This window comes from Actinoplanes sp. NPDC049598 (assembly GCF_040675435.1).
Classification (GTDB): domain Bacteria; phylum Actinomycetota; class Actinomycetes; order Mycobacteriales; family Micromonosporaceae; genus Actinoplanes.
On record NZ_JBFAOX010000005.1, the window covers coordinates 1 to 54,323 of the forward strand.

The window sequence follows — 54,323 nt, forward strand, 5'->3', positions numbered from 1 at the left end:
GCGTGAACGAGACGAAGACGCCGACGATGTAGAGCTGGATGAGCCGGGTCACCTCGGCCTGGAACGCCACCACCAGCACCATGGCGGCGATGGCGAGGAACACGATGCCGTTGGAGAAGGCCAGCCGGTCGCCCCGGGTGTGGAACTGGCGGGGCAGGTAGCGGTCCTGGGCCAGGATCGAGCCGAGCACCGGGAAGCCGTTGAAGGCGGTGTTGGCCGCCAGGAACAGGATCAGGGCGGTGACCGCGCCGACGATGTAGAGCAGGAAGCCGGAGCCGAAGACCGTCTCGGCCAGCTGGGTGGTGACCGTCTTCTGCACGTAACCGTCGGGGGCCGAGACGATCTGCGCGGCCGGGTCCTCGACGAACTGCAGGTTGGTGGCCCGGGCCAGCAGCACGATGCCGACCAGCATGACGATCGCGAGACCGCCGAGCAGCATCAGCGTGGTCGCGGCGTTCTTGCTCTTCGGCGGCTTGAAGGCGGGCACACCGTTGGAGATGGCCTCGACCCCGGTCAGGGCCGCGCAGCCGGAGGAGAACGTCCGAAGGAGCAGATAGGCGAAGGCGAAGCTGCTGAGATGGTCCTCCTCGGCGTGGATGGTCAGGCCGGCGCTGGGCGCCTGCAGGTCCTGGCCGAGGATGAAGACCCGGAAGACCCCGGTGAGGATCATGCCGATGATCACGACGATGAAGGCGTACGTCGGGATGGCGAACGCGGTGCCGGACTCGCGCAGCCCCCGCAGGTTGAGCGCGGTGAGGATGGCGATGGCGCCGATCGCGAAGGCGACCTTGTGCTCGGCCACGTACGGCACGACGGAGCCGAGGTTGCTGACCCCGGAGGCGGTCGACACGGCCACGGTGAGGATGTAGTCGACCAGCAGGGCGCTGCCCACACCAAGACCCGCCCGCGGGCCCAGGTTGACCGTGGCCACCTCGTAGTCGCCGCCGCCGGAGGGGTAGGCGTGCACGTTCTGCCGGTAGCTGGCGACCACGGTCACCATCACGACCGCGACGGCCAGAGTGATCCAGGGCGAGATGTAGAAGGCGCCCGCCCCGGCGATCGAGAGCGTCAGCAGGATCTCGTCGGGGGCGTAGGCCACGCTGGAGAGCGCGTCGCTGGCGAACACGGGCAGCGCGATCCGCTTCGGCAGCAGCGTGTGCTGCAGCTTGTCGGATCGGAACGGCCGGCCCAGGAGCAGCCGTTTCGCTAAGGAGGTCGTACTCGCCACGAGTGCCAAGAGTACGTACCCCGCCCCGCCGCCCGCCTGCGGGAGGCGCATGCGACCCTCATCGCATGCACGTGGTCATCATGGGATGCGGGCGGCTCGGCTCGACGCTGGCCCAGAACCTCGAAGCCCGCGGTCACTCGGTGGCGGTGATCGATCAGAACTCGGACGCGTTCCGCCGCCTCGGGGCCGACTTCGGCGGGGTCACGGTGACCGGCATCGGCTTCGACCGCGACGTGATGCGCGAGGCCGGCATCGAGCGGGCCGACGCCTTCGCGGCCGTCTCCAGCGGCGACAACTCCAACATCATCTCGGCCCGGCTGGCCCGCGAGACCTTCGGTGTGACGCGGGTCGTCGCCCGCATCTACGACGCGCGACGGGCCCAGGTGTACGAGCGCCTGGGCATCCCGACCGTGGCCACGATCCGCTGGGCGGCCGACCGGATGATGCGCCACCTGGTCCCCGAGGGCACGGTCGAGGTGTTCCGCGACCCGACCAGCGTGGTCTCGATCGTCGAGACGCCGCTGCACCGCGACTGGGTCGGCCGCACGCTGCGCGCGCTCGAGGAGCGCACCGGCGCCCGGGTGGCGTACCTGATGCGCTTCGGCATGGGCACCCTGGGCACGCCGTCGACCGTGCTGCAGGACGGCGACCAGGTCTTCATGCTGGTCACCGACGAGACCGTGGCCACGGTGCTGGACATCGCCTCCGGCGCCGGCAAGGCCGACAAGGAAGGACGCTGACCATGCGGATCGCCATCGCGGGGGCCGGCAACGTCGGCCGGTCGATCGCGCAGGAGCTGATCGGCAACGGCCACCGGGTCATGCTGATCGAGCGCCAGCCCCGGCAGCTGCGCCCCGAGCGGGTGCCCGAGGCCGACTGGGTGCTGGCCGACGCGTGCGAGCTGAGCAGCCTCGAGGAGGCCGACGTGGCCTCGTGCGACGTCGTGGTCGCGGCCACCGGGGACGACAAGGCCAACCTGGTCGTGTCGCTGCTGGCCAAGACCGAGTTCGCGGTGCCGCGGGTGGTGGCCCGGGTCAACCGGGCCGAAAACGAGTGGCTCTTCAACGAGCAGTGGGGCGTCGACGTCGCGGTGAGCAAACCGCGCCTGATGGCCGCGCTGGTCGAGGAGGCGGTGACCGTCGGCGACCTGGTCCGGCTGATGACCTTCCGCCAGGGCGAGGCCAACCTGGTCGAGATCACGCTGCCGCGCGACGCGCCGTACGAGGGTCAGCCGGTGCGCGACGTGCCGCTGCCGCGCGACTCGGCCCTGGTGGCCATCCTGCGCGGCAAGCGGGTGATGGTGCCGACCGGCGACGACCCGCTGGAGGCGGGCGACGAGCTGATCTTCGTCTGCACCACCGAGGTGGAGGACCAGATCCGCGCGGTCGTGCTCGGGACCGAGGGTCGCGGGCTCAGCTAGCCTTCTCCGCGCTCGTCACGCGGTGGATGGCCCAGGCCGAGAAGGCGAATGTCGCTGCATAAATCGGCCAGCTGATAAGAATCCGGACAATTCCCAGGGCGTTCGCTTCGCCCTGGGCCCACAAGTAGTACTGAATGCCGGCCCGGATGCAGAGCGACACGACCCAGACCAGCGTGAGCCACTGGAACGTCCGGAAAAGCTGGGAATTGCCGAACCAGTTCTGCTGACCCTTGTTGGCCATGATGCCCCACGCGTAGCCGATCAGCGGCTTGCGCACGACCACCGACAGCAGCAGCACCGCCGCCTGCCCGAAGGTGAGCAGGATGCCGGGCAGGTAGAAGTTCTCCGCCTTGCCGGTGCGGTAGGCCAGGAACGCGCCGATCGCGATGCCGAACAGCCCGTTGACCGCGTGCCGCACCGGCTCCTTGCGGATCAGGCGGTACGCCCCGATGCCCAGCGCCGACAGCACGGCCCCGGCGATCGCCCAGTAGAGCGCCGTGCGCTTCTCGAGACCGACGACGGCGTCACCCAGGACGACGTTGAGGATCACGAAGGCGAAGACCGGCAGGCTCGACTCGATGAGACCGCGCACGCCGCCGAGCTGCTCGGCGATCTGCTCGCTCATCGACGGCAGGGGCTCGTCCTCCGGCTCCTGCTTCACCGGGTGGAGGTCGAGCTCCTCGACGACCTCCTCGGCGAGCCGTTCCTCCACGCTTTCGCTCGCGGCGTGACGCGGCTCGCTGCCGGGTGTCACCGGGGCGCCTCCAGCTCGTAGTACGGGTTGTAGATCACCTTGCGGTCGTCGCGGATCGCGACGCGCCCGCGGGCGGTGAGCTGGCGGCCCGGCTCGATGCCCGCGATCGACCGCCGGCCGAGGAAGACCAGGGTGACCACGTCGCTGCCGTCCCAGAGCTCGGCCTCGAGCGTGGGCAGGTTGGTGCGAGGAGTGTACGCCACCGTGCGCAACCGGCCGTTCACCGAGACGACCTGGCCCCGGGTGCACTGGCCGGCCGGCATGGCGCCGCACTTGGCCACCTCGCGCTGCAGGTCCCGCGCGTCGAGTTCCGAGTCGGTGGCCGTCAGCCGGTCGAAGAACCGGCGCAGGCCGGTACGTTCGTCGGTAGTGCTCATAGCTCCCACGGTACGCCCCTGGTGATCCCTGTCACGAGCCCCTATTGCGGCTGATGGCCGTTCGCCTGAGCCGCCTGCGCCTGTTCTTCCTGGGCTTGGGCGGCCTGGTCGGTCATCTCCTTGGGCAGCTGCAACGGCAGGGCCTCGCGCACCGGCCGGGCCTCCTGGTCGCGGACGACCACCAGACCGGTCAGCACCTCGCCCAGCTTGCCCTCGCGGGACGGGTCGGCCGCGGCCGCGCCCTGGTAAAGCGCCCGGACCATCCAGCGGGGCCCGTCCACGCCGACGAACCGGACGTCGGCCGGGCCCTCGGGGGTGTTGACCCGGGCCGCCAGCTCGACGCCGTAGGGCCCGGCGATCTCGCGGGGGGAGACGCCGTCGGAGGCCATCGCCTGGGCGATCTCCTCGCGGACCTCGTCCCAGATGCCCTCGGAACGCGGCGCCGCGAACACGCCGAGCTGCAGGGCGCTCTCGCCGTCGACCAGCACGATCTGCTCGACCGCGCCGTCCGGGTTGGCCTGCACCCGCACCTCGACGCCGTCGACGGCCGGGATCAGCAGGCTGCCCAGGTCGAGGCGCTGCACCCCCTCGGGCGCGTGCTTGGCATCCCACGGCCCGCGCTCGGGGGCCGGGGCTTCGTCATCGGCGGCGAGGCTCTGGGCGAGCGCCTCCGAGGGCGGCGCGTCGGTGGCACGCACGTGCTTGGGGCCGCCGCGCTTACGGGAGAACATCACTGACACCTTCCGTCTGCAAACCTGAGTGCCCACCGGTCGAGCCGTGCCCGCCGGCACCGCGGGCGGTGTCGTCGAGCTCGTCGACCACGTGGAACGCGGCCCGCTCGACCCGCTGGACGACCAGCTGGGCGATCCGGTCGCCGCGAGAGATCTTGACCGGTACGGACCGGTCGTGGTTGACCAGAATCACCAGAATTTCGCCGCGGTAACCGGCGTCGACCGTACCGGGCGCGTTGAGGACCGTGACACCGAGGCGCGCGGCGAGCCCGGAGCGGGGGTGGACCAGGCCCACGTAGCCGTCCGGGATGGCCACCGCGATGCCGGTGCGGATCGCCTGCCGGGCGCCCGGGGCGAGCTCGGCGTCCTCGGCGGCGACCAGGTCGGCCCCGGCGTCACCGGGATGCGCGTAGGCCGGCAGCGGCAGATCGGGGTCGATCCGGCGGATCCGGATGACTACATCGGTCAAGGCAGAGTTCCTAACTCATGCGGCGGCAAGCGGCACCCACCCTGCCATCCTGCCGTGCCCGGTCGCGGAGGCGCGCCGTACCCTTCCAGGGTGACACCGGAGTCTCCCGCCCGCACCACCGCACCCACCAGTTACCGAGAGCGGCTAACGCTCCGGTGGTGGATGTGGCCGGTCGGGCTGCTGGTCGTGGTCATCCTCGGTGTCGAGATCACGATCGGGTTCGCCGAGCTGCCGATCTGGCTCCCGTTCGCGGTGCTGACCCCGCTCACCGTCGCCCTTCTGATCTGGATCGGGCGGATCAAGGTCGAGGTCACCGGTGGCGAGCTGCGGGTCGACGACGCCCGGCTGCCGGTCGAGTTCATCGCCGACGTGGTCGCGCTCGACAACGAGGGCAAGCGTGAAGCGCTGGGCGTGGGCGCCCACCCCCTGGCCTTCGTGATCCAGCGCCCGTGGATCGGCCCGGCCGTGCAGATCCTGCTGAACGACCCGGACGATCCCACGCCGTACTGGGTGATCAGCACGCGGCGGCCGGTGGAGCTGGCCACGGTGCTGCTCGCCGCCCGCGACGCCTAAGCCGCGTCGATCACCTTCCGGGTCTGCTTCTGCAGGTCCTTCTGCACGTGCTCGCCGAGGTTCTTGGTCGCCCGGCGGTTGAGGTAGCCCGCGACGGCCGCTCCGGTGAGGAACGGGCCGTACATGGTCAGGTGCCGGCCGAACCGCTTGAGCAGGCCCTGCTGCAGGTCCCGGCGGGCGGCCGTGCCGAGCACGGTGGCGACCCCGACGCCGGGCACGAGCGGGTTGACCCCGCGCTGATCGGTCCACGACTGCACGAGCGAGACGGCCTTCTGCCCGAACGTGCCGGGAATCGGCCGCCCGTACACCTCGTGCAGCTCGCCGATCAGTTTCATCTCGATCGCCACCACGGCGACCGTCTCGGCCGCCAGCAGCACCGGCGCCGAGAGCAGGGTCGGGGTGACGACCCACTCGACCGCCGCGACGCCGCCCCCGGCCGCCCCCACGCTGGCCGTCGTGCGCTGGGCGTTGCGGATCAGGCGGTCGGCCAGGTCGTCGTCGCTCAGGCCCGGGAAGTGCCGCCGCAGCGTCGCCTGATCGCGCACGGGAACGTGCGGGGCGACGTCGGCGACCACGTCCGCCATCCAGCGGACCGCGGCCTTGGGCCGGAAGACCTGGCCCAGCCCGCGCCGCCGCACGTCGCCGACGAGCCGGCCGAGGAGTTGCCTCCGCCCCTCGGGCTCGAGATCGTCGGCGGTCAGTGCGGCGACAGTCTTGCTCAGTTCGACATCGGCGGCCGTCTGCGCCGGCGCCTCCGCGGGATCGTTGGCTATGTCCTTCGCTACGTCCGGAACGGACTGCTCGGAGCTCATCGTCGTCCTCCCGTCGTCGGCCGAGGCGGCTGATGTCATCGTCATGCCCGGTGTCGACCCCCCGTCAAACCGGGCAACGACCTCGATCCCGACCGCTTCCGTGCGGCCGGGTGTGACGCGCTGCGCGCGAGTGCCCGGTCAGGCACACTCGCGGCAGATCAGTTCCCCGTTGCGCTCCGTCGCCAGCTGGCTGCGGTGGTGCACGAGGAAGCAGCGGGCACAGCGGAACTCGTCGGTCTGCATCGGCAGCACCTTGACGGTGAGCTCCTCGTCGGCAAGGTCGGCACCGGGAAGCTCGAAGCTCTCCGCCACCTCGACCTCGTCGACGTCCACTGCGCCCGACTGCGAGTCGGCGCGGCGGGACTTCAGCTCCTCGAGGCTGTCCTCGCCGAGGTCGACCTCATCGCGACGCGGGGCGTCGTAGTCGGTGGCCATCGGTTTTCACTCTCCTGTATCGATGTGTCACTTGGCGTTAGTAACGTCAAGGACGTTGTTTCGGTTCCCGGTTCCGCCGGACGATTTCTGACACTGCCCCCAACACTTGAATCTGCCCCGGCGAGCGCGGAACCTTACCTCTGCTGCGGCAAAGTTGTACGCGCACGGGCACGCCATTGTTCCCGATGTGACCGAGGCGACATCAAGGTAGGGGTACAAGCGTCTCGATCATCGTCGGCGCGCCGGAAGTATTCCCTGTTTCCGCATGCCTGGCGCGCAGACGCTAACCTTCCGACAGGTCCCGCTCCTACCCCGGCGGGCGCGACACCCCCGGATCTCTGGAGCCAGCCCCATGAGTTTTGCGCGCGTACGAGCGCTCGTCGTCGTCGGCGTCCTCGCCGTGGCCGCGGTCGTCTTCGTCATCGTGGCGCTCGTCCAGGACTCCCAAGGGGGAGCCACGAGCGGGGCCGGCTGTCCCGACGGAGCGCCGATGGTCGACGTGCGGCTGCCCGACGACCCGGCCGAGGTCATCGTCAAGGTGTTCAACGGCACCAGCACCACCGGGCTGGCCGACAGCGTGACCACCGAGTTCAAGAACAGGCGCTTCACCACCCAGAAGCCGGCCGAGAACAAGTCGAAGTTCAAGGGCGTGGCCGAGATCCGGTTCGGGCCGGAGACGGTGGGCAAGGCGCAGCTGCTGCGGGCCTACTTTCTGGCCCAGTCGAAGATGTCGTACAACCCCAAGCGCAAGGGCAACGTCATCGACATCGTGATCGGCAACGAGTTCCGCCAGCTCGCCACCACCACCGAGGTCAACCAGTCCCTGGTCGAGGTGGGCGAGCCGACGGTGCCGCCGGGCGGCTGCCTCAAGAAGTCCGACGACTCCTGATTTCTCAAATTCCGCCGGCCGCGTCCAGCTCCACCAGCGCATCGTGCAGATGCTGGAAGATCGCTGGTGGGGCGGCCACGACCATGTCGAGACCGGGCGGCGCACCCTCGAGACCGGCCACGATCGCGCCGGCCTCCTGGGCGATCAGGCCGCCCGCGGCGTGGTCCCACGGGTTGAGCCCCTTCTCGTAGTACGCGTCGAGAGTGCCCTCGGCGACCGCGCACAGATCGAGGGCCGCCGCGCCGAACCGGCGGATGTCACGCACACGGGTGATCAACTCGGCCAGCACGCGCCCCTGATGCGCCCGGCGCCGGGCGTCGTAACCGAAGCCCGTGCCGACCAGCGACTGGCTCAGCTCGGCCGGTCCCGTAACTTTCAGGTGTCGATCTCCGCGGTGGGCGCCGCCGCCCTTGGTCGCGGTCCACTCGTCCCCGGTGGCCGCGTTGATCACCACGCCCGCCACCACCTCGCCGCCGATCTCGGCCGCGAGCGAGACCGCGTACTGCGGCAGCCCGTACAGGTAGTTCACCGTGCCGTCGATCGGGTCGAGAATCCACCGCACGGCGCTGTCGCCGGCCGCGTCGCCGTACTCCTCGCCGAGCACCCCGTCGCCCGGCCGGAGCTCCCGTAAAGCGTCGATGACCTGGCGTTCCACCGCCTTGTCGGCCGCCGTCACCACGTCCGTGGCGGTGCTCTTGGTCTCCACGTCCGAGATCGCCTCGACCCGCAGCCGCCGCGCCGTGGCCGCCGCGTCCCGCGCCAGACCCACCGCGATCTCCAGCAGTTCGCCGGGTGTCGATGTCGACCGAAACTCGCTCACGTTTTCGCCCTTTCCGCCGATACCATTCTCAGGCCGGGTGCTTCCGGCGAGGTCGGCGGCCCCCGGCGGCGTGCTGCAACGGGAGGATCTCGCAGGACGGCGCTACAATTCACCCCTGCCACCGCTTCACGGACACCAAGACCATCGAGGTTCCGCGTCCCGGGGGTCCCCACACCAACACCGGCCAGCCTCTTCGCCGTGCGCTGTGCTGGGCTCATGGCCTGCTCAACCTCATCGCCTCCGGAAGGTCTTTCGTGACAGAAGCCCACCAGAACGGTGCCGACGTTCGCTCTCTCACCGAGGCCCTGATCGCTCATGCCCAGGGCGCGAGCGGGCAAATCACGTCGGCCGAGGTCGCGCGCACGCTCGAGTCCGCCGCGGTGAATCCGGCTCAGGCCAAGAAGATCCTGCGCGGGCTCGTCGACGCGGGCGTCACCGTGGTCGTCGACGGCTCGGCCAGCACCCGTCGCAAGGTCACCGCGGCCCGCGCCGCCACTCCGGCCTCCAAGGCCACCACCGCCAAGGCCGCCCCCGCCCGCAAGGCGCCGGCCCCGGCCCCCAAGCAGGCCGCCGCGGCCGCCCCGGCCTCGGCCGACGGTGGCGCCGCGCCCGCCAAGAAGGCCGTCGCCAAGAAGGCGGCCGCCAAGGCTGTTCCCGCCAAGAAGGCCACCCCCGGCAAGCCCGGCGAGGAGGGTCCGGCCGAGGGCGACATCGATCCCGAGGAGCTCGCCGCCGAGATCGAGGACGTCGTCGTCGAGGAGCCGGCCGCCATGGTCGCCGCCGCCGCCTCCGACGCCGCCAGCTCGGCCACCGACGGCGACTTCGAGTGGGACGACGAGGAGTCCGAGGCGCTCAAGCAGGCGCGTCGCGACGCCGAGCTCACCGCCTCGGCCGACTCCGTCCGCGCCTACCTCAAGCAGATCGGCAAGGTCCCCCTGCTCAACGCCGAGCAGGAGGTCGAGCTGGCCAAGCGGATCGAGGCCGGCCTCTACGCGGCCGAGCGCCTGCGCGCCTGCGACGAGGGCGAGGAGAAGCTCGAGCGCAACATGGAGCGCGACCTCCGCTGGATCGGCCGCGACGGCGAGCGGGCCAAGAACCACCTGCTCGAGGCCAACCTCCGGCTCGTGGTCTCGCTGGCCAAGCGCTACACCGGCCGCGGCATGGCTTTCCTGGATCTCATCCAGGAGGGCAACCTGGGCCTGATCCGGGCGGTCGAGAAGTTCGACTACACCAAGGGCTACAAGTTCTCGACGTACGCCACGTGGTGGATCCGCCAGGCCATCACCCGCGCCATGGCCGACCAGGCCCGCACCATCCGCATCCCGGTGCACATGGTCGAGGTCATCAACAAGCTCGGCCGCATCCAGCGTGAGCTGCTCCAGGACCTGGGCCGCGAGCCCACCCCGGAGGAGCTGGCCAAGGAAATGGACATCACGCCCGAGAAGGTGCTGGAGATCCAGCAGTACGCGCGTGAGCCCATCTCGCTCGACCAGACCATCGGCGACGAGGGCGACAGCCAGCTCGGCGACTTCATCGAGGACTCCGAGGCGGTCGTCGCGGTCGACGCGGTCTCGTTCTCCCTGCTGCAGGACCAGCTCCAGCAGGTGCTGCAGACGCTCTCCGAGCGCGAGGCGGGTGTCGTGCGGCTGCGCTTCGGCCTGACCGACGGCCAGCCGCGCACGCTCGACGAGATCGGCCAGGTCTACGGGGTCACCCGTGAGCGTATTCGTCAGATCGAGTCGAAGACGATGTCGAAGTTGCGACACCCGTCCCGCTCGCAGGTTCTCCGTGACTACCTGGACTAGAGGCTAAAAGTCAACAATGCGTGCCTGTTTGGTCACCACCTGTACATCAACGGGTGGTGATCAGACCGTTGTGTCGAAGTGATCGTTGACGTGGCACCCTTGGATCACGGCACACTTAGCCCAGCACGTGTGACCTCGGTCCCCCCGGGGCACAGTGGGAAGGCCGCAACGGTGCAGGGTGTTGCACGATGTGAGCAGTAGCCGAGGAACGTGTTCATCGGTTCGATCAGAGGAGGAAGGCGATGACCCCGACTCTCACGCCGCCGGCGGATAGTTTGGCCGGCACCGCAGCCGATGAACGGTGCGACCGCTGCAATGCAGCCGGAAAGCTCCGTTTGACATTGGCGGGTGGCAGTGAGCTGGTGTTCTGCGGACACCACGCCAACCGGTACGCCGAGGACCTGGTGAAGATCGCAGTGCAGTACGCGGCCGATCCGGAGTTCACGTGGCGCGGCGCCCACATGATGTCTAACTCCAACTAAAGATCCGATCCCCCCGAACGGACTTTGACAAGGGGCGCCCACGGTGTGGGGCGCCCCTTCGCATGCCCGCTTCCCGCCCTGAGGGTGCCCTGGAGCGGTTCGGGTCACGTCGGGGTAGGCGTGGGCGCCTCCTCGTCCCAGAGGCGCTCCACGGACGTGCTGAGGGCCTTGGCGACCTTCAGGGCGAGGTAGACCGAGGGTGCGTAGTCGCCCGTCTCCATCGCGATGATGGTCTGGCGGCTCACCTGCACGGCCGCCGAGAGACCCTGCTGGGTCAGGCCGGCCTGTCTGCGCGCGGCCCGGATGCGCAGGCCCGCCGTGCCGCCCGCCGCCTCCGGGGCCCGGACCGGGCCGGGCGGAGGCGCCATCAGTCTTCGTCCACGGTCGAGGCCGCTTCCAGACGGCGCTTGCGACGGGTCTGAAGGACCTGGGCGATCAGGCCGCCGATGGCGCCGATGACGCCGCCGAACACGGCGCCCTTCCACGTGGCGCCGTCGGGGTCGTAGACGTAGAGCGTGCCCATCAGGAACACCGCGAACGGCGAGCCGCCGGCGATCGTCAGGAAGACCCGCTTCGCGGTCCAGGAGCGCGGCGTGGTGTCGACCCGGCGCCGGCGCACGTAAACCGTGCTGAGCACCATCGGGACGTAGAGCAGGACCAGGACGATCGCGAGCGGCAGAACGGCCGGCGGGCCCAGCGGCCACACCATGATCGCCGCCGCCCACGGGATGAGCAGCCACTGCAGCGAGGCGGCGGTGGCGATGCCCTCATACCACCGGTAGCGCTCACGCTCGTCGCCGTAGAGATCGCCGTCGAGATCAAGATTCCAGTGCACGACCCTGTCGAGAAGCATGCGTCCATTCTCGTGTTAAGTCCTCTTGACGTCAAGAGGACTTAACACGAGGGCCTCAGAGGGTCTGGATCGTGGCGATCCGCTCCTCGAGCTGCTCGATCGTGGCCTGCGCGCTGGGCGGCCCGCCGCACAGCCGCCGCAGCTCGGCGTGGATCTTGCCGTGTGGCAGGTTGGTGCGGTGGTGGTGCGCCGCCACCAGCGTGTTCAGCTGCCGCCGGAGGCTGTTGCGCCGCTCCCCCGCGGTCATCGCCGGGGGCGCCTCCCGCTGGGCCGGCACCGGCTCGGCGGGCTTCTGCTTCTCGACCCGCTGCCGGGCCGCGAGCTGCTCCGACTGCCGCTTGTTGAGCAGCATCGACACCTCGTCCGGGGTCAGCAGACCGGGCAGCCCCAGGTAGTCGGCCTCCTCGGCCGTGCCGGTCTGTGCGCCCATGCCGAACGACGCGCCGTCGTAGATGACCTGGTCCAGCTCGGCCGTGGCGCCCAGCGCCTCGAACTGCTTCTCCAGCTCGCCCTCGGCGTTCTCCTCGCGCTGGGCCCGCTCGAGCAGGTCGTCGTCGAGGCCGTCCTTCTCCTTACGGGCGCCGAGGATGTGGTCACGCTGGGCCTCCATCTCGCTGGCCAGCCCGAGCAGGTGGGGCACGCTGGGCAGGAAGACGGTGGCCGTCTCGCCGGGGCGCCGGGCCCGCACGAAGCGGCCGATGGCCTGGGCGAAGTAGAGCGGCGTGGAGGCGCTCGTGGCGTACACCCCGACCGCGAGGCGCGGGATGTCGACGCCCTCGGAAACCATCCGGACCGCGACCAGCCAGCGCTGCTCGGAGGCGGCGAACGAGGCGATCCGGCCCGAGGCGCCCTCGTCGTCGGAGAGCACGACCGTGGCCTGCTCGCCGCTGATCTCGCCGATCAGCTTGGCGTAGGCCCGGGCCGTCTGCTGGTCGCTGGCGATGATCAGACCGCCGGCGTCGGCCATGCCGTGCTCGCGCAGCTTGGTCAGGCGGGCGTCGGCCGCCCGCAGCACCTGCGGCATCCAGTCACCGCGGTGGTCGAGGGCCGTGCGCCAGGCCTGGGCGATCAGGTCCTTGGTCATCGGCTCGCCGAGACGGGCCGCGAGCTCGTCGCCCGCGTTGGTGCGCCAGCGGGTCTCGCCCGAGTACGCCATGAACAGCACCGGCCGCACGACCCGGTCCTTCAGGGCGTCCGAGTAGCCGTAGACCGAGTCGGCCCGGGACCGCTGGAGGCCGTCCTCGCCCCGCTCGTACTGCACGAACGGGATCGGGTTCTCGTCCGAGCGGAACGGGGTGCCGGTGAGCATCAGGCGGCGCTCGGCGGGCTCGAAGGCCGACTTGACGCCGTCGCCCCAGCTGCGCGAGTCGCCGGCGTGGTGGATCTCGTCCAGGATGACCAGGGTGCGCCGGGTCATGGTGCGTCGCCGGTGGACCGCGGGGGCCATGCCGACCTGGGCGTAGGTCAGCACCGCGCCGTGGAAGTCGGCCGAGGAGTGGATCTCGGAGTTGCGGAACTGGTGGTCGAGCTGGATACCGACCCGGGCCGCGGCGGTCGCCCACTGCACCTTCAGGTGCTCGGTCGGGCAGACCACGGTGACCGCCTCGACGGTGCCGTCGGCCAGCAGCTCGGCCGCGATCCGCAGGGCGAAGGTGGTCTTGCCGGCGCCCGGCGTGGCCACCGCCATGAAGTCGTCGCTGCGGCGGCGCAGGTAGGTCACCAGGGCCTTGCGCTGCCAGTCACGCAGGTCGGGGAAGGTCTCCAGTTTCGGCAGTGGCGGGCTCAAAGCTCGAACGGTCCCCTCTTACAAACAACGAACCCCCGGTCACGAGAGCCGGAGGCGGCAACCAGCATAGCGGCGGACAGCCCTACGGCGCCGCCACCGGAGCCGACCAGCGACGGTACAGCGCGACGAGCCGTACCCCCGTGACGAGCAGGGCCGAGGCGGCCAGCATCCAGACGGAGGCCAGCTCGATCGCCCATAAGATCGTGACAATGATCGCGCCCGCCAGCGCGACAACGGCATAGATTTCCCGCCGCAGGACGACCGGGATCTCACCGAGGAGCAGATCGCGGGCGAGCCCGCCGCCGATGGCGGTGAGCATGCCGATCAGGCAGGCCCCCACCGGCGGCACGCCGGCGTGGAGCGCCTTGAGCGTGCCGGTGACGGTGAACAGGCCGAGGCCGGCCGCGTCCAGGATGAGGACGGGCCGGCGCAGCTGGGACAGCTGGGGGTGGAACCAGAAGACGGCCAGCGAGGCCACCACCGCGGTCACCGCGTACCGCCAGTCGGCGAACGCGAGCGGCGGCACCGCGCCGATGACCAGATCGCGCACGATGCCGCCACCGAGCGCGGCCACGAAGCCGACGAAAGCGACACCGAACAGGTCGAGCCGCTTCAGCACCCCGGCCGAGGCGCCCGAAGCCGCGAAGACGGCGACGCCGACGAGGTCGGCCGAGAGCAGGCCCCCGTTCAGCGAGTCATCGCCTCGTAGATCTCCTTGCACTGCGGGCACACGGGCGAGCCCGGCTTGGGAGACTTGGTCACCGGAAACTTCTCGCCACACAGGGCCACCACGAAGGTGCCCATGACGGCGCTCTCGGCGATCTTCTCTTTACGTACGTAGTGGAACATCTCCGGCCCGGTGTCGGCGTCCTTGGTCTCCGGACGCTCCAGGATCTGAGTGCTCACGACAATCTGCCCTTCGGTTGTGTCGCCACCGGTCCCCCCGGCCTCGGTGACGAAAACAAAGCTGGCGAAACAAAGCTCCAACCCGCAAGTGTGACAGCTACCTCGGGACGGGTCCAATGATCAAAGCCGTACGGTAGGAACGTGACTGACTTTGCGATTCGATACGGCGAGCATGTGACCCGTGCCCGCCGGGACGGCCGGCCGGTGGTCGCGCTGGAGAGCACGATCATCTCGCACGGGCTGCCGCACCCGGACAACCTCCGGGTGGCCCGCGAGATCGAGCAGACCGTCCGTGACCAGGGCGCGGTGCCGGCCACCATCGGCATGATCGGCGGCGAGCTGATCGTCGGGCTGGACGACGCCCAGGTCGAGCACCTGGCCCTGGCCCAGGGCGTGGCCAAGCTCTCGGTGCGCGACCTGGCTGTGGCCGCCGCGACCCGGGCCGACGGCGCCACCACAGTCGCCGCGACCAGCGCGGTCGCCGCCGCCGCGGGCATCGGCGTCTTCGCCACCGGCGGGCTGGGCGGCGTGCACCGCGAGGCGAACGTCACGTTCGACGAGTCGGCCGACCTGACCACCTTGTCGGCCACCCCGATCGTCGTGGTCTGCGCGGGCGTGAAGTCGATCCTCGACGTGGGGGCGACGCTGGAGCGCCTGGAGACCCTCGGCGTCGCCGTGGCCGGTTACCGGACCAAGCGGTTCCCGGGTTTCTTCATCACCGACGGCGGTTTCGACATCGACTGGCAGCTCGACTCCCCCGAGCAGGTCGCCGACGTCATCCGGGCCCGCGCCGACCAGGGCGTCGGCGCGGGCGCGCTGATCCTGGCCAACCCGCTGCCGGCCGACCAGCAGCTCGACCCGGCCCTGCACGACCGCACCCTGGCCGAGGGCCTGGAGCTGCTGGCCCGCGACCACATCACCGGCAAGGCGGTCACCCCGTTCCTGCTGAGCCACTTCCACGAGAGCACCGAGGGCCAGAGCCTGGCCGTCAACGTGCGGATCATCCTGCGCAACGCCGAGCTGGCGGCCAGGATCGCCGTGGCGACGGCCGGCACGCCCGCGACGCTGGGCTTCACGGCCCAGTGATCACCGTCGTCGGCGACCTGGTCACCGACGTCCTGGTCGCGCACGGCGGGCCTATCCAGCTCGGCTCGGACACCGACGCCGCGATCACGGTCAACGGTGGTGGTCAGGCCGCCAACACGGCGGCCTGGCTGGCCCGGGCCGGGTGCGAGGTCACGCTGGTGGCCGCGGTCGGTGACGACCCCGCCGGGCGGGAGCGGGTCGCCGAGCTGACGACGGCCGGGGTCCGGTGCGCGGTGCGGGCCCATCCGGGCGCGGTCACCGGCAGCGTGGTGGTGCTGGCCGGCCCGCAGGAGCGCACCATGATCACGGATCGGGGCGCCGCGCTGCGGCTGGACCCGGCCCATGTGCGGGCCGCGATCACGGCCGCGGGCCCGGGTCATCTGCACCTTTCGGGCTACCCGCTGCTGCACGAGGGGTCGCGGCCGGCCGGTCTGGCCGCCCTGGCGGCGGCGACCGGGACGACGAGCGTCGACGCGGCCTCGGCGGCGCCGTTGCGGTCGGTGGGTGCTTCCGCTTTCCTGCGGTGGGTACGCGACGTCGACGTGCTGCTCTGCAACGCGGACGAGGCCGACGTGCTGGCCGGTCCGGGCCCGGCGGCCGAGCAGGCGCGGCGGCTGACCGCGCACGCCCGCAACGTGGTCGTCAAACAGGGCGGGGCCGGGGCGACCTGGGCCTCCCGCGGCGGTCCGCTGCACTCGGTGACGCCGGACCGCGTACGGCTGATGAAGGACCCGACCGGCGCGGGCGACGCCTTCGCGGCCGGCCTGCTGGCGGCCTGGTGTTCCGGCGCGGCGCCGGAGGCGGCGCTGACGGCCGGGGCCGCGCTCGGCGCCGAGGCGGTGGGTCAGATCGGGGCCCGGCCCCGTCAGCCGTTCTCGCGCTGACGGGGCTCGATCGGGTCGACGTCGATGGTCAGGTACTCGACGTCCTCGGGGGTGTGCTGGGGCAGGCCGGCCTGCTGTTTCGCGGCCAGGGCGGAGGCGGCGCGCTCGGCCTTGGACTTGGCCGGGCGGTCGTTGGCGATGAGCACGGCCGCCCAGGGCAGGAAGACCATGCCGGCCGCGCACAGGACCAGCCAGAGGCCGAGCAGGGGCGGGCGGACACTGACCAGGATCGCGCCCAGGATCAGGCAGGCGGCCCGGCCGGCCATCATGCTGACGTAGCGGACCTGGCGGCCACGGTATTGCGCATCGGGGCTGGGGGCGGCGTCGGTGATCAGAACCGGCTGTTTCTTCACGTTGGGGTCTCCGATCGACCCCCCATCATGGCACCGATTGCCGCCCGCTGCCCACTGACTCGGCTCAGAGCTCGGCGGCCGCCTCTGATTCAAGATTGTCGATAATTTCGGCCGCCCGGCGCTCGAGCATCCCGATCGACTCCCCGGCGAAGTCACGCGGGGCCAGATCCAGCGCGCACAGTCCGCCCAGGACGTGCCCGCGGCGCGAGATCAACGGCACCCCGATGTACGCGCGAGCACCCTCGCCGGTCACCAGGGGGTTGTCGCTCCATCGCGGGTCCTCGCGCAGATCACGCACGATCCGCGGCCGCCGTTCGGTGAGGAACGGGCGGCAGAACGACCACTCGATCGGCGTGCCGCCGGCGTCGAGCAGCCACTGCGGGGCCGGCCCGTGCAGGGCCGCGAAGACCTGGACGTCGTCGAGCAGCACGTCGGCCACGGCGATCGGCGCGTGCAGCGCCTCGGCCACCTCGTCGACGACGCGCTGCAGGAACGGGCGGGGCTGTTCGCGGTCGAGACCGAGGCGGGCCACGTCGAGCAGGCGGTCGATGTCGCGGCGGGGGCGCAGGGACGCCGGCCGCTCCTCCAACAGCATCATGATCAACCTCCAGTCGGTGAGAGGGCGTCGTAGGTGATGGCGCGGACCTTCAGCGACCGGCCGGCCACCCGCACCAGGTCGCCGGTGGCCATCAGGTGCTCGGCGACCCGGCGCAGGTCGGCGGTCGACTCGACCGGCCGGCGCAGACCCAGGGCGCGGACGGAGAGGTCCCAGATGCCGGCGGCCATCTCGGGGCCGATCAGCTCGGCGATGGCGGCCAGGGCGTCGGCCTCGGTCGGCCGCTCGACGTCAGACGCCATGGCGGGCCCCCTTTCAGAACAGTTCGATGATCGGTGTGTCGTCCACGGCGGCCGCGAGGCCGGCCTGCTCGCCGTGCGTCACCCGCTGCCGGGACATCACGTGCCGGCTGCGCAGGGCCTCGACCGAGATGATCCGCCCGGTCACCACCTCGGCCGGCAGGCCACCCTCGGCATAGCCGATCGTGTCCTCGACCTGGCGCTTGACCTCGCCGACGGCCTCGGCGACGTGCTCCAGCATCTGCCGGCTGATGTCCTGGAACTGGACGTGCCCGACGGCGCCGGTGGTCTCGCCGGTGAGCGCGTCCGAGCTCTGCTGAACCTGCTGGGCGGCGTCCACGGTGTCGTGCAGAATGCCGGCCACCATCTCCGACATCTCCCGCTGGGCCTGGGCGATGCCGTTCAGGCGCCGGGTCATCGCGGTGTCCCCGGCAGCCTGTTCGGGCTGCACACTCTCGTCGAAATTGCTGTCGTCGGTGAGCACCGCGTCGAGCCGGGCGGTCAGGTCGGCGATCGTCGAGCCGATGTCGTTGGCCGCCTTGGACGAGCGGGTGGCCAGCTTGCGGACCTCGTCCGCAACGACCGCGAAGCCCTCCCCGGCGTCGCCGGCCCGGACCGCTTCGATCATGGCGTTCAGGGCCAGGATGTTCGTGGCCTTGCTGACCTCCTCGATCTGGGTCACGTGCTGCTTGAGGCCGCGCATCTCGTCTACCAGCGACCGGACCTGCTCGTCGCGGTAGAGGAAGTAGCGCACCAGCCGGTCCACGAGCTGCGCGTTGGACGCGCCGACCTGGGCCAGCTCGCTCTCGGTGCGGCCGACCGTGCCGGCCAGGCGGGCGACGTCGCCCGCCATCACCTCAGCCATTGAGTCGATCTTGAGCATCTGCCCCACGATCGCCTCGGCGGCCTCCCCGGTCTGCTCGATCACGTCGTTCAGATGCGCGTCGACGATCTCGCAGAACTCGGGGACGGGCCGCAGGGCGCGGGCGACGACGTCAGCCCGTACATCCGGTACGCCCGGCGCCGCCGGCGACGCCTGGCGTCGGAGAAGGCCGGCCATCGGTTCCTCCATCGGAATGGGCCTTGATCAGGCGCCCGGGACAACCTGCTTGATGACGCCGAGGAGCTGGTCCGGGGCGACCGGCTTGACCAGCCAGCCGGTGGCGCCCGCGGACTTGGCCTCGTTGCGCTTGGTCTGCTCGGACTCGGTGGTCAGCATGAGCATGGGGGTGAACCGCATGCCCGGGGCCTTGCGGGCCTCGCGGACGAAGGTGATCCCGTCCATCTGCGGCATGTTGACGTCGCTGATGATCAGGTTCGGCTTGACCCCCTTGGCCAGCTTCTCCAGCGCTTCCTTGCCATGACCGGCGGTCTCGACGGAGTAGCCGGCCTTGGTCAGGATCGACTTCAGGCTCATGAGCATGGTGGCGGAGTCGTCGACGAGCATCACAGTGGTCATGGAGGTTCACTTTCTGGTCGGCTGGTTGCGCCACCGCTCCCCGCGAGCAGTGGCAGCACCTGCTCCGCCAGGAAGGCGTTCGCTGGTGCCGAGCTAATCTTCGGTTGGAAAAGCAGCAGAGCCTGGAGCGCTCCGGTGTGCAGATGGTTGCAACGGCGCAGATTGACCTTCCCCTTCGGGGTGGCGCGCAGCCAGGCCACCAGCGGCTCCACCTCGTCGACGGTCACCACGTCACTCAGGGTCGCGGTCGTCTCATTGAGCTCGAGCGGCAAGACCGAGCACCTCCTTCATGTTCAGCACCAACAGCACCAGGCCGTCGCCGAGCAGCGCCGTGCCGGAGAACTCGTCCGCGTAGGCGAGCAGGCCCTCCATCGGCTTGAGGATCACGTCGACCTCACGGTGGAACTGTTCGACCAGCAGGCCGACCCGCTGACCCTGCAGGCTGACGATGAGGATGCGCCGATCCGCGGTCTCGTCCGGCGTCCACGGCATCTGCAGGGCCCGGGCCAGGTCGATCACCGGGACCACCTCGCCCCGCAGTACGACCACGTCCTGGTGCAGCACCCGGCCGATCTCGCCGCCGGGTACCCGGACCGTCTCGACCACCAGGTCGACCGGGATGCCGAACCGCTGGCCGGCCACGCTGACCACCATCACCTGGGTGACCGCCATCGACAGCGGCAGCCGCAGCCGGGTCACACTGCCCGTGCCGAACTCCGACTTCATCGTGACGGTGCCGCCGAGCTTCTCCACGCTCGCCCGCACCGCGTCCATGCCGACTCCCCGCCCGGAGAGATCCGAAACCTGGTCGGCGGTGGAGAACCCGGCCCGGAAGACGAGCTCGACGGCCTCGGCGTCGCCCATCGCCTCCAGCTCCTCCTCCGAGATCAAGCCCTTCTCGTACGCCTTGCGCTTGACCTTCATGGGGTTGATGCCGCGCCCGTCGTCGGCGATCTCCACGACCACCGCGTCGCCGTCGGCGACCGCGCTCAGCGTGATCCGGGCCTGCGCCGGCTTGCCGGCCGCGGTCCGCTCGTCGGGCAGCTCGATGCCGTGATCGAGGCTGTTGCGCACAAGGTGGACGAGGGGGTCGCCCAGGGCCTCGATGACGTCCTTGTCGGCCATCGTGTCCTCGCCCTCCATGACCAGCTCGATGTTCTTGCCGAGCCGGCGGCTGAGGTCGCGGACGAGCCGGGGGAAACGGGAGAAGGCGACCGACAGCGGCAGCATCCGGATGTCCATCACCGAGGCCTGGAGCTCCTCGGCGATCCGGTGCAGACCGGAGTACTGGTCCTTGATGCGGCGGCCGAGCACCCGGCTGCCGAACTCCTCCTCGGCCGAGTCGGCCAGGAAGGTCAGGCCGTTCTTGGCCACGTTGAGCTCGCCGACCAGCTCCATCAGGTGGTCGACCTTCTCCTGGTCGACCTTGAGGATCTTGGTGCCGACCTGGCCGCCGGGATCGTCGGCGCGGCCGCGGTCGATCCGTTCCTCCGGCACCGGCCGCTCGATCGGCGCGGGCGGCGGTGGCGGCGGCGGGGTCGACCCGAGCAGCCGGTTGACCGTCTCGGTGAGCTCTTCGGCGTTCAGGTCAGCGAGCTCGGTGATCTCGCCCAGGGCCGCCGCGGCGGCCGAGACCGAGTGGGCGATCGAGGCCAGCCGGGCTCCGCCGACGCCCTCGGTCCGCAACGAGCTCTGGGCCGCCGTCAGGAGCGCATACGCGTCGTGGACCAGCGCCGGGTCCTGCGCCTCGGCCGCGGCCGGTTCCGGCTCGCCCGCCGAAGCCGGCGCCGGTTCGGCCACCTCGCCGTTGAGGAATCGGCGCACCGCGTCCCCGTCGAGCTCGACCACCTCGACCTGATCGGGCACATAGCGGAACAGATAGTCGAGCTCGCCGTGCGCGGCCCGGGCGGCCAGCACGAAGCCGATCAGGCACGTGTACTCGTCGTAGCCCTCCGGCGTGGGCCACTCGTCCGGCGGCACCACGGCCATCTTGGCCAAAGCCGGCACCTGGCTGATCAGGTGCACGGGATCCTCGGCACGGAAGAAGCAGCCCTCGTCCGGTGCGTACCGGGCGAAGCGCAGGGTCGAGGCCGTGGTGGTCAGCCAGGTCGCGGTCTCGTCCAGCCACTCGGTGTCGAAGTGCCGAAGCCACTCCGGCGGCGGGGCGATCACGTGGACCACCGGCGCCTTCTCGGCCACCGGGGTCGTGGCGTCGCCGCCGAGCGGGCCGCGCAGCTTGGTGATCAGGACGGCCGCGTCGGCGCCGGCGCTGGCGGGCAGCCGCTCGTGCTGGGTGACGTGGGCCAGCCAGCCGCGGATCAGGTCGAACGCGGCCAGCAGGTCGTCGGTCATGCCCGAGTCGAGGTTGAGCCGGCCGCCGCGTACGGCGTCGAGAAGGTCCTCGGCCGCGTGCGTGAGCCGGGTCAGCTCAGGGAAGTCGAACAGCCCGGACGAGCCCTTGAACGTGTGGGCGGCCCGGAACACCTCGTTGACCAGCTCCGGGTCGCCCGGGTCGCGCTCGAGCTGCAGAAGGCCCTCGTCGACCTGGGTCAGCAGGTCGGCCGCCTCGGCCAGGAACTGGGCGAGCAGCGGGTTCATGCCGGAATGCCCGATCCGGCGGTGAGCATCCGGGCCACCCGGACCAGACGCTCGGAGGAGACCGGCTTGACCATGTACAGGTTCGCGCCCGCCGCGTAGGCCCGGTCCGCGTCACCGGGCCGGTCCTCCGTGCTGATCATCAGGACCGGCGCGGGTGTTCCGACCGTTTCCGAGCGCAGCGTCTCGACGCAGGAGTACCCGTCCATCTTCGGCATGTTGACGTCGACCACGAACAGGTCGTACGCGGTGGTGAGAGCCGACTCGACCGCCTCCAGGCCGTTGGCGGCCTCCTCGACGTGGAAGCCGGCCTCGGACAGCAGGCTGGTGTGATACAGCCGCACCGTGGCGGCGTCGTCGACGACCAGCACCTTCACTGGGGTCTCTGTCATCGGTTGGCTCCGGTCGGTCGTTGGTAGACGATGCCCTCCGGCAGGCGGGTCGGCGTGAAGATCGGCGAGATGCGGCTCATCGACTCCGAGTGGCCGAGGAACAGGTAACCGCCGGGCCGCATGGCGCCGTACAGGTTCTCAGCCGCCCGCCGGCTGGACAGCTCGTCGAAATAGATCAGCACGTTGCGGCAGAAGACCACGTCGAAATCGCGGAACGCCCGCATCGCGTTCGTGTCGCACACGTTGACCTGATGCAGCGTGACGGCGCCCCGGATGCCCTCGTCGAGCTGGAACCGGCCCCCGCCGACCGGGCTGAAGTACTTGTCCCGCCACTTCTTCGGTACGCGTTGCAGCGACCGCTCGCCGTAGCTGGCGTGCCTCGCCTTGGACAGCACATCGCTGTCGATGTCGGCCCCGTGGATCTCCACGTCGATCCGGTCGATCGGGGGCCACTCCTCCAGCAGCCGCAGGGCGATCGAGTACGGCTCCTCGCCGGTCGAGCAGGGCAGGGAGAGAATCTTGACCGGCCCGACGATCCGGTTCAGGCCACCCCGCGCCTCCAGCACCTCCGGCAGCACCGTCCGGAGCATGGAGTCGAACTGGTAGTCCTCGCGCAGGAAGTACGTCTCGTTGACGGTGAGCTGGTTGATCAGTTCCTGGAGCAGGTCGGACCGTTCACTCAGGCGCAGGGCGGCGAACCAGGACGTGAACGTGTCGAACTTCGAGCCCCGGATGCAGGCGTCGATGCGCTTGTCCACGAAGTAGCGCTTGGCCGAGGTGAACTGGATGCCGGTGCGCTTGTAGAAGTACTCGCGGAACTTCTCGAACTCCGCGTCGCTGAGCCCGGCTCCGGCCGTGGCCGCACTCGTCATCGCAAGGCCGCCTCGACCGTGAACCGCAGGAACGGGTCCTCCGGAAACCGCTCGACGGCGGCGCGCAGCAGGTCGTGGTGCTCCGGGCCGAGCGACGGAAGCAGGGCGTCGATGGCCGCGGTGACCACGTTCGGGTGCTCGTCCTCGGCGATCATCTGGGCCAGCCACGTCTGCGAGCCGGGATGCGGCAGGTCGGCGAGGACCATCGCGGTCATCACCCGCACGTCGTGGTCGGGGTCGGCGAGCAGGCGCGGGACGATCGCCGGCACCGCGACCGGCATGGTGGCCAGCGCCTCGGCCGCGGCAGTGCGCAGACCGGCGTCGTCGGTGGCCAGATGGACGGCGAGCCCCTCGGCCACGGCCGCCGTGTCGTGCGCGGCCAGGGTGGTGAGCATCGCATCGCGCACCGCCGGCTCGGCCTCGCCGGCGACCCGGCTGAGCAGCGCGGGCACGGCCTCGTCGGCACCACCGAGCCCGAGCGCCGCTTCCCGGCGGCAGTCCGGGTCCGGGTCGTCGAGCTGGCTCATCAGGGTGTCGATGGACGGCGGCGCGGCCGTCTCCTCGGGCGGTGGCGCGTTGCGGCGGACGAGTCCCACGGTGTTCCCCCTCTGTTCGTCTCTCAGCGGACCCAGTCGGCGAGACGCTCCGCGATCTCGTACGACGGCAGGGTGACAGTGGCGCCGCCCCGCCGGTGCAACTCCCCCGGCATGCCCCAGACCACCGCCGTCTCCTCGGCCTCGGCGATCGTGCGGCCGCCACCGGCCCGCACCGCGCCCATCTCGGCCGCCCCGTCGTCGCCCATGCCGGTCAGCAGGGCGCACACCAGGCGCTCGTCCGGCACATGCCGGCGGGCCGAGTTGACCAGCCGGTCGACGCTGGGGTGCCAGCGGTACTCGGCGCCGGCCGGCACGCTCTTGACGATCAGGCCGTCCGTGCGCCGGGCGACGACCACGTCGTTGCTGCCCTTGCCGAGGTAGATGTGGCCGCGCTGCACGTTCATGATCCGGTCGACCTCGTGCACGCGCAGCGCGCACAGTTCGTCCAGCCGCCGCGCGAGGGTGGCGGTGAACGACGCCGGGATGTGCTGGGCCACGATCACTGGCGCGCCCAGCGTGGCCGGCAACCCCGGCAGCAGCTCGGCGAGCAGGTTGGGGCCCCCGGTCGAGGATCCGATCAGCACCAGGTCGACCTCGCCGGCCTTGCCCGGCCGGGACGGTGCGGTACGGGCCGGCGCGGCCTTCATCCGCTCGCGGAGGCCCCGGGCCCGGCTGATCCGCGCCGACGACGCCGCGTGGACCTTGCTGACGATCTCGGCCGCGACCTCGTCGATGTTCAGCGACACCGTGCCGCCCGGCTTGGCCACGTAGTCGACCGCGCCCAGCTCGAGCGCCTCGAAAGTGATCAAGGCGTTCTTCTCGGTCAGCGACGACACCATGACGACCGGGGTGGGGCGCTCCGCCATGATCTTGGCGAGACAGGTCAGGCCGTCCATCTCCGGCATGTTGATGTCGAGGGTGACGACGTCCGGGTGTGTCCGGGACAGCTGCTCCAGGGCGTCGACGCCGTTGCGGGCGGTGTGGACCTCGAAGCCGCCCTCCTCGAGGATGGCCTTGATGGCCCGGCGCATCAGAGCCGAGTCGTCGACGACGAGAACGGATGTGGTTGCCACGTAACGCTCCCGTCAGACGGTGACAAGGTCGTCGCAGGGAACAGCGACCTCGTCCAGCGCGACCTCCTCCAGCGCCGCGGCCTGCTCGGCCGCGAGCAGCTGGTCGACCTGCACCAGCAACAGCATCCGCTTCTGATCGGGCAGGTTGGCCACCCGCGACACCAGCCGGGCCTGCTCGGCCGAGAGCTGCGGCGCCGGCTCCAGCACCTGCCGGCCGACCCGGGCCACCTCGGCCACCGAGTCGACGATGAAGCCCGTGCGGACCCCGCCGATGATCAGCACCACGATGCGCTGCCGCTCGTCGCGCTCGCCGCGGGGCAGGCCGAGCCGGGTTCGCAGGTCGACCACCGGCAGCACCGTGCCGCGCAGGTTGACCAGGCCCTCGACGAAGTCGAACGACTTCGGCACCCGGATCAGCGCCGCCGGCACCCGGATGATCTCCTGAACGGTGTCGACGTCGACGGCGTACTCCTCGTCGTCGAGCCGGAACACGACGAACAGTTCCTCGTCGCCCCTGCCGTCGTCGGCCATGCCCTGCTCCTCACCCATCTGCGATGCGTCCTCGTGCCCCTGGTGCTCGGCGATCTCGCTGCGCACTTCCGGTGAGTCGAACATCCGGTTGACGCTCAGGACGGAGACCAGGCGCTTGCCGTCCTCGAGCCGGCACACCGACTCGACCTCGCTCTTGCGGCCGTCGCCGGCCATGAAACCCGGCAGCGGGGCCACCAGCTCGTGCGGGACACGAAGAACCTCCCGCACGGTGTCCATGACGACGCCGACCACGCCGCCGTCGATCGAGACGACGACGATCCGGTTCTGCGGCTCCAGCGGCGTGACCGGCAGCCCGAACACGCGCCGCATGCTCACCACCGGCAGCAGCCGGCCCCGCAGGTCGATCACGCCGAGGACGCGGCTCCCCGAGTTCGGCACGTGGCTGACCGACTCGGGAGCCTGCACGATCTCCTGCACCTGATCGATCGGCAGGGCGTACTCCTGGCCCTGCACCGCGAAGCTGACCAGCTCGAGCGTGTCGTCCCGCTCGGTGTCGCCCTCGTCGCCGCGCTCGTTCATCGGCCGGGCCGCGGCCGCTTTGTCAGTGCTCGGCGCCCGGTCCCCGAGCCGATCGAACTGGCCGCCCACCAGACGGTCCACGTCGAGGATCGTCGTCATGTCGCCGTCGTCCGCCTTGATCACGCCGACCAGCACGTCGGAGCGGACGGTCGACTGCACGGACTCCGCCGATTCCATCGCGGACGGGTCGATGCTGATCACACTGGCCACCCGGTCGACCACGAAGCCCAGCGGCACACCGCCGTCGACCACGATCACCCGGGTGGTCTCGTCGTGAGCCGCCTGCTCCATGTCGCAGCAGTCGCGCAGGCTCACCACCGGCAGCACGCGGCCGCGCAGGTTGGCCAGCCCCTCGAGCGAGGGCGGGCCGAGCGGCACCTTGACCACGGCCGGCATCCGGATGATCTCCTGGACCCGGCTCATCGGGATGGCGTACCGCTCCCCGGCCATGTCGAAGGTGACGTATCCATTGTCGTCGTCAATGGTGTCCTCGGCGGCCGTCAGATCCTCGTCGCTCATCAGTGCGTCCCTTGTCTAGGAGCCGACGTTCTGCAACTCGTCGGCCAGGGCGGCGATCTCCTCGACCGCGGCGGCCAGCTCCTCGGCGCCCTGCGCCTGCTCGCGGGCCGCGGTCGACGCCTGCGCGGCCAACTGCTCGGCCTCGCTGGCCGCCGTGGAGATCTGCTCGAGACCGGTCTTCACCTCGCCGAGCACGTCGGCGATCTGCTGAGCCGACTCCTTGACCTCGGCATTACCGGCGCGGACCTGCTGCATGTCGCGCTCGATCTCCTCGAGCCGGGCCGTGGTGGCCTTGGCCGCCTCGGCCTCGGCCAGCGCCTGCCGACTGGTCTCCTCCAGATCGCTGCGAACCTCGACGATCCGGTCCTGCACCGCCTTGACCAGGTCCTTGATCCGGTCCGCGTTGTCGGCGGAGTCCCGGGCCAGATTGCGGATGTCGGTGGAGACCACCGCGAAGCCCTTGCCGAACTCGCCGGCCCGGGCCGACTCGACCGAGCCGTTGACCGCCAGCATGTTGGTCTGGATGGACACGTTCGCGATGGCGTCCACGATCTTGTCGATCCGGCGGGAGATCTGCTCGAGCTCGCTCACCCGGCGGACGTTCTCCATACCGTCGCGGGCCGCCTTGCCGATCGCCTCGATCATCGAGTCGACCGACGTCTTGTTCTCAGCGAGCGAGGACAGGATGACGTCGGAACGCTCCACGGCTGCGCCGCCGCGGCTCGCGGAGAGCTGGGCGCCCTGCTCGATCTGATTGACCGCCTCGGCGGTCTGCTGGCCCTTTTCCGCCGCCGTGCGCGCACCCACGTTGATCTGGTTGATCGCCGTATTGATCTGCGCAGCGGCCCGGTTGATCTCCTCGACCGCGGCCGACAGCTCCTCGGCCGCCGCCGCGACCTCCTCGGCGCTCTTGCTGACGTCGGTGCTGTTGCGCAAGCCGTCGGAGATCTCCGACAGCTCCTCCGCGGCCTGCTCACTCTGCCGCAGCGCCTGAGTCTGCTGACCGACCGTCTGCAGAGACTCCTCACACGCGGCGGACTGCTGTTCAGCGGCCGCCGCGATCTGCTCGGACAGGCTCTTGGCGTTCCCGGCGGAGCGCCGCGACTGCTGGGCCGCAGTCGCCATCTCGGTCGCGCCGGTCATGATCGTACCCATGTCGGCCCGGATGCTCTCCAGCTGCGAGGTGATGGTCTTGCCCTTCTCCACCTCACCGCGGGACGTCTCGGCCGACTGCTGAACCCCGGAGGCGATCGCGGTGACGCCCTCGCGCACCTCGTCGATGAGATCGCGGATCTGCCGCGCGCTGCGCTCACTGGTCTCGGCGAGCGTGCGGACCTCGTCGGCCACCACGGCGAAACCCTTGCCGTGCTGGCGGGCCCGCGCAGCCTCGATCGCGGCGTTCAGGGCCAAGAGGTTCGTCTGATCGGCGATGTGGGCGACCGTCTTGACGATCTCGCCGATCTCGTCGGCCTGCTTCTCCAGCTCGGTGATCGTCACGACCGAGGTGCTCTGCCGGGTGGCGGCGCTGTCGACGTTCGCGAGCAGGCCGTTGATGCCCGTCCGGGTCTCGTTGAGCAGATTCTGCAGCGCCTGACTGAGCTGAGCGACCTGCTGGGTGGTCTGCTCCTGGCGGGTGACCCGCTCCTCGACCTGGTTCATCGCGGCCAGGCTCTGCTGAGTCGCGCCCGAGGCCTCCTCGGCACCGGCCGAGATCTGCTGCATCGACTCGGTGAGCTGCCGCGAGGCCTCCGCGGCCTCGGCGTTCTGGGCGGAGATCTCGGCGGTGGCGGCGGCGATCCGCTCGGCCGCCTGCTGCTGCTTGGCCACCGAGCGGGCCTGACGCCGGTTCGGGTCAGAGTCCCCGCCGCGGGCGGGTGGTCTGGTCGAAGCCGGCGTCGAGACCGGCCGGGCGGCCCGGGCCTGATCGGTCGCCCGCCCGTTGGCGGAGCTCGTCGTCAAGGGCATGGGGGTGGTCTCCCCTCTCTCTTTCAACTGCCGTGCGCAAACGCGTCATGGACAACCGGAGTCGGGGAAAACCGCTGGAAGCGGAACTTTCCTCACCTCCGAAAATCCTGGCACCGGACGGTTGACGAGGGAGGAGAAATGGACGCACTTCGACGCATCACTCTCAGTTGACCTTGGCGGCCGCCTTTATCTCCTTCTTGTACGCCCGGACCCGGCCGAGCGACTCGGCGTCGACGATGTCGGCCACGGACTTGAACGAACCCTCGGCGCCGTACCCGCCGGCGGCCTCCCGCCACCCGGCCGGCCGGACACCGTACTGCTTGCCGAGCAGCGCGACGAAGATCTGCGACTTCTGCTTGCCGAACCCGGGCAGCGAGGCGACCCGCTTGACCAGCTCGGCCCCGTCCTCGACGCCGGCCCACAGGTTGGCCGCCGAACCGTCGTACCCCTCGACGAGGGCACGGCACACCTCCTGCACGCGTACGGCCATCGCCTTGGGGAAGCGGTGCAGCGCCGGCGGCTCGGCGAAGATCGCGATGAGCGCCTCGGAATCGAAGCCGGCCAGCTCCTCGGCCGTGTACGCGTGCCCGAGCCGCTGCGCCAGCACCCACGGCGAGGTGAACGCCTTCTCCAGCGGAATCTGCTGATCAAGCGTCATGCCGATGAGCAGGGCCAGCGGATCGGTGGAGAGCAGCTCGTTGGCCGCGGCGTCGATCGGCAGCGAAATCGTCATGGCGCTCATCTTCGCAGGCCTACAGCCCCGGAAAGCGCAACCGCCCGGGGAGCGCGAGCGGCTCTCCGGGCGGCGGTTTCAGGTGTGTCAGCTGGCGTAGGCCTCGAGGCGGGACGCGCGCTCGGGGTCGCGGAGCTTGAGCATCGTGACCTTCTCGATCTGGCGGATGCGCTCGCGGCTGAGGCCGAACTCGCGGCCGACCTCGTCCAGGGTGCGCTGGCGGCCGTCGTCCAGGCCGAAGCGCAGGCGGATCACGGCCGACTCGCGCTCGGAGAGCGTGGCCAGCACGATCTCGACTTCGCTGCGCAGCTCGCCCTGGCCGTGGCCGACGCCCGGCTGGTGCTCGACCGCGGCCACGAAGTCGCCCAGCGCGCTCTCGCCGTCCTCACCGACGGCCTGGTCGAGGCTGACCGGCTCCCGGTCGTACGAGATGAGCTCGATGACCTGGAATTCCTGGACGCCCATGGCGGTGGCGATCTCGGCGATGCTCGGCTCGCGGCCCAGCGTCGCGGCCAGGTCGCGGCGGCTGCGGACCATGCGGTTGACCTGCTCGACCATGTGCACCGGGATACGGATGGTGCGGGCCTGGTCGGCCATGGCCCGGGTGATGGCCTGGCGGATCCACCACGTGGCGTACGTCGAGAACTTGTAGCCCTTGGTGTAGTCGAACTTCTCGACCGCGCGGATCAGGCCCAGGTTGCCCTCCTGGATGAGATCCAGGAAAGCCATGCCGCGGCCGGTGTAGCGCTTGGCGATGCTGACCACGAGGCGGAGGTTGGCCTCGAGCAGGTGGTTCTTGGCCGCCCGGCCCTCGGCGATGATGATGCTCAGATCGCTTGTCTCGTCGGCGCGCTGCCCGCCGGAGAGAAGCTCCTCGGCGTAGAGGCCGGCCTCGATCCGCTTGGAGAGCTCGACCTCCTCGACGGCGGTGAGCAGGCGGGTACGGCCGATGCCGTTGAGGTAGGCCCGGACCAGGTCCGCGGAGACACCACGCTCATCGGTGGCGTCCAGGTCGGTGAGGAGCTCGACACCGTCCGTCATGCTGTTGTCGGTCGCCTTCATCTCCAGGACCATCTTTCAGTCCCCTCCCCGCTGATAAACCGTCTCGAGCTGGCCAGTCACTTGCGTGCCGGTGATCGATAGCTTGGCCCGGGACGCGTTAAGCCGAGGTGAGGCAAGCGTCCAGGTGGCATGAATCAGGGAGAACCCTGACGTCGCCAAGCCGACAAGTGCCCGAAATGCCGGTACCGGTCGGTTGCTGTGCGTCGATACTGTTCCCCACACGCCCGTCACGAGGAGATGGTTCAGTGGTCTTCAAAAAGATGTTGCAGGCATTGGGAGTCGGCGGCCCCTCGGTCGAGACCGTGCTGGTCAACCCCAACTGCCGGCCGGGCGGATTCCTCGAGGGGCAGGTGCACGTCGTCGGCGGCGAACACGCCGTGGACGTCGAATATCTGGCCGTCGGCCTGGTCACCCGGGTCGAGGTCGAGAGCGGTGACAGCGAGTACAACACCAATCAGGAGTTTCACCGCCAGCGGCTGACCGGTTCGTTCCGCCTGGAGCCGGGTGCGAAATACGACGTACCGTTCCGCTTCGACGTGCCCTGGGAAACCCCGATCACCGAGGTGTACGGACAGCACCTGCACGGCATGACGATGGGGCTGGCCACCGAGCTCGAGGTCGCACGGGCCGTCGACAAGTCCGATCTGGACGCGGTGGCGGTGCACCCGCTGCCGGCCCAGGAGCGGCTCCTCGACGCGCTGCTGCGGCTCGGCTTCCGGTTCAGCCGAGCCGACGTCGAACGCGGCCGGGTGTACGGGGCGCAGCAGAACCTGCCGTTCTATCAGGAGATCGAGTTCTACCCGCCGTCCGCCTACGCGAGCGGGATCAACCAGCTCGAGCTGACGTTCATCCCGACGCCCCAGAAACTCCAGGTGATCCTCGAGATCGACAAGCGGGGCGGCCTGTTCACCGAGGGGCACGACGCGTTCGGGCGCTTCGACGTCGACTACGCGACCGTCGACCACACCGACTGGGGAGCTCAGCTCGACAACTGGCTGCGGCAGTCGGCGCAGCGGCGAGGGTTGTTCTTCTAAAGCTCCAACCAGATGGAGCGCGGGCCGACGTTCACGCTCTCGACCAGCATGTGCGCCCGGAAGCGGCCGGTCTCGACCGTCGCTCCCCGGGCGCGCAGTGCTTCCACGTAAGCCGTGATCAGCGGTTCGGCCTGCTCCGCGGGCGCGGCGGCGGTCCAACTCGGCCGCCGGCCCTTCCGCGCGTCGCCGTAGAGGGTGAACTGGCTGACGACCAAGAGCGGCGCCTGATTGTCGGCGGCCGACTTGTCGCCGTCCAAAATGCGCAGCTCGTAGGTTTTGCGGGCGAGTTGGTGGGCTTTCTCGGGTGTGTCGTCGTGAGTGACGCCGACCAGGACGAGCAAGCCGTCCTCGATCTTGCCGACCACCTCGTCGTCGACGGTCACACTGGCCCGGCTCACGGTCTGCACAAGCGCCCGCATCTACTTCACTCCCCGCACTCTGGCCGCGGCCACGGGCAGTTGCCCTACTTCCTCGGGCGACATCGTTCGGTTCCGCCGCCGCAACGCCACGGCATCGTCCAGCATCCGGGTCGGGTCGCCGGGAGCCGCGGCCAGGAAGAGGTCGAGCAGCTCGCCGGCCCGGCCACCCAGCTCGTGATCGATCGACCCGACGGCGACCTGCCCGAGAATCAGGGCGGCCAGCGCGGTGTCGAGATCACCCGGCCCGTCCCCCGCGTTACGCCAGTCGATCAGGACCGGGCCACGCTCGCTCAGCACGACATTCTCAGGGTGCACATCCAGGTGGACGACGGTGGCCCCGCCGTCGCCACCCCGCGCGGGCAGCTCATGCAGGCGGCACAGCAGATCGGCGAGGATCGTGGCGCCGCGCTCGAGCGGCACGGCACCCTCCAGAAGCGCCTGGGCCAGCGTCGGGCCGTCCAGCCGCTCCATGACCAGGTCGGGGCCGCGGACCGCGCGCACGGCGGGCACGGGAAAGCCGAACTCGCGGGCGTACGCCATGGCGGCCGCCTCGGGCTCGGCGCTGTCACCGTTGCGGTAGCGCCGGAGGACGAGCCCGTCCCCCAGCGCGTAGACATCGGCCTCCCGCCCGAAGGCGAACGGCAACCCCACCGGCTCCCACTCCGTCACGCCGGTGACGGTAACGGATCAGTCGACGGCGTTGCTGCTGGCGTCGCTCGTGTAGCCGTCGACCGGAGTCTCCATGGCGCCGGTGGTGGCGTCGCCGGTCGTCGTGTTGGCCACGCCCGGGCCGGAGCGCGGCTTGGTGCGGAAGCTGTTCGGGCCCGCGGTGCCGCCGGTGGTGGTCATGACGCCGTGCTCGGGGTGCGGGCCGCCGTCCTGCAACTGGTCGGTGTCGGTGCCGGCGGCCAGCGTGCTGGACAGGCCGGCGTCGTCGTCGCCCTTCTCCGGACGGTACGTGCTGGGCTCGTCGAAGATCCCGGGGCCGTAGTCGCCCCCGGCGATCTCCCGCTCGATGCTCTCCTGCGAGTCGCTCATGTCGTTTTCCTTCCGAAAGGTCGGCCGCTGCATCGTGCCCGGGCGGCCGCCGCGTAAACCCTCGCTGTGGCAGCCATCATGCGCTCCCCCGCCCCGCCGGTCACGACGCTGACGACCACCTTCGATGGAGATGCTCCCCACACCGACCCGGAGCACGAGGCGGGGGCGAGACCCCGGCCGCGTATCGAAGGGTCCGTTCAGTCGGGAGCGAAGATCAGGGCGCGGACCTCGGGCATCCGGGCACAGGCCCGTTCGATCAGCGGGCGCACGTCGGACCAGTCGAGGCCGCCCGCGCCGCAGCCCAGGGCCGGGATGGCCAACGAGGTGATGCCGCGCTCGCGGACAGCGGCGACCAGCGAGTCGAGCCCGGCCTCAACGTCCGGCAAGTACGATTTGTCCCGCCAGTGACGCTTGGTGGGAAAATTGATGACGCACCGCTCGTCCTCGTCGAAGACCCATACCTGGCCCAGACGCACGTCGCCTTTGGCGCAGGCCGCCCGGTGGGCCCGGTAGTTCGCCGGGAAGGCCCGCTTGAACTGCAGCGCGATCCCCTTGCCCATGACTCCGACGGTGTTGACCGCGTTGACCAGCGCCTCGACCTCGGCCGCCAGCAGATCCCCGGACCCGATTTCGATCATCGCCCATCCGTCCCTCGTGCATGCGGAGTGGGGCGACCATATCGGCGAGGTACGACAAAACCCCGCGGCCCGACGAAGTCACGCCGAGCGGGAAGAGGGCGCGGGCTCCGGACGCAAGGGCCGCGGAGGGCCTGGGTGTGGGACGCGCAAAGGCAGAGGGACCGCGAAGGCGGCACCGCCCGCGAAGGCGGTCCTGAGGAACGCGCAAAGCGGGGACGGCGCGAGGACTCAGCGAAGGCACAACACGAGCGTCAGGCGCCGCCAGGACGGGAGAGGGCCGCCAGGGCCGGCGAATGCAGAGGCGCACGCGCGGTCAAAACGCGAGGCCCGCGAGGGCAGAGGCGGCCGCGAGAGGCCCTGAGGCGGGGCGAGGGGTGGTCAGGGGATGCGGAGGCGGCGGGGGCGAAGGGCGGTCAGGGGGTGCGGAGGCGGCGGGGGCCGGTGTCGGGGCGGCGGGCTGGGTCACCGATTTCGGTGGCGGCGTGGAGGACGGAGCAGCCGTCGGGGCGGGCCAGGACCGGGTTGAGGGAGAGGCTGCGGACGCGGGGGTGGTCGTCGGCCAGGCGGCCCACGCGGAGCAGGAGGTCGATGAGGGCGGCCCGGTCGACCGGGGCGGAGCCGCGGTAGCCGTGCAGGAGGGGGGCGGCTCGGGGCTCGTAGACCAGGGCGGCGGCGGCACGGTCGGTGAGCGGGGCGGCGCGCCAGGCCAGGTCGCCGAGGAGTTCGCTGGCCACGCCGCCCAGGCCGAAGCCGACGACCGGGCCGAAGGCGGGGTCCTCCATGACCTCGATGCGGCAGGCCACGCCGGGGGCGACCATCGTCTGGACCAGCACGTCGGGGCCGAAGGCGCCGGCCAGCTCGGCGTAGGCGGCTCGGACGTCGTCCTCGTCGGCCAGGGCCAGGCGGACGGCGCCGAGGTCGATGCGGTGGCGCAGCGCGCCGCCGGCTGCTTTCAGCGCGACCGGGTAGCCGAGGGCCGACGCGGAGGCGACCGCCGAGGCGGCCGAGGCGGCCAGGATGGACGGGACCACGTCGATGCCGTAGGCCGCCAGCAGCGCCGAGGGCGGCCCGTCGATCTCGGTTGCGGACGGGTCGAGGTCGTCGAAGGTGGGCAGCACGCCGGGTGGGCGGCGCAGCCAGTCGGCGTAGTCGGCGACCCGGGCCAGGGCCCGCACCGCCTCCTCGACCGAGGGGTAGGAGGGCACCTTGCTGGACAGGCTCTCCAGCAGGAACGTGGCCACGGTCGGTTTCTCGCCGGCCAGGGCGACGCTGGCCAGGGCGGCGGCGAAGTCGGCGTCCTCGTCGGTCAGCTGGCCGGGCAGCGGTGGGGCGAAGACGACGACCAGGGCGTCGGCGCGGGCGTCGACGGCGGCGTCGGCCAGGGCGTCGGCGAAGTCGTGGGCGCTCGCCATCGGGCTGATGTTCAGCGGGTAACCCTCGGCGACGGTGAGGCCGCCGGCCCGGCAGGCGGCCACGGCGAGCTCGGACAGGGCCGACGAGTTGCCGACCACGGCCACCCGGCGGCCGCCGGGCAGCGGCTGGTGGGCGAGGAGCAGGCCGACGTCGAAGAGCTCGCGCACGGTGTCGACCCGGATGACGCCGGAGCGGGCGAAGAGCGCGGTCACCGCGTACGGATCCGGGCCCGGGCCCTCGCCCGCGAGGCCGGCCGGGCGGGTGGCCGAGGCGACCGCGACCACGGGTTTGACCCGGCTCATCCGGCGGGCGAGGCGGGCGAACTTGCGCGGGTTGCCGAACGTCTCCAGGTAGAGCAGGACGACGTCGGTGCCCGGATCGTCCTGCCAGTACTGCAGGAGGTCGTTGCCGGAGACGTCGGCCCGGTTGCCGGCCGAGACGAAGCTCGACAGGCCCAGGCCGCGGCGGTCGGCCTCGGCCAGCAGCGCGACCCCGAGGGCGCCGCTCTGGCTGAAGAAACCGACCCGGCCGGCCGCCGGCAGTCGCGGGGCGAGCGTGGCGTTCAGCCGTACCTGGGGGTTGGTGTTGGCCACCCCCATGCTGTTCGGGCCGACGACGCGCAACCCGGCGTCGTGCGCGCTCTGGATCAGCTCACGCTGGGCGGCGGCGCCCTCGGCGCCGGTCTCGGCGAAGCCGGCCGAGACCACGACCAGGCCGCCGGCGCCACTCGCGGCCGCGTCGGCCAGGGCCTCCGCGACGCCCTCGGGAGGCACGGCGATCAGGGCGAGGTCGACCTCGGCGCCGGATTGAGAGGCCGAGCTGTACGCCCGGAGCCCGGCCACCCGCTCGGCGCTGCGGTGGACCGGGACGATCGTGCCCTGGTAGCCGCCGTCGCGCAGGTGGCCCAGCATGGCGGCGCCGATGCCCTGGCCGCTCGCGCTGGCGCCGTAGACCGCGACCGCGCGCGGGGCCAGCAGCCGGGCGATCGAGCGGGCCTCGGTGAGCTTCTCCCGGGACTCCTGCACCTCCCGCGATTTCTCGGTGGGGGCGATGGGGAAGCTGAGGTGGACCACGCCGTCCGCGTACTTGCGCTGTACCTGGTAGCCGAAGTCGCTGAAGACCCGGAGCATGCCCGAGTTCTCCGGCAGGACCTCGGCCACGAACCGGGTGATGCCGTTGGCCCGGGCCGCCTCGGCCAGGAACTCGAGCAGCACCGAGCCGATGCCGCGGCCCTGATGGGCGTCCTCGACGACGAAGGCGACCTCGGCGTCGGGCGACTCGGGGCCGAGACGTTCGTACCGGCCGACCGCCATGATCCGGGTGCCGGTGACGATGACGAACGCCTCGCGGTCGCGGTGGTCGACGTTGACGAAGCGCTCCAGATCGCGCTCCGGGATGCGCGGGTAGGGCGAGAAGTAGCGCAGGTAACGCGTCCGGTCGCTCATCCGGGAGTGGAACTCCACGATGGCCGGTGCGTCGGCGGGCCGGATCTGTCGCAGGTGGACGGCCGTGCCGTCGGAGAGCAGGACGTCCGCGCTCTTGTCCATGGGGCGCTCCTCAGTCCCGCGGGTCGTGCGGGTCGAGGCCGTGCAGGGGGAAGACCTCCATGCGGCTGGCCAGGATCGCGCGGTCGACGGCGTCGGGGGTGGTGCCGGGCTGCCAGCGCTCGGCCGGCGGCTCGGCGCCGTCGGTCATCGACTCGGGGACCTCCGAGCGGGGACACCGCTCGGCGGCCAGCTTGCGCCAGGGGGCGGGAGTCAAGACGTACGGATCCAGGGGCTCGCCGGTCGCCACGGCGAGCAGATGGGCCCAGGCCCGGGGCACGACCTCGACCAGCGCGTAACCCCCGCCGCCCATCGCCACCCAACGGCCGTCGCACAGCTCGTCGGCCAGCTCGCGCATCGCCACGTAGGCCGCGCGCTGGCCGTCGACCGACAGGCGCAGGTCGGCCAGGGGGTCGAGGCGGTGGGCGTCGGCCCCGCACTGGCTGAAGATGATCTCGGGGGACCAGGCCCGCAGGACGGACGGGACGATCGCGTGGAAGGCCCGCAGCCAGCCGCCGTCACCCGTGCCGGGCGGCAACGGGACGTTGACCGCGGTGCCCTCGGCGCCGGGGCCGCCCGTCTCGTCGGCGAAGCCGGTGCCCGGGAAGAGGGTCAGCGGGGTCTCGTGCAGGCTGATGGTCAGCACGCGGGGGTCGTCGTAGAAGGCGGCCTGCACGCCGTCGCCGTGATGGACGTCGACGTCCACGTAGGCCACCCGCTGGGCGCCGAGATCGAGCAGCTTCGCGATCGCGACGGCGGGATCGTTGTAGACGCAGAAGCCGGAGGCCCGGGCGGCCAGCGCGTGATGGAGGCCACCGGCCACGTTGACGGCCCGGGTCGCCCCGCCCCGCCAGACGGCCTCGGCCGCCGCGATGCTGGCGCCGCAGATGCGCGCGGAGGCCTCGTGCATGCCGTCGAAAACCGGATTGTCGGGGGTGTTGAGGCCCCAGCCGGAGAAGAACGGGTCGATCGGGGCCATCCGGACGGCGTCGAGGTAGTCGGCCCGGTGGATCCGGGTGAGCTCGGCCTCGGTGGCCGGGACGGGTGTGATCATCTGCACCCCCGGCCGGTCGAGGACGCCCAGCTCGCGGGCGAGGGCCATGGTCAGCTCGACGCGCACGGGGTTGAGCGGATGGTCACCCATGTCGTAGTCGAGCAGCGCCCTGTCCCACACCACCGCGGTCGTCCGGTCCACCATGCCCGTCATGCTGCCACGCACCACCGACAACTTCCGGCTCGCATCGAAGACCCGTGTCGAGGTCGGCGGCGAACTGTCCCGGTCGGGTAGGGTCTATGCCCACCAGCTCGGGGCGTCTGTCAACCCCATGTAACGAGGTAATATCGCTGCTGGGAGGGCCACACCGTGAATTATCTCGTCGACACCCGGGGCAGGCCGGCTGTTGGCCGTGAGCACTGGGAGGTCGAAGCATGAAGACGTCACTACACAAACACGACCTCGTCGACACAACCGAGATGTATTTGCGCACCATCCTCGAGCTCGAGGAGGAGGGTGTGCCCCCGCTGCGGGCGCGCATCGCCGAGCGGTTGCATCAGAGCGGTCCCACGGTGAGCCAGACGGTCGCGCGCATGGAGCGTGACGGCCTGCTGACCGTCGAGAACGACCGCCACCTGGTGCTGACCGACGAGGGCCGCACCACGGCCGTCTCGGTCATGCGCAAGCACCGCCTGGCCGAGCTGCTGCTGGTCAACGTCATCGGCATGCCCTACGAGGAGGCCCATGAGGAGGCCTGCCGCTGGGAGCACGTGATGAGCGACTCGGTCGAGAAGAAGGTCTACGAGCTGCTCAACAAGCCGACCCGCTCGCCGTACGGCAACCCGATCCCCGGTCTCGAGGCGCTCGGCGTCCCGGACGAGGAGGACGAGGACCTGCTGGACAGCGCCGCGCAGGTCAGCGCGGGTGAGCGCAATCTCGCCTTCCCGGGCCTGACCGGCAGCGTCGTGGTGCAGCGCATCTGCGAGAGCGTTCAGACCAACGCCGACGTGCTGCGCCAGCTGCACGCGGCCGGCATCGACCCGGGCACGACGGTCACGGTCGCGCAGGAGCGCGACGGCGTGACCATCGACCGCTCCGGCGACAAGATCCGGCTGCCCCGCGAGGTGGCGTCGCGCGTGTTCGTCGCGGCGCACTGAGTCGCGTCAGGGCTTCGTCGAGTCCATCGCCTTGGCGAGGGTGAACAGATCCTTGTTCATCGCCGTCACGGCGGTGGATTCGGCGTTTCTGGGGAAGGTGAAGCGCAGCGTCCGCAGCTGCTTGGCCTTGCTGAGCCAGCCGATCTCGGTGGCCGGCCCGTGCACGCCGGCGGCCGGCGCCTTGAGCAGGTAAGCGGCCTGGCCCAGTCCCTTGAGCCGGATGCCCTTGGCCGGCATCAGATCGTCGAGGAACTGATCGGCGGTGGCCGCGGTGCTCTTGACGACCGACAGGGTCAGGTCGGGGTACGGGGCGTCCACCGTCTGCACCACGCACGTCGAGGTGGCGTCGACCTGGTCGGCGGCGGCCACAGTGAACTGGACGCCGATGTTCTCCTCGATGACGCCGTAATCCCAGAGGGCGCAGGCGCCACCGGCCGCCGACGCGGGCAGCTGGACCGGCTCGGCCACCGGGGGCGGGGCCGCCGCGGCCGGCTCCTCCCCGGGCTTGTCGTCGCAGGCCGCGAGCAGGAGGAGCGGGAGAGCGCCGAGCACGACCAGACGCGAGCGCACGGGTGTCCTTCCGGTGAGATCCGGGGCACACCGTACTGGCTCGGCGTCACCCAGCGAAAGGCCGCGAAAGACACCCTTAAAGTACGCAGGGTAACTTGGCCGGGCGTCGCGAGGAGAACATCATGATCAACGATCGCCTGATCGACGGCGGCGACCTGCCGCTGGCCGTCCGTGACTTCGGCGGCGACCAGCCGCCCCTGCTGTTGCTGCACGGCGCCGGCGGCAATCTGGCCCAGATGACCACCCTGGCCCGGGCCCTACGGCCGAACCATCGCGTGATCAGCATCGACCTGCGTGGCCACGGCCGCTCCGGCGAGGGCGCCTGGACGTGGGACGCGGCGCTGGGCGACCTGGCCGCGATCTGCGTCCAGATGGAGGTCGAGCGCCCGGCCGTGGTCGGGCACTCGCTCGGCGGCATGCTGGCCGCCCTGTGGGGCCAGCGTCACCCGGAGGCGCCGGGCGTGGTCAGCCTCGACGGCAACCCGCCGCCCACCCGCGTCGAGCACCTGCCCGGGATGGAGCCGCCCAAGGCCGCGGCCGAGCTGAAGCGGCTGCACGCGATCTTCGACCAGCTCCAGGCCCAGGCCGGTCAGGTCATCGAGGCCGACCAGCTGCCCGACATCGTCGAGTCGCAGCGGATGGCGGCCCGCGACATGGGCGCCAACGAGAAGGTCTGGATCGAGGGCTTCCGCCGCAACCTGGTCCACGAGAACGGCGAGACCTCGACCCGTCCGTCCGCGGCCGTCACGGCGCAGCTGCGCGAGCTCATGAACGAGCTCGACCTGGGCCCGGTGTACGCGAGCACGACCTGCCCGGAGCTGCTGGTGCTGCCCACCCGCAACCTGCCCGAGCAGGAGCCGTTCGCCGAGCTCTACGCGGCCCACCGGCGGTTCGTGGTGGAGCAGGCGCAGGCGGCCCGGCACCCCCGCTACATCTCGCTGGAGGACACCTCGCACGCGATGGTGATCGAGCAGCCGGCCGTGCTGGCCGGCCTGATCACCGACTTCCTGCGTACGGCGTGAGGCGGGCCAGGCAGCTGGACCACCCCGCCTCGTACATCCGGGCGGTCTCGTCGTCGAGCTCGCTGTGCACGACGAGGACGTCGGTGCCCGCGCCGGCCGGGGTCAGCTCGATGGTGACCCGGCTGTCGCGGTCGTCGCCGGCCCAGCGCCACGACTGCACGATGCGCCGGGGCGCCTCGAGCTCCAGGTAGCGCCCGGCGAAGCCCATGCCGTCGGCCTCGATGCCGAAGCCACCGCCGACCACCGGGTCGGAGACCGCCCGCGGGTTCAGCGAGGCCGGCCAATACCAGCGGGCCAGCTCCCCGGCGTCGGTGAGAGCCGTCCACACCCGCTCGGGCGGCGCGTCCACATGCGACCTGATCTCGGCTTGGGTCATCTCCCGACAGTAAGGGGACGGGCCGCGGATGAGGCGAACAAGCCGATGCCAAGAGCCACGAAGACGCACAGCATGGCCCGCAGCACCCCGACGTGGTCGGCCAGGAGCCCGATGAGCGGCGGGCCGGCCAGGAAGGCCCCGTACCCGATGGAGCCGGCGACCGAGACGCGGATGGCCGCCCGGGCCGGGTCGTCGGCGGCCGCGCTCATGCCGACCGGGAAGCCCAGCGAGGCGCCGGCGCCCCACAGCAGGGCCCCGGCCATGGCCACCGGCACCGCCACCTGCGTGACGACCAGCAGCAGACCCAGCGCGGCCGAGACGGCGGTGACCCGTAGGGTGCGGACGCGGCCCCAGCGCTCGATCGCGTATCCGCCGAAGAGCCGGCCCAACGTCATCGCCGTGACGAAACCGCCGAACGCGATCGCGCCCACGGTCTCGCTCGCCCGATAGCCGTCGACCAGGCCGATGGCCAGCCAGTCGTTCGCGGTGCCCTCGGTGAATCCGAAGCCCAGCATGATGAAGCCGATCAGCACGGTTCGGGGCTCACGCCAGGCCTGGCGCACGCTCATCGCGGGTTTCTGGCCGGCGGGCAGCGACTCGTACGGCAGGAATCGCCGTACCGTCGGGGTCGTCACGACGGCCGCGAGAAGCGCGGTGAGATAGAGCTGCGCCCAGATCGGCAGGCCGGAGGCCGCCGCGACGGCGCTGACGCCGGCCCCGAGCACCGTGCCCAGGCTGAAGCCGGCGTGAAAACGGGGCATGACGGTGCGCCCGAGGCGCCGCTCGACGTCGGCCGCCTCGACGTTCATCGCGACGTCCCACGTGCTGTTGCCCATGCCGGCCAGCACCAGCCCGAAGCCGGCCAGCGGCACCGACCCCAGCAGCGTGCCGGTGGCCAGCCCGGTCAGCCCGAGCACCATCGACGTGCTGCCGATCAGGATCGCCCGCGCCGGCCCGACCCGCTGCACCAGCGGCCCGGCCAGCGGGATCGCGGAGATCGCGGCGGCCGACAGGCAGAGCAGCAGCAACCCGAACCCGGCCGGCGAGAGCCCGAGCCCGTCGCGCACGGCGGGCGCCCGGGCCAGCCATCCCGCATAGGCGAGACCGTTGGTCGCGAAGGTGAAGCCGACCGCGACCTTCGCCCGGTCAAGCCGCTGACGATCGGCGTCGGTAGCAGTCACCGTTCGAACTTACACGTGAAAGCTGACGCCGATCACCGCAACTCCACCTCTACCCGATCCTCGGCGAGCCACTGGAGGATCCGATCGAACCCCTCGGCCAGATGGGTCCGGGCCACCTCGGCGTCCCGCCAGATCAGGCGGAACGGGGCCTCGGCGCCCCACCCGCCCCGCAGACAGTCGTGGAGCGCGTCGCCGTTCCAGCCGAAGTAGCCGCCGGGACCGTTGACCGCCTCGCCGAGGGCGCAGTAGAAGCCTTCGACGTCCGTGACGTGGCGCCCCTCGAGTTGGTAGGTGCCGCCGGCGGGCTGGTCGGGCTCATCGGCCCGGTGGTGGGCCAGAGCCGCCCCGGACCAGAGATGGCGAAGCTCCCGGTCATAGCCGGCCCACAGCCCTGGTTCGGCCGGGCCGCCCGCGTGCCACAGCTCCCAGATCGGCCGGGCCGCGGCCGGCATCGGCTCCGAGACCGGACCGTCCAAGGTGACATCCACGAGATCGGCGGAGAGGCTCGACGGGCGGACGTCGGACACCGAGGCTCGCACCTGGCAATCGATCACGCGGTGGGCCGCACCGTTCCGGTCGACGCCGTAGACGAACGCGTCGATCGCCCGGCGATGCCGGGCGCTGCCACCCTCGGCCAGCGCGTCCAGAGCACGGCGCAGCGGCGGGTACGGCAGGCACCCGAGAAGCGTCGTCCCGCGCCCCGGCGAATCGGCGAACAGCCCTTCGATGTCGGCGACGGCCGCCACCGCCACGACCCGTCCGTCCATGGCGGACTCGTCGACCAGCAACCAGCGCAGCGGGACGCTCTCCGCCCAGCGCCATCGGCTGTCCCGCGGACTCACCTCGTCATCAGCGGTCGGCCCGGCCGGCGGGGAGGTCTCGTTCATGGCCCGAGTGTGCCGGAGACCGAGCACGGATGCCTCCCCACCCGGATCGGGTGGGGAGGCATCCGTTGTGGAGCTGCTCCGGCGTCAGCTGCAGCCGGAGGTGGAGCCGCAGCCCTCGCAGACGTAGCAGGAGCCGGCGCGGCGCATCTTGGTGCCGCAGGTGAAGCAGAGCGGGGCGTCGGCGGACTGGCCCATGACGATCTCGAGGAGCTCCGTCGAGGAGCCGACGGAGGCCGGGGCCGCCTTCTCGGGGTCGGTCGTGGGCTCGGTCACCTGGGCCTTGGCCTCGGCGACGATGTCGGCCGCGACCTCGGCGGCGGGGGCCACCGGGGCCGAGGCGGCCATGCCGGCCAGGTCGACCGGGGCCGCGGCGGCCTCGGCGGCCGCTTCGGCCTGCACCTGGGCGGCGCGCTCCTTGGCGGTGAAGATACCCAGGTCGGCCCGGGTGTCGTACGGCAGGAAGTCGAGCGCCAGGCGACGGAAGATGTAGTCCATCACCGAGCTGGCCATGCGGACGTCCGGGTCGTCGGTCATGCCGGCGGGCTCGAAGCGCATGTTGGTGAACTTGCTGACGTACGTCTCGAGCGGGACGCCGTACTGCAGCCCTATCGAGATCGCGACGGAGAAGGCGTCCATGACGCCGGCCAGGGTGGAGCCCTGCTTCGACATCTTCAGGAAGACCTCGCCGAGGCCGTCGTCCGGGTAGGACGACGCGGTGAGGTAGCCCTCGGCGCCGCCGACCGAGAAGGACACCGTCTCCGACGGGCGCTTCTTCGGGAGGCGCTTGCGGACCGGGCGGTACTCGACGACCTTCTCGACGACCTTCTCGACCTCGGTCGAGGCGGCGGCCGTGGTCTCGGCAGCGTCCTTCTTCTTGCCCGCAGCGGAGAGCGGCTGGCCGACCTTGCAGTTGTCGCGGTAGATCGCGAGCGCCTTCAGACCGAGTTTCCAGCCCTGGTAGTGGATGTTCTCGATCTCCTCGACGGTCGCCGTCTCCGGCATGTTGACCGTCTTGGAGATGGCGCCCGAGATGAACGGCTGCACCGCGGCCATCATGCGCACGTGGCCCATCGGGGCGATCGCGCGCTCGCCCATGGCGCAGTCGAAGACCGCGTAGTGCTCCGGCTTGAGGCCGGGGGCGTCGACGACGTTGCCGTGGTCGGAGATGTGCTCGACGATCGCCTCGACCTGCTCCTCGGGGTAGCCGAGGCTGCGCAGGGCGCGCGGGACCGTCTGGTTGACGATCTGCATCGAGCCGCCGCCGACGAGCTTCTTGAACTTGACCAGGGCCAGGTCGGGCTCGATGCCGGTGGTGTCGCAGTCCATCATCAGGCCGATGGTGCCGGTGGGGGCGAGCACGGACGCCTGGGCGTTGCGCCAGCCGTTCTTCTCACCGATCTTGTTGCCGGCCTGCCACTGCTGGGTGGCCTCCTTGACGATCGCGGTGGCGACGGCGTTGGCCGGGCGGATCGCGTCGTTGGCGGCGGCGTGCTTGCGCATGACCCGCTTGTGGGCCTCGGCGTTGCGGGCGTAGCCGTCGTAGGCGCCGACGACACCGGCCAGCTCGGCCGAGCGGCGGTAGGCCGTGCCCGTCATGAGCGAGGTGATGGCGCCGGCCACGCTGCGGCCGGCCTCCGAGTCGTACGGCAGGCCCGAGGCCATCAGCAGGGCGCCGATGTTCGCGTAGCCGATGCCGAGCTGGCGGTAGGCGCGGGTGGTGACCCCGATCTTCTCGGTCGGGAAGTCGGCGAAGCAGATCGAGATGTCCATCGCGGTGATGATGAACTCGACGCTCTTGACGAATTTCTGAACCTCGAAGCCGCCGTCGGCGGTGAGGAACTTCATCAGGTTGAGCGAGGCCAGGTTGCAGGACGAGTCGTCCAGCGACATGTACTCCGAGCAGGGGTTGGACGCGGTGATGCGGCCGGTCTCGGGGTTGGTGTGCCAGTCGTTGATCGTGTCGTCGTACTGCAGGCCGGGGTCGGCGCACTCCCAGGCGGCCTTGGCGATGTCGCGGAACAGCTTCTTGGCGTCGACCCGCTCGATCTCCTCGCCGTGCAGCCGGCCGCGCAGGGCGAAGTCGGTGCCCTCCTCGTAGGCCCGCATGAACTCGTCGGAGACGCGCACCGAGTTGTTGGCGTTCTGGTACTGCACCGAGACGATGTCGGAGCCGCCGAGGTCCATGTCGAAGCCGGCGTCACGCAGGGCGCGGATCTTGTCTTCCTCGCGCGCCTTGGTCTGCACGAACTCCTCGATGTCGGGGTGGTCGACGTCGAGGATGACCATCTTGGCCGCGCGGCGGGTGGCGCCACCCGACTTGATGGTCCCCGCGCTGGCGTCGGCGCCGCGCATGAAGCTGACCGGGCCGCTGGCCGTGCCGCCGGAGGAGAGCAGCTCCTTGGACGAGCGGATCCGGGAGAGGTTGACGCCGGAGCCGGAGCCGCCCTTGAAGATCAGCCCCTCCTCCTTGTACCAGTCGAGGATGGAATCCATCGAGTCGTCCACCGAGAGGATGAAGCAGGCGCTGACCTGCTGCGGCGACGACGTGCCGACGTTGAACCAGACCGGCGAGTTGAAGCTGAACACCTGGTGCAGCAGCATCCAGGTCAGCTCGTGGTCGAAGATCTCGGCGTCGGCCTTGGTGGCGAAGTAACCGAAGTCCTCGCCGGCCTTGCGGTAGGTCTGCACGACCCGGTCGATGAGCTGGCGGAGCGACTGCTCACGCTGCGGGGTGCCGACCGCGCCCCGGAAGTACTTGGTGGTGACGATGTTGGCGGCGTTGACGCTCCAGTCCTTCGGGAAGTCGACACCGCGCTGCTCGAAGTTGATCGAACCGTCCCGCCAGTTCGTCATGACGACGTCGCGGCGCTCCCACTCCACCTCGTCGTACGGGTGGACGCCCTCGGTCGTCCAGACCCGCTCGACCCGCAGCCCCCCGCTGCCGGCCGGCGCGCCGTTGCTGCTCGCCCGGCTGCGCTGCTTCCCTGCTGTCACGCCGTCCCCGGCCATACTGCTCCCCCTCGTAACTACTACGTCTGCCACTACTACGTCTGCCGCTGAAGCCTGCTCTAGCTGTTGATCTTGGGTGCTCGACCGCCCGATCGCGGCGCCACCGCGTGCCGCACCGCGGCCTCCCGGGCGATCGCCGCCTCACGCAGCGCGGTGATCTCCTTCTCGAACTCGTCGAGCGAGTCGAAGGACTTGTACACACTGGCGAAGCGGAGGTAGGCCACCTGGTCCAGATCGCGCAACGGGGCCAGGATCGCCAGACCCACCTCGTGGCTCGGGATCTCGGCCGCCCCCTTGGCCCGGACGGTCTCCTCGACCTTCTGCGCGAGCAGGGCGATCGAGTCCTCGTCGACGGGCCGGCCCTGACAGGCCTTGCGGACCCCGCTCATGATCTTCGTACGGCTGAAGGGCTCGGTGACCCCGCTGCGCTTGACGACGGCCAGAACCGCTTCCTCGACCGTGGTGAACCGCTTGCCGCACTCGGGGCACGATCGGCGGCGACGGATCAGCTGACCGTCGTCGGCCTCCCGTGAGTCGACGACGCGCGAGTCGGCGTGACGACAGTACGGACAGCGCACCGAGAACCCCCTCCGGCACCTCCGGAACACCGGCATCCGGACACGCTGAAGCACAGCGTCGCTCTGGTGGACACCAGCTCGGCGCTGTGGACGGCCTGTGGATAACCGGTGGGAGGTAACCCCAACCTGTGGATGACTTACACCCTTGTAACTACTAGATGTTGGGGTAGACGCTATGCCGCTGCGGACGCCGGCGCAAGTTCAGCGGCGCGCCGACGCGCCGTATTTTCCGACTCAACACGAGCGGTTGATCTTTCGTTACGGATCGAGTCGATCAAGAGCCGTAGGGCAAGATCAAAACGTCGCCCGGGTGCACGCCGTAACCGCTCAAGCCATTGAGCCGGCGCAACTCGTCGACCCCCGCCTGACCATGACGGCCCGGCACCTCGCGGGCCGCGATGTCCCACAACGTGTCACCCGACCGGACGACGATCGTAGAGGGCGGCCCGGCGGGCGGCTCGTCCGCCCGCGAAGCCGTGGTGAACAACACGGCACTGGCCAGTGAAGCCAGAAGAACCAGAAAACCGAGGACGACGGCGCGCCCGCGCCGGGTCAGCCGCAGAGGCGGTTCCGCGTGCCGCACGCTGTTGGTCACCATGAGTCTCGCCACCCCGCTCGACCTCGGTAAATGATCACGGGAAATGTGATCATCGTACGGGCGTTCGATCGAACGCCCGTACGACGGTCTATCAGAACAGGCGTACGGAAGTCGAGCACTTCCGGGCGACACGCCGGAAGAATGTCGTACAGATGTTTGAATATGTCGTACCGCGCCATTACGGTTCTCCCTCAAGAGGGGTCAGCCGGGCAGGCGCCATCCCCACGGCGTTCGCTCGGCTCCGCGAGAGCACCACGTGCCGCGAGGCACTGGCCGACAGGGAGGGCGGACGTGTCGACCGACGACCGGACGAGCCGGCAGAACCAGAGCAAGCCAGACAACGGAGCGACCACCACAGCCGCCCTGCGACGGCGCTCGCCGAGCCGGGGCCGGGCCGCCGACGCACCACAGTTGCGCGCCGTCACGCCGGTGGTCAGCCAGTTCCCCGACCCGGTGACCGCCGAGCTGACCGCCCGCCAGCGCAAGATCCTCGAGTTCATCCGGGGCTGGGTCGAGCGCTACGGCTACCCGCCCAGCGTCCGTGAGATCGGCGAGGCGGTCGGGCTGGTCTCCCCGTCGAGCGTGGCCTACCAGCTGAAGGCGCTCGAGACCAAGGGCTTCCTGCGCCGCGACCCGAACCGGCCGCGCGCCGTCGACGTGCGCTCGCCCAACGAGCTCGTGGACGACGAGGCGCTGCGCTCGGCCCGTCCCCAGCCGGCCTACGTGCCGCTGGTCGGCCGGATCGCGGCCGGTGGGCCGATCCTGGCCGAGCAGGCCGTGGAGGAGTTCTTCCCGCTGCCGCGCGAGCTGGTCGGCGAGGGCGACGTGTTCATGCTCGAGGTCAAGGGCGACTCGATGATCGACGCGGCGATCTGCAACGGCGACTGGGTCGTGGTCCGCCAGCAGCCGACGGCCGACGCGGGCGACATCGTGGCCGCGATGATCGACGGCGAGGCGACCGTGAAGAGCTACCGCCAGCGCGACGGGCACGTCTGGCTGATGCCGGCCAACCCGGCCTTCGACCCGATCCCCGGCGACGACGCGACCATCATGGGCCGCGTCGTGGCCGTGCTCCGCCGCGTCTAGTCACCCGGCGGGCGCGCCAGGTCCGTCCGGCGTGCCGCGCTGGGCTCGACCGGTTGTCCTGACGAGCCGGGTGCGGCGGTTCCGACATAAGCCAGGTTCGGGTTAACGCGGGCCGTAACCGGGGCCGAACCCCGGCTGCGGGTGGTCGAAACGGCCTTCGGGGCGGCGGTGGTAGTCGTTACGCTGCCGTCCCGGCTCCGGGCGCCCCTGCTGCGGCTGGCCGCCACCGTAGACGCCGCCACCCTGAGCGCCGCCGCCTTGAGAGCCGCCGCGCCCCTGGGCGCCGCGGGGCGGCTGACCCTGCGGACCGCGGGGTTGGCCTTGCTGGCCGCCCCTCGGGGGCTGTTGCCCACCCCGCGGAGGCTGTCCCTGCGGCCCACGCGGCGGCTGGCCCTGCGGACCGCGCGGGGGCTGACCCTGCGGCCCGCGCGGCGGCTGCCCCTGCTGCCCACCTCGGGCGGGCTGGCCTTGCGGTCCACGCGGCGGCTGGCCCTGCGGACCGCGCGGCGGCTGGCCCTGCGGACCGCGCGGCGGCTGGCCCTGCGGACCGCGCGGCGGCTGACCCTGCTGCCCACGAGCGGGCTGACCCTGAGGGCCACGGGCCGGCGGTTGTCCACCTCGGGCGGGCTGGCCTTGCGGTCCACCAGCGGGCTGACCCTGCGGCCCACGAGCGGGCTGACCCTGCGGACCCCGAGCGGGCTGGCCTTGCGGCCCACGAGCGGCCCCGGTCCCTGCGCCGGCCGGACGGCCGTACTGCGGCCCCTTGGGCCCACCGCCCCCCTTGGCCCCGCCGTAGACCCCGGCCCCGGCCGCGGCTCCCGCCGGAACGGCAGCCCCCGCCGCGTTCTTCCCGCCGTAGACGGGCCCGGAAGCCGCGCCGTTGGTGGAAGGCTTGACCGGGCCGCCCTTGCCGCCGTAGACCCCGTTGCGCTGGGGCGCTCCCCCGACCCCGATGAGTTCGGTCTCGGGCTCGCCCTCGAGCGGGTTCTTGAAGTCGTCGAGCGGCTCGTCCGGCTCCTCGGCCACGCGCTTGCGGAACCGCACGATGCCCAGCACGCCCACGCCGACCAGGATCAGGCCGAGCACGCCGACGCCGCTCACCGCCCAGGTGATGTCGCTGAGCTCGAGGTCCGCGTACCACTTCTTGTCGTCGCCCTCGCCGCCCCCGGACACCGCCTTGGCCACCGTGGTGGCCGGCTTGTAGCGCAGGATGTAGTTGGGCGTCTCGACGTCGCCGCTCATGTCCGACGTCGTGTAGAAGAACTGGCCGTCGGCGCTGTAGGTGATCGCCTCGCCGAGCGTCTCGTTGGGCAGGCCGGTCGTGCGCGGCTTGCCCTTGAGGGCGCCCAGCACGTCGCCGTTGGTCACGTCCCACTCGTAGGCGTCGGTGTACGTCCGCAGGACGACCTTGTTGCCGCCCGGGGCGATCGCGCCGCCGTCGATGGTCTTGTTGCCGATGCGGGCGAACGGGTTGCCGGCCGTCTGCGTGCCCGAGACGGCGATCTCGCCGACCTTTTTCATCGGGACGCCGGTCTTGCCGGTCTTGAGCGCGGCCGACGGCTGGTAGATGGACGCCGCCTGGCCGATCTCCTTGGTCACGACCAGCGGCATGTTGCCGTTGAGCAGCAGCGCCTCGGCGTCGTGGTGAACGCCCTCGGGGTAGCTGACGCGGTAGAGCACCGGCTCGGAGGCCCCGGAGGCCGGCATCCGCCACAGGCCGAGGGTTTCGCGGCGTTTCTGCTCGTTGTCGAAGCTGTTGTCGCCGATGTCGGCGATCCAGAGCGTCTGCCCGTCGGCCGAGAGGATCATGTCCTCGGTGTCCAACGGGCCCTTGCCGCTGTAGTTGACCGTCTTCGTGACCGCACACTTCGAGTCCAGGAAGAAGATCTTCTTCTTGTCGTCGCTGTTGGTGCTGTCGTTGATCGCGATGTAGCCGGTCTTGGTGGCGACGAGCCCGGAGACCTCGTCGAGCCGCTTGTCGGCGATCTTGCACACCTTCTGGCCCGCGACCGAGGGGGCGCTGACCACCGGTGCCGGATCGTCGGCAAACGCACTGGACGGACCGGCCATCACGAGCCCGGAGGCCACGATGACCGGAAAGACGAGACGCCGCATCCGATCAGTGTCGCATGCGGCGTCCCGTGCCGGTGTTACGCGTGGATCACCTCATCGGTGACGCGGCACGCTCAGTTGCGGAACGACTCCAGTTCGCCAGCGAGCCGTTCATCGACGCGGATCCGCAGCTCGGTTCCCTCGTCCAAATGGCGGGTCTGCAGCACCTGACCGGACCGATGAATCCGGGCGACCAGATCGCCCCGGTCATATGGCAGCAGAACACGCAACTCGACCGCGGGCTTGGGGAGCCGCTCGGCGATCGCCGTGTGCAGCTCGGCGATGCCCTGGCCGGATCGGGCCGACACGAACACCGCGTCCGGCCACGCCCGCTTCAGCCGCAGGATCGTCTCCTCGTCGGCCGCGTCGGTCTTGTTGATCACCAGAAGCTCGGGGAGCTTGTCGGCGTCGACGTCGGCCAGCACCTCGCGGACCGCGCTGACCTGCCCCTCGGGGTCGGGGTGGGAGCCGTCGACGACGTGCACGACCAGGTCGGAGTACGACACCTCCTCGAGCGTGGAGCGGAAGGCCTCCACGATCTGGTGCGGCAGGTGGCGGACGAAACCGACCGTGTCCGACAGCGTGTAGACGCGGCCGTCCTCGGCCGCCGTGCGCCGGGTGGTCGGGTCGAGCGTGGCGAACAGCGCGTTCTCCACCAGCACACCGGCCTGGGTCAGCCGGTTGAGGATGCTGGACTTGCCCGCGTTGGTGTAGCCGGCGATCGCGACCGACGGCACGCCGCTGCTCTGCCGGCGGGACCGCTTGGTCTGCCGTACGGTCCGCATGGCCTTGATCTCCCGGCGCAGCTTGGCGATGCGCTGGTTGATCCGGCGACGGTCCGTCTCGAGCTTGGTCTCACCGGGACCACGGGTGCCGACGCCGCCGCCACCCGAACCGCCACCGGCGCCACCGCCCTGGCGGGACAGCGACTCACCCCAACCACGCAGGCGGGGCAGGAAGTACTGCAGCTGGGCCAGCTCGACCTGCGCCTTACCCTCTTTGCTCTTCGCGTGCTGGGCGAAGATGTCGAGGATCAGCGCCGTCCGGTCGACCACCTTGACCTTGGTCTGCTGCTCGAGGTTACGCAGCTGGGACGGGGACAGCTCGCCGTCGCAGATGACGGTGTCGGCCCCGGTCGCGACGACCGCGTCGCGCAGCTCCTCCACCTTGCCGCGGCCGATGAAGGTGGCCGTGTCGGGGCGGGAGCGCCGCTGGATCAGACCCTCGAGCACCTGGGACCCGGCGGTCTCGGCGAGCGCGGCCAGCTCGGTGAGCGAGTTTTCCGCGTCCTCGACGGAGCCCTCGGTCCAGACGCCGACCAGGACGACCCGCTCGAGCCTCAGCTGACGGTACTCGACCTCGGTGATGTCGGTGAGCTCGGTGGAGAGGCCGGCGACCCGCCGAAGTGAGTGCCGCTCCTCGAGCTCGAGCTCGCCGGTCGTGGGATCCGGCTCGTCAAGTTCAAGTACGGGTGCCTGGTAAGTGTTTCGCAAAAGGGAACCTCCTCGGCCCGATCGTGGCACGTCACGAGCGCGCGCGCATCCACATAACGGGGCCGGGCGTTTTCGTAGGAGTAAGTCTTCAGTCAGGTTCAGGGCGGCGGTGGGGCGGTTGGACGGGAGCTTTGGCATAACGACCCGGTGGGAGACCGATATTCCGCAGGAGCAAGATTACGGTGAAGCACCCGCCAACGTCGGAGGGAACACCGTGGTGACGACCCGCCTGCCCAGCGCAGGATTCTCGATCACGATCCGGATAGCCGTAACCGCGGACGCCTCGTCCATCGGCCGGCTCACCACCTGTGTCGGCGAGGCCGGCGCGATCGTGACCGCACTCGACGTGGTCGATTCCGACCCCGCCCGCGTCCTGGTCGACCTCACCTGCGACACCGCCGACTCGAGCCACGCCGACCAGGTGGTCAAGCAGCTCGAGGAGCAGGACGGCGTCGACGTCCGCAAGGTTTCCGACCGGACCTTCCTGCTGCACCTGGGCGGCAAGATCGAGGTGAGCTCGAAGGTCGCGCTCCGCAACCGCGACGAGCTGTCCCGGGCGTACACCCCGGGGGTGGCCCGCGTCTGCATGGCCATCGCGGAGAACCCGGCCGACGCCCGCCGGCTCACCATCAAGCGCAACACGGTCGCCGTGGTCAGCGACGGCTCGGCCGTGCTCGGTCTCGGTAACATCGGCCCGGCCGCGGCCATGCCGGTGATGGAGGGCAAGGCCGCCCTCTTCAAGCGCTTCGGCGGCGTGGACGCCTGGCCGGTGGTCCTCGACACCCAGGACACGGACGAGATCGTGCAGATCGTCAAGGCGATCGCGCCGGCCTACGGCGGCATCAACCTCGAGGACATCGCCGCCCCGCGCTGCTTCGAGATCGAGGCCCGCCTGCGCGAGCAGCTCGACATCCCGGTCTTCCACGACGACCAGCACGGCACCGCGATCTGCGTGCTGGCCGCGCTCACCAACGCGCTGCGGGTCGTCGGCAAGCGTCTCGAGGACGTCCGCGTGGTCGTCTCGGGTGCGGGCGCGGCCGGCACGGCGATCATGAAGCTGCTGCTGCGCCAGGGCGTGGGCGACATCATCGCGTACGACCGGAAGGGCGCCCTGCACCGCGGCATGGCCGACATGTCGGAGACGTGGCAGTGGCTGGCCGACCACACGAACAAGGCGAACTACGAAGGTGACCTGCCCGGCGCCATCGTGGGAGCGGACGTCTTCATCGGCGTCTCGGCGCCCAACCTGCTGACCGGTGACGACATCGCCCGGATGGCCGACAAGTCGATCGTCTTCGCCCTGGCCAACCCCGACCCCGAGGTCGACCCGCGAGCGGCCCGCCAGCACGCCGCGGTCGTCGCCACCGGCCGCTCCGACCAGCCCAACCAGATCAACAACGTGCTGGCCTTCCCCGGCGTCTTCCGCGGCATGCTCGACGTCAGCGCCGAGGAGTTCACCGAGGAGATGGCTCTCGCCGCGGCCCGCGCCATCGCCGACGTGGTGGGCGAGGACAAGCTCAACCCCACGGTGATCATTCCCAGCGTCTTCGACCCGCGCGTCACTCCGGCCGTCGCCGCCGCCATCCGCGCCGCCGTCCGCGGCCCCCAGCCGCACAACGCCGCCGCCCTGCCCGAGGTGGAGCTGGAGTCGGCTCCGGAGGAGACCTTCTAAGACCTGGAGGTACGGGTTCTCGGACACCACCCGGCGCAGCGATCGGCCGGGTGGGTGGTCCGGGCCGTCCCGGGCTGCCGGGTTGTCCGGCAACACCATCTCCTTAAGATCGCCGCCATGTCGACATGGACAGTTCCCGAGCGCGTCGAGCCTCCGGTCAACCCGGCCGACGAGCGATCCGCGCTGGAGGACCGCCTCGAGTTCCAGCGCACGACGCTGCTGCTGAAGTGCGGCGGCTTGACCCCGGAGCAACTGGCGCTGCGGGCGGTCGAGCCGTCGCCGCTGTCGCTGCTCGGGCTGGTGCGGCACCTGTCCGCGGTCGAGGCCTGGTTCCACGCCTACGACGGCCGGCCGGACCACCACTACTTCTGGGACTACGTGCCCGGCCGGGGCGGCAGCGCCGACGTCGACGTCACCCGGGCCTCGGACGACCTGGCGGCCTACCTCGCGAGCGTCGCCCGCTCCCGCGCGGCGGTGGCCGGGCGCAGTCTCGACGAGCCCAGCCCGGGCGAGGACTACACGCTCCGCTGGATCTACCTGCACATGATCGAGGAGTACGCCCGCCACAACGGCCACGCCGACTTCCTCCGCGAGCGCATCGACGGCGTCACGGGCGAGTAGCCGGCCGGGCCCTGGACCAGTCGGTCAGTTCGGCGACGTGGTCGGTGATCAGGCCGGTGGCGCCGGCTTCGGTCAGTGGTGGCCACTCGGCCGGGTCGTTGGCGGTCCATGGCATGACGTCGACGCCGCGGGCGCGGAGTGAGGCGACCGTGGCCGGGTCGCCCAGGACGTCGGCCGTGGACGGGTTGCAGCAGACCACGTCGAGTTCGTCGACCAGGGGCAGGGTGTCGGCCTCGAAGCGGAGGCGGAGCAAGCCGCGGCGGACCGAAGGGGAGGCTTCGCGGACGAGGCGGATCACCTCGGGGTCGAAGCTCTGGACGATGGTGCGGCCGGGCAGGCCGGCGGCGGTCACCATCTCCATGATCGTTTTGACCTCGGGGAGGGTGGCCGGGGGTTTGATCTCCAGGAGGAGCTGCGGGCCGGGCGGGGTGAGCAGGGTGAGGGTCTCGGCCAGGGTGGGTACGCGCAGACCGGCGTAGGCCGCGGAGAACCACGAACCGGCGTCGAGGGCGGCCAGGGCGGCCGAGTCGAGCTCCCAGACATGTCCGGTTCCGGTCGTGGTGCGGTCCAGTGTCCGGTCGTGGATGACCACGGGGACGCCATCGGCCGTGGTGCGCACGTCGAACTCGACGAAGGTCGCGCCGCCGCGGACGGCCGCGGCGAAGGCGGGCAACGTGTTCTCCGGCGCGACCGCCGAGTAGCCGCGATGCGCGACCCGGTGAAGACCGGGCGGGGGCATCAGGCGAGCTTCTCCAGGTCGACCTCGCCGGTGGCGACCAGCACCGCCGGGCCGGCCAGCCACCAGGTGTCGTTCTCGTCGTGGGTGACGGTCAGGCGGCCGCCGGGGAGGTCGACCGCGACGACGCCCTGGGACAGGCCCGCGTCGCGCAGGGCCACGGCGCCGACCGCCAGGGCGCCGGAGCCGCAGGCCAGGGTCTCGCCGGAGCCGCGCTCGTGGACGCGCATGCCGACGTGCAGGTCGGCGCCGGCGAGCGGGGCGGACGGAGTCACGAACTCGACGTTCAC

General features: G+C 70.8%; 60 protein-coding genes (1 of these 60 running past the window's edge). 15 read left to right on the top strand and 45 right to left on the bottom strand.

Annotated features, from left to right (window positions below; genetic code table 11):
• A partial coding sequence (locus AB0J66_RS13400) for an APC family permease (RefSeq protein WP_364659486.1) occupies positions 1-1,228 on the bottom strand: 1,228 nt, incomplete at its 3' end.
• 65 nt (positions 1,229-1,293) lie between these two features.
• Here AB0J66_RS13400 and AB0J66_RS13405 point away from each other — a divergent pair.
• The gene (locus AB0J66_RS13405) at positions 1,294-1,968 is read left to right on the top strand and encodes a TrkA family potassium uptake protein (protein ID WP_364659488.1); all 675 of its coding nucleotides are present in this window, start codon (positions 1,294-1,296) and stop codon (positions 1,966-1,968) included.
• The gene (locus AB0J66_RS13410) at positions 1,965-2,648 is read left to right on the top strand and encodes a TrkA family potassium uptake protein (protein ID WP_364660225.1); all 684 of its coding nucleotides are present in this window, start codon (positions 1,965-1,967) and stop codon (positions 2,646-2,648) included. Before AB0J66_RS13405 ends, AB0J66_RS13410 begins: the two co-directional genes overlap by 4 nt.
• Here AB0J66_RS13410 and AB0J66_RS13415 read toward each other — a convergent pair.
• From AB0J66_RS13415 to dut, 4 genes are read right to left on the bottom strand one after another with little or no spacing between them, the layout of a single operon-like run.
• Positions 2,641-3,402, bottom strand: a complete 762-nt coding sequence (locus AB0J66_RS13415) for a DUF3159 domain-containing protein (RefSeq protein WP_364659490.1) — start codon at positions 3,400-3,402, stop codon at positions 2,641-2,643. The genes AB0J66_RS13410 and AB0J66_RS13415 overlap by 8 nt on opposite strands.
• Positions 3,399-3,779, bottom strand: coding sequence for an OB-fold nucleic acid binding domain-containing protein (locus AB0J66_RS13420; RefSeq protein WP_364659492.1), 381 nt, complete (start codon positions 3,777-3,779; stop codon positions 3,399-3,401). The genes AB0J66_RS13415 and AB0J66_RS13420 overlap by 4 nt, the downstream gene beginning before the upstream one ends.
• A 41-nt stretch (positions 3,780-3,820) precedes the next feature.
• The gene (locus AB0J66_RS13425) at positions 3,821-4,510 is read right to left on the bottom strand and encodes a DUF3710 domain-containing protein (RefSeq protein WP_364659494.1); all 690 of its coding nucleotides are present in this window, start codon (positions 4,508-4,510) and stop codon (positions 3,821-3,823) included.
• Positions 4,497-4,979, bottom strand: a complete 483-nt coding sequence (gene dut / locus AB0J66_RS13430; protein ID WP_364659496.1) for a dUTP diphosphatase — start codon at positions 4,977-4,979, stop codon at positions 4,497-4,499. The genes AB0J66_RS13425 and dut overlap by 14 nt, the downstream gene beginning before the upstream one ends.
• 90 nt (positions 4,980-5,069) lie before the next feature.
• Here dut and AB0J66_RS13435 point away from each other — a divergent pair, with 90 nt between their 5' ends.
• Positions 5,070-5,552 (top strand): DUF3093 domain-containing protein, encoded by a 483-nt coding sequence (locus AB0J66_RS13435; RefSeq protein ID WP_364659498.1) that lies wholly within the window; start codon positions 5,070-5,072, stop codon positions 5,550-5,552.
• Here AB0J66_RS13435 and AB0J66_RS13440 read toward each other — a convergent pair.
• Positions 5,549-6,409: a hypothetical protein gene (locus tag AB0J66_RS13440; protein ID WP_364659500.1), complete on the bottom strand. Its 861-nt coding sequence runs from the start codon at positions 6,407-6,409 to the stop codon at positions 5,549-5,551. The genes AB0J66_RS13435 and AB0J66_RS13440 overlap by 4 nt on opposite strands.
• A 93-nt stretch (positions 6,410-6,502) precedes the next feature.
• Positions 6,503-6,799, bottom strand: coding sequence for a DUF4193 domain-containing protein (locus tag AB0J66_RS13445; RefSeq protein WP_097322121.1), 297 nt, complete (start codon positions 6,797-6,799; stop codon positions 6,503-6,505).
• Positions 6,800-7,151: 352 nt separating this feature from the next.
• Between AB0J66_RS13445 and AB0J66_RS13450 the strand changes: the two genes are divergently transcribed.
• Entirely contained in the window at positions 7,152-7,688 is a 537-nt protein-coding gene (locus tag AB0J66_RS13450; protein WP_364659502.1) for a LytR C-terminal domain-containing protein, read from the top strand.
• 4 nt (positions 7,689-7,692) lie between these two features.
• Here the strand turns inward: AB0J66_RS13450 and AB0J66_RS13455 are convergent, their stop codons facing one another.
• Positions 7,693-8,508: an inositol monophosphatase family protein gene (locus tag AB0J66_RS13455; protein ID WP_364659504.1), complete on the bottom strand. Its 816-nt coding sequence runs from the start codon at positions 8,506-8,508 to the stop codon at positions 7,693-7,695.
• 254 nt (positions 8,509-8,762) lie between these two features.
• Between AB0J66_RS13455 and AB0J66_RS13460 the strand changes: the two genes are divergently transcribed.
• Both AB0J66_RS13460 and AB0J66_RS13465 read left to right on the top strand, forming a co-directional pair.
• Positions 8,763-10,313: an RNA polymerase sigma factor gene (locus AB0J66_RS13460; RefSeq protein WP_364659506.1), complete on the top strand. Its 1,551-nt coding sequence runs from the start codon at positions 8,763-8,765 to the stop codon at positions 10,311-10,313.
• Positions 10,314-10,555: 242 nt separating this feature from the next.
• Complete coding sequence (locus AB0J66_RS13465) at positions 10,556-10,795, top strand: hypothetical protein (RefSeq protein WP_364659508.1); 240 nt, start codon at positions 10,556-10,558, stop codon at positions 10,793-10,795.
• 104 nt (positions 10,796-10,899) lie between these two features.
• Here AB0J66_RS13465 and AB0J66_RS13470 read toward each other — a convergent pair whose 3' ends face one another.
• From AB0J66_RS13470 to AB0J66_RS13490, 5 genes are all read right to left on the bottom strand, one after another.
• Positions 10,900-11,163, bottom strand: coding sequence for a helix-turn-helix transcriptional regulator (locus AB0J66_RS13470; protein ID WP_364659510.1), 264 nt, complete (start codon positions 11,161-11,163; stop codon positions 10,900-10,902).
• Positions 11,163-11,648: a hypothetical protein gene (locus AB0J66_RS13475; RefSeq protein WP_364659512.1), complete on the bottom strand. Its 486-nt coding sequence runs from the start codon at positions 11,646-11,648 to the stop codon at positions 11,163-11,165. Before AB0J66_RS13475 ends, AB0J66_RS13470 begins: the two co-directional genes overlap by 1 nt.
• Before the next feature lie 55 nt (positions 11,649-11,703).
• Positions 11,704-13,434: a DEAD/DEAH box helicase gene (locus AB0J66_RS13480; RefSeq protein WP_364659514.1), complete on the bottom strand. Its 1,731-nt coding sequence runs from the start codon at positions 13,432-13,434 to the stop codon at positions 11,704-11,706.
• An 82-nt stretch (positions 13,435-13,516) separates the two neighbouring features.
• Entirely contained in the window at positions 13,517-14,155 is a 639-nt protein-coding gene (locus AB0J66_RS13485) for a trimeric intracellular cation channel family protein (protein WP_364660227.1), read from the bottom strand.
• A complete protein-coding gene (locus AB0J66_RS13490; protein WP_364660229.1) occupies positions 14,122-14,346 on the bottom strand; it encodes a DUF3039 domain-containing protein in 225 nt (74 codons plus the stop codon). Before AB0J66_RS13490 ends, AB0J66_RS13485 begins: the two co-directional genes overlap by 34 nt.
• 135 nt (positions 14,347-14,481) lie before the next feature.
• Here AB0J66_RS13490 and AB0J66_RS13495 point away from each other — a divergent pair, with 135 nt between their 5' ends.
• Together AB0J66_RS13495 and AB0J66_RS13500 are read left to right on the top strand one after the other, a co-directional pair.
• The gene (locus AB0J66_RS13495; protein WP_364659516.1) at positions 14,482-15,426 is read left to right on the top strand and encodes a pseudouridine-5'-phosphate glycosidase; all 945 of its coding nucleotides are present in this window, start codon (positions 14,482-14,484) and stop codon (positions 15,424-15,426) included.
• The gene (locus AB0J66_RS13500; protein WP_364660231.1) at positions 15,426-16,310 is read left to right on the top strand and encodes a PfkB family carbohydrate kinase; all 885 of its coding nucleotides are present in this window, start codon (positions 15,426-15,428) and stop codon (positions 16,308-16,310) included. The genes AB0J66_RS13495 and AB0J66_RS13500 overlap by 1 nt, the downstream gene beginning before the upstream one ends.
• Here the strand turns inward: AB0J66_RS13500 and AB0J66_RS13505 are convergent.
• The 15 genes from AB0J66_RS13505 to sigB all read right to left on the bottom strand — a co-directional run bounded on the left by AB0J66_RS13505 (position 16,292) and on the right by sigB (position 29,867).
• Positions 16,292-16,663, bottom strand: a complete 372-nt coding sequence (locus AB0J66_RS13505) for a DUF3099 domain-containing protein (protein WP_364659518.1) — start codon at positions 16,661-16,663, stop codon at positions 16,292-16,294. The genes AB0J66_RS13500 and AB0J66_RS13505 overlap by 19 nt on opposite strands.
• A gap of 64 nt (positions 16,664-16,727) precedes the next feature.
• On the bottom strand, positions 16,728-17,261 hold the full coding sequence (locus AB0J66_RS13510) for a GAF domain-containing protein (protein ID WP_364659520.1): 534 nt from the start codon (positions 17,259-17,261) through the stop codon (positions 16,728-16,730).
• 2 nt (positions 17,262-17,263) lie between these two features.
• Positions 17,264-17,521 carry a hypothetical protein gene (locus AB0J66_RS13515; RefSeq protein ID WP_364659522.1) on the bottom strand — a complete coding sequence of 86 codons (258 nt, stop codon included), beginning with the start codon at positions 17,519-17,521 and terminating at the stop codon, positions 17,264-17,266.
• Between the two features lie 13 nt (positions 17,522-17,534).
• Positions 17,535-18,578 (bottom strand): methyl-accepting chemotaxis protein, encoded by a 1,044-nt coding sequence (locus tag AB0J66_RS13520; RefSeq protein ID WP_364659524.1) that lies wholly within the window; start codon positions 18,576-18,578, stop codon positions 17,535-17,537.
• Between the two features lie 27 nt (positions 18,579-18,605).
• Positions 18,606-18,977, bottom strand: a complete 372-nt coding sequence (locus tag AB0J66_RS13525) for a response regulator (protein ID WP_097318621.1) — start codon at positions 18,975-18,977, stop codon at positions 18,606-18,608.
• Positions 18,974-19,249 carry a hypothetical protein gene (locus AB0J66_RS13530; protein ID WP_364659526.1) on the bottom strand — a complete coding sequence of 92 codons (276 nt, stop codon included), beginning with the start codon at positions 19,247-19,249 and terminating at the stop codon, positions 18,974-18,976. Before AB0J66_RS13530 ends, AB0J66_RS13525 begins: the two co-directional genes overlap by 4 nt.
• Positions 19,230-21,575: a chemotaxis protein CheA gene (locus AB0J66_RS13535; RefSeq protein ID WP_364659528.1), complete on the bottom strand. Its 2,346-nt coding sequence runs from the start codon at positions 21,573-21,575 to the stop codon at positions 19,230-19,232. Before AB0J66_RS13535 ends, AB0J66_RS13530 begins: the two co-directional genes overlap by 20 nt.
• On the bottom strand, positions 21,572-21,964 hold the full coding sequence (locus tag AB0J66_RS13540; RefSeq protein ID WP_364659530.1) for a response regulator: 393 nt from the start codon (positions 21,962-21,964) through the stop codon (positions 21,572-21,574). The genes AB0J66_RS13535 and AB0J66_RS13540 overlap by 4 nt, the downstream gene beginning before the upstream one ends.
• The gene (locus AB0J66_RS13545) at positions 21,961-22,836 is read right to left on the bottom strand and encodes a protein-glutamate O-methyltransferase CheR (RefSeq protein WP_364659532.1); all 876 of its coding nucleotides are present in this window, start codon (positions 22,834-22,836) and stop codon (positions 21,961-21,963) included. The genes AB0J66_RS13540 and AB0J66_RS13545 overlap by 4 nt, the downstream gene beginning before the upstream one ends.
• The gene (locus AB0J66_RS13550) at positions 22,833-23,432 is read right to left on the bottom strand and encodes a HEAT repeat domain-containing protein (protein WP_364659534.1); all 600 of its coding nucleotides are present in this window, start codon (positions 23,430-23,432) and stop codon (positions 22,833-22,835) included. The genes AB0J66_RS13545 and AB0J66_RS13550 overlap by 4 nt, the downstream gene beginning before the upstream one ends.
• A gap of 23 nt (positions 23,433-23,455) precedes the next feature.
• On the bottom strand, positions 23,456-24,505 hold the full coding sequence (gene cheB / locus AB0J66_RS13555) for a chemotaxis-specific protein-glutamate methyltransferase CheB (protein WP_364659536.1): 1,050 nt from the start codon (positions 24,503-24,505) through the stop codon (positions 23,456-23,458).
• A 12-nt stretch (positions 24,506-24,517) separates the two neighbouring features.
• Entirely contained in the window at positions 24,518-26,095 is a 1,578-nt protein-coding gene (locus AB0J66_RS13560; RefSeq protein ID WP_364659538.1) for a chemotaxis protein CheW, read from the bottom strand.
• 15 nt (positions 26,096-26,110) lie between these two features.
• Complete coding sequence (locus AB0J66_RS13565) at positions 26,111-28,060, bottom strand: methyl-accepting chemotaxis protein (protein WP_364659540.1); 1,950 nt, start codon at positions 28,058-28,060, stop codon at positions 26,111-26,113.
• A 163-nt stretch (positions 28,061-28,223) separates the two neighbouring features.
• A complete protein-coding gene (locus AB0J66_RS13570; protein ID WP_364659542.1) occupies positions 28,224-28,793 on the bottom strand; it encodes an HhH-GPD-type base excision DNA repair protein in 570 nt (189 codons plus the stop codon).
• A gap of 87 nt (positions 28,794-28,880) precedes the next feature.
• Positions 28,881-29,867: an RNA polymerase sigma factor SigB gene (gene sigB, locus AB0J66_RS13575; protein WP_364659544.1), complete on the bottom strand. Its 987-nt coding sequence runs from the start codon at positions 29,865-29,867 to the stop codon at positions 28,881-28,883.
• Between the two features lie 233 nt (positions 29,868-30,100).
• Between sigB and AB0J66_RS13580 the strand changes: the two genes are divergently transcribed.
• A complete protein-coding gene (locus tag AB0J66_RS13580; RefSeq protein ID WP_364659546.1) occupies positions 30,101-30,889 on the top strand; it encodes a sporulation protein in 789 nt (262 codons plus the stop codon).
• Here AB0J66_RS13580 and dtd read toward each other — a convergent pair.
• From dtd to AB0J66_RS13610, 6 genes are all read right to left on the bottom strand, one after another.
• Positions 30,886-31,308 carry a D-aminoacyl-tRNA deacylase gene (dtd, locus tag AB0J66_RS13585; RefSeq protein WP_364659548.1) on the bottom strand — a complete coding sequence of 141 codons (423 nt, stop codon included), beginning with the start codon at positions 31,306-31,308 and terminating at the stop codon, positions 30,886-30,888. The two genes, AB0J66_RS13580 and dtd, sit on opposite strands and share 4 nt — an antisense overlap.
• Positions 31,309-31,977, bottom strand: a complete 669-nt coding sequence (locus AB0J66_RS13590; RefSeq protein WP_364659550.1) for a phosphotransferase — start codon at positions 31,975-31,977, stop codon at positions 31,309-31,311.
• 18 nt (positions 31,978-31,995) lie between these two features.
• Positions 31,996-32,346 carry a hypothetical protein gene (locus tag AB0J66_RS13595; protein WP_364659552.1) on the bottom strand — a complete coding sequence of 117 codons (351 nt, stop codon included), beginning with the start codon at positions 32,344-32,346 and terminating at the stop codon, positions 31,996-31,998.
• Between the two features lie 197 nt (positions 32,347-32,543).
• The gene (locus tag AB0J66_RS13600) at positions 32,544-32,984 is read right to left on the bottom strand and encodes a macro domain-containing protein (RefSeq protein ID WP_364659554.1); all 441 of its coding nucleotides are present in this window, start codon (positions 32,982-32,984) and stop codon (positions 32,544-32,546) included.
• Positions 32,985-33,397: 413 nt separating this feature from the next.
• Entirely contained in the window at positions 33,398-35,944 is a 2,547-nt protein-coding gene (locus AB0J66_RS13605) for a GNAT family N-acetyltransferase (RefSeq protein WP_364659555.1), read from the bottom strand.
• A gap of 10 nt (positions 35,945-35,954) precedes the next feature.
• Positions 35,955-37,136 carry an acetoin utilization protein AcuC gene (locus AB0J66_RS13610; protein WP_364660233.1) on the bottom strand — a complete coding sequence of 394 codons (1,182 nt, stop codon included), beginning with the start codon at positions 37,134-37,136 and terminating at the stop codon, positions 35,955-35,957.
• Between the two features lie 10 nt (positions 37,137-37,146).
• On the opposite strand from AB0J66_RS13610, the gene AB0J66_RS13615 reads away from it, so the two are divergent.
• Both AB0J66_RS13615 and AB0J66_RS13620 read left to right on the top strand, forming a co-directional pair.
• The gene (locus AB0J66_RS13615) at positions 37,147-37,272 is read left to right on the top strand and encodes a hypothetical protein (protein ID WP_364659557.1); all 126 of its coding nucleotides are present in this window, start codon (positions 37,147-37,149) and stop codon (positions 37,270-37,272) included.
• Between the two features lie 97 nt (positions 37,273-37,369).
• Complete coding sequence (locus tag AB0J66_RS13620) at positions 37,370-38,092, top strand: metal-dependent transcriptional regulator (RefSeq protein WP_364659559.1); 723 nt, start codon at positions 37,370-37,372, stop codon at positions 38,090-38,092.
• Positions 38,093-38,098: 6 nt separating this feature from the next.
• Here AB0J66_RS13620 and AB0J66_RS13625 read toward each other — a convergent pair whose 3' ends face one another.
• Complete coding sequence (locus AB0J66_RS13625; protein ID WP_364659560.1) at positions 38,099-38,662, bottom strand: hypothetical protein; 564 nt, start codon at positions 38,660-38,662, stop codon at positions 38,099-38,101.
• Between the two features lie 122 nt (positions 38,663-38,784).
• Here AB0J66_RS13625 and AB0J66_RS13630 point away from each other — a divergent pair, with 122 nt between their 5' ends.
• Positions 38,785-39,684, top strand: coding sequence for an alpha/beta hydrolase (locus AB0J66_RS13630; protein WP_364659562.1), 900 nt, complete (start codon positions 38,785-38,787; stop codon positions 39,682-39,684).
• Here the strand turns inward: AB0J66_RS13630 and AB0J66_RS13635 are convergent.
• From AB0J66_RS13635 to AB0J66_RS13660, 6 genes are all read right to left on the bottom strand, one after another.
• Complete coding sequence (locus AB0J66_RS13635; RefSeq protein WP_364659563.1) at positions 39,659-40,060, bottom strand: SRPBCC family protein; 402 nt, start codon at positions 40,058-40,060, stop codon at positions 39,659-39,661. The two genes, AB0J66_RS13630 and AB0J66_RS13635, sit on opposite strands and share 26 nt — an antisense overlap.
• On the bottom strand, positions 40,057-41,241 hold the full coding sequence (locus AB0J66_RS13640) for an MFS transporter (protein WP_364659565.1): 1,185 nt from the start codon (positions 41,239-41,241) through the stop codon (positions 40,057-40,059). Before AB0J66_RS13640 ends, AB0J66_RS13635 begins: the two co-directional genes overlap by 4 nt.
• Before the next feature lie 32 nt (positions 41,242-41,273).
• A complete protein-coding gene (locus AB0J66_RS13645; protein WP_364659567.1) occupies positions 41,274-42,128 on the bottom strand; it encodes a barstar family protein in 855 nt (284 codons plus the stop codon).
• A gap of 84 nt (positions 42,129-42,212) precedes the next feature.
• A complete protein-coding gene (locus AB0J66_RS13650; protein ID WP_364659569.1) occupies positions 42,213-45,137 on the bottom strand; it encodes a vitamin B12-dependent ribonucleotide reductase in 2,925 nt (974 codons plus the stop codon).
• A 59-nt stretch (positions 45,138-45,196) separates the two neighbouring features.
• Positions 45,197-45,715, bottom strand: a complete 519-nt coding sequence (gene nrdR / locus AB0J66_RS13655) for a transcriptional regulator NrdR (RefSeq protein WP_097318595.1) — start codon at positions 45,713-45,715, stop codon at positions 45,197-45,199.
• 274 nt (positions 45,716-45,989) lie between these two features.
• The gene (locus tag AB0J66_RS13660) at positions 45,990-46,313 is read right to left on the bottom strand and encodes a LysM peptidoglycan-binding domain-containing protein (protein WP_364659572.1); all 324 of its coding nucleotides are present in this window, start codon (positions 46,311-46,313) and stop codon (positions 45,990-45,992) included.
• Between the two features lie 363 nt (positions 46,314-46,676).
• Here AB0J66_RS13660 and lexA point away from each other — a divergent pair, with 363 nt between their 5' ends.
• Positions 46,677-47,399: a transcriptional repressor LexA gene (gene lexA / locus AB0J66_RS13665; protein ID WP_364660235.1), complete on the top strand. Its 723-nt coding sequence runs from the start codon at positions 46,677-46,679 to the stop codon at positions 47,397-47,399.
• Positions 47,400-47,501: 102 nt separating this feature from the next.
• On the opposite strand, the gene AB0J66_RS13670 is transcribed toward lexA, so the two are convergent.
• On the bottom strand, positions 47,502-49,514 hold the full coding sequence (locus AB0J66_RS13670) for a hypothetical protein (RefSeq protein ID WP_364659574.1): 2,013 nt from the start codon (positions 49,512-49,514) through the stop codon (positions 47,502-47,504).
• A 71-nt stretch (positions 49,515-49,585) separates the two neighbouring features.
• Entirely contained in the window at positions 49,586-51,004 is a 1,419-nt protein-coding gene (hflX, locus tag AB0J66_RS13675) for a GTPase HflX (protein ID WP_364659576.1), read from the bottom strand.
• A gap of 214 nt (positions 51,005-51,218) precedes the next feature.
• Between hflX and AB0J66_RS13680 the strand changes: the two genes are divergently transcribed.
• Both AB0J66_RS13680 and AB0J66_RS13685 read left to right on the top strand, forming a co-directional pair.
• Positions 51,219-52,676 carry an NAD-dependent malic enzyme gene (locus AB0J66_RS13680; RefSeq protein WP_364659578.1) on the top strand — a complete coding sequence of 486 codons (1,458 nt, stop codon included), beginning with the start codon at positions 51,219-51,221 and terminating at the stop codon, positions 52,674-52,676.
• 117 nt (positions 52,677-52,793) lie between these two features.
• A complete protein-coding gene (locus AB0J66_RS13685; RefSeq protein ID WP_364659580.1) occupies positions 52,794-53,297 on the top strand; it encodes a DinB family protein in 504 nt (167 codons plus the stop codon).
• On the opposite strand, the gene AB0J66_RS13690 is transcribed toward AB0J66_RS13685, so the two are convergent.
• Together AB0J66_RS13690 and dapF are read right to left on the bottom strand one after the other, a co-directional pair.
• Entirely contained in the window at positions 53,284-54,036 is a 753-nt protein-coding gene (locus AB0J66_RS13690; protein WP_364659582.1) for a glycerophosphodiester phosphodiesterase family protein, read from the bottom strand. The genes AB0J66_RS13685 and AB0J66_RS13690 overlap by 14 nt on opposite strands.
• Positions 54,036-54,323 carry the 3' portion of a diaminopimelate epimerase gene (gene dapF / locus AB0J66_RS13695; RefSeq protein ID WP_364659584.1) on the bottom strand. Its footprint extends 558 nt past the window's final position, so the window shows 288 of its 846 coding nt (coding positions 559-846); its start codon lies beyond the right edge, outside the window; its stop codon occupies positions 54,036-54,038. Before dapF ends, AB0J66_RS13690 begins: the two co-directional genes overlap by 1 nt.

What these genes read in the sequence shown, in the direction of transcription:
- AB0J66_RS13405 (WP_364659488.1), top strand. Translation starts at nt 1,294, where the DNA reads ATGCACGTGGTCATCATGGGATGCGGGCGGCTCGGCTCGACGCTGGCC.
- AB0J66_RS13420 (WP_364659492.1), bottom strand. Translation starts at nt 3,779, where the DNA reads ATGAGCACTACCGACGAACGTACCGGCCTGCGCCGGTTCTTCGACCGG.
- AB0J66_RS13425 (WP_364659494.1), bottom strand. Translation starts at nt 4,510, where the DNA reads ATGTTCTCCCGTAAGCGCGGCGGCCCCAAGCACGTGCGTGCCACCGAC.
- AB0J66_RS13440 (WP_364659500.1), bottom strand. Translation starts at nt 6,409, where the DNA reads ATGACGATGACATCAGCCGCCTCGGCCGACGACGGGAGGACGACGATG.
- AB0J66_RS13445 (WP_097322121.1), bottom strand. Translation starts at nt 6,799, where the DNA reads ATGGCCACCGACTACGACGCCCCGCGTCGCGATGAGGTCGACCTCGGC.
- AB0J66_RS13450 (WP_364659502.1), top strand. Translation starts at nt 7,152, where the DNA reads ATGAGTTTTGCGCGCGTACGAGCGCTCGTCGTCGTCGGCGTCCTCGCC.
- AB0J66_RS13465 (WP_364659508.1), top strand. Translation starts at nt 10,556, where the DNA reads ATGACCCCGACTCTCACGCCGCCGGCGGATAGTTTGGCCGGCACCGCA.
- AB0J66_RS13470 (WP_364659510.1), bottom strand. Translation starts at nt 11,163, where the DNA reads ATGGCGCCTCCGCCCGGCCCGGTCCGGGCCCCGGAGGCGGCGGGCGGC.
- AB0J66_RS13475 (WP_364659512.1), bottom strand. Translation starts at nt 11,648, where the DNA reads ATGCTTCTCGACAGGGTCGTGCACTGGAATCTTGATCTCGACGGCGAT.
- AB0J66_RS13510 (WP_364659520.1), bottom strand. Translation starts at nt 17,261, where the DNA reads ATGATGCTGTTGGAGGAGCGGCCGGCGTCCCTGCGCCCCCGCCGCGAC.
- AB0J66_RS13515 (WP_364659522.1), bottom strand. Translation starts at nt 17,521, where the DNA reads ATGGCGTCTGACGTCGAGCGGCCGACCGAGGCCGACGCCCTGGCCGCC.
- AB0J66_RS13520 (WP_364659524.1), bottom strand. Translation starts at nt 18,578, where the DNA reads ATGGCCGGCCTTCTCCGACGCCAGGCGTCGCCGGCGGCGCCGGGCGTA.
- AB0J66_RS13525 (WP_097318621.1), bottom strand. Translation starts at nt 18,977, where the DNA reads ATGACCACTGTGATGCTCGTCGACGACTCCGCCACCATGCTCATGAGC.
- AB0J66_RS13535 (WP_364659528.1), bottom strand. Translation starts at nt 21,575, where the DNA reads ATGAACCCGCTGCTCGCCCAGTTCCTGGCCGAGGCGGCCGACCTGCTG.
- AB0J66_RS13540 (WP_364659530.1), bottom strand. Translation starts at nt 21,964, where the DNA reads ATGACAGAGACCCCAGTGAAGGTGCTGGTCGTCGACGACGCCGCCACG.
- AB0J66_RS13545 (WP_364659532.1), bottom strand. Translation starts at nt 22,836, where the DNA reads ATGACGAGTGCGGCCACGGCCGGAGCCGGGCTCAGCGACGCGGAGTTC.
- AB0J66_RS13560 (WP_364659538.1), bottom strand. Translation starts at nt 26,095, where the DNA reads ATGAGCGACGAGGATCTGACGGCCGCCGAGGACACCATTGACGACGAC.
- AB0J66_RS13565 (WP_364659540.1), bottom strand. Translation starts at nt 28,060, where the DNA reads ATGCCCTTGACGACGAGCTCCGCCAACGGGCGGGCGACCGATCAGGCC.
- AB0J66_RS13570 (WP_364659542.1), bottom strand. Translation starts at nt 28,793, where the DNA reads ATGACGATTTCGCTGCCGATCGACGCCGCGGCCAACGAGCTGCTCTCC.
- sigB (WP_364659544.1), bottom strand. Translation starts at nt 29,867, where the DNA reads ATGGTCCTGGAGATGAAGGCGACCGACAACAGCATGACGGACGGTGTC.
- dtd (WP_364659548.1), bottom strand. Translation starts at nt 31,308, where the DNA reads ATGCGGGCGCTTGTGCAGACCGTGAGCCGGGCCAGTGTGACCGTCGAC.
- AB0J66_RS13595 (WP_364659552.1), bottom strand. Translation starts at nt 32,346, where the DNA reads ATGAGCGACTCGCAGGAGAGCATCGAGCGGGAGATCGCCGGGGGCGAC.
- AB0J66_RS13600 (WP_364659554.1), bottom strand. Translation starts at nt 32,984, where the DNA reads ATGATCGAAATCGGGTCCGGGGATCTGCTGGCGGCCGAGGTCGAGGCG.
- AB0J66_RS13605 (WP_364659555.1), bottom strand. Translation starts at nt 35,944, where the DNA reads ATGGACAAGAGCGCGGACGTCCTGCTCTCCGACGGCACGGCCGTCCAC.
- AB0J66_RS13615 (WP_364659557.1), top strand. Translation starts at nt 37,147, where the DNA reads ATGCTGCCACGCACCACCGACAACTTCCGGCTCGCATCGAAGACCCGT.
- AB0J66_RS13620 (WP_364659559.1), top strand. Translation starts at nt 37,370, where the DNA reads ATGAAGACGTCACTACACAAACACGACCTCGTCGACACAACCGAGATG.
- AB0J66_RS13630 (WP_364659562.1), top strand. Translation starts at nt 38,785, where the DNA reads ATGATCAACGATCGCCTGATCGACGGCGGCGACCTGCCGCTGGCCGTC.
- AB0J66_RS13635 (WP_364659563.1), bottom strand. Translation starts at nt 40,060, where the DNA reads ATGACCCAAGCCGAGATCAGGTCGCATGTGGACGCGCCGCCCGAGCGG.
- AB0J66_RS13645 (WP_364659567.1), bottom strand. Translation starts at nt 42,128, where the DNA reads ATGAACGAGACCTCCCCGCCGGCCGGGCCGACCGCTGATGACGAGGTG.
- AB0J66_RS13650 (WP_364659569.1), bottom strand. Translation starts at nt 45,137, where the DNA reads ATGGCCGGGGACGGCGTGACAGCAGGGAAGCAGCGCAGCCGGGCGAGC.
- AB0J66_RS13660 (WP_364659572.1), bottom strand. Translation starts at nt 46,313, where the DNA reads ATGGTGACCAACAGCGTGCGGCACGCGGAACCGCCTCTGCGGCTGACC.
- AB0J66_RS13670 (WP_364659574.1), bottom strand. Translation starts at nt 49,514, where the DNA reads ATGCGGCGTCTCGTCTTTCCGGTCATCGTGGCCTCCGGGCTCGTGATG.
- AB0J66_RS13685 (WP_364659580.1), top strand. Translation starts at nt 52,794, where the DNA reads ATGTCGACATGGACAGTTCCCGAGCGCGTCGAGCCTCCGGTCAACCCG.
- AB0J66_RS13690 (WP_364659582.1), bottom strand. Translation starts at nt 54,036, where the DNA reads ATGCCCCCGCCCGGTCTTCACCGGGTCGCGCATCGCGGCTACTCGGCG.